This is a genomic window from Streptomyces sp. NBC_00385 (assembly GCF_035917155.1).
Taxonomy (GTDB): domain Bacteria; phylum Actinomycetota; class Actinomycetes; order Streptomycetales; family Streptomycetaceae; genus Streptomyces; species Streptomyces poriferorum.
The window spans coordinates 2,438,714-2,494,991 of record NZ_CP107951.1 but is presented as its reverse complement, the minus strand read 5'-3'; the positions used below and the strand labels follow the sequence as shown (position 1 = coordinate 2,494,991).

The 56,278-nt window shown below is 70.4% G+C and carries 55 protein-coding genes (2 of these 55 cut by a window edge); 29 read left to right on the top strand and 26 right to left on the bottom strand.

The genetic code is table 11. The annotated features are described in order from the left end of the window. The 3 genes from OG959_RS10705 to OG959_RS10695 all read right to left on the bottom strand — a co-directional run. Nucleotides 1-921, bottom strand: partial view of a glycoside hydrolase family 18 chitinase gene (locus tag OG959_RS10705; protein WP_326657936.1) — the start only. 954 nt of this gene lie to the left of the window's left edge; the window shows 921 of its 1,875 coding nt (coding positions 1-921); its start codon is at nt 919-921; its stop codon lies off the left edge, out of view. Between the two features lie 179 nt (nt 922-1,100). Beyond that, nucleotides 1,101-1,751 (bottom strand): response regulator transcription factor, encoded by a 651-nt coding sequence (locus OG959_RS10700; RefSeq protein WP_326657935.1) that lies wholly within the window; start codon nt 1,749-1,751, stop codon nt 1,101-1,103. Then, complete coding sequence (locus OG959_RS10695; RefSeq protein ID WP_326657934.1) at nt 1,748-2,944, bottom strand: sensor histidine kinase; 1,197 nt, start codon at nt 2,942-2,944, stop codon at nt 1,748-1,750. The genes OG959_RS10700 and OG959_RS10695 overlap by 4 nt, the downstream gene beginning before the upstream one ends. Before the next feature lie 151 nt (nt 2,945-3,095). Here OG959_RS10695 and OG959_RS10690 point away from each other — a divergent pair, with 151 nt between their 5' ends. Continuing rightward, nucleotides 3,096-3,671, top strand: a complete 576-nt coding sequence (locus OG959_RS10690; protein ID WP_326657933.1) for a hypothetical protein — start codon at nt 3,096-3,098, stop codon at nt 3,669-3,671. Nucleotides 3,672-3,705: 34 nt separating this feature from the next. Here OG959_RS10690 and OG959_RS10685 read toward each other — a convergent pair whose 3' ends face one another. The 3 genes from OG959_RS10685 to OG959_RS10675 are packed head-to-tail and all read right to left on the bottom strand — an operon-like array spanning nt 3,706 to nt 5,846. Next, entirely contained in the window at nt 3,706-4,278 is a 573-nt protein-coding gene (locus OG959_RS10685) for a cob(I)yrinic acid a,c-diamide adenosyltransferase (protein WP_326657932.1), read from the bottom strand. 13 nt (nt 4,279-4,291) lie between these two features. Further along, nucleotides 4,292-5,041: an ABC transporter permease gene (locus OG959_RS10680; RefSeq protein WP_326657931.1), complete on the bottom strand. Its 750-nt coding sequence runs from the start codon at nt 5,039-5,041 to the stop codon at nt 4,292-4,294. 22 nt (nt 5,042-5,063) lie between these two features. Beyond that, nucleotides 5,064-5,846 carry an ABC transporter ATP-binding protein gene (locus OG959_RS10675; RefSeq protein WP_326657930.1) on the bottom strand — a complete coding sequence of 261 codons (783 nt, stop codon included), beginning with the start codon at nt 5,844-5,846 and terminating at the stop codon, nt 5,064-5,066. Between the two features lie 81 nt (nt 5,847-5,927). On the opposite strand from OG959_RS10675, the gene OG959_RS10670 reads away from it, so the two are divergent. The 4 genes from OG959_RS10670 to OG959_RS10655 all read left to right on the top strand — a co-directional run bounded on the left by OG959_RS10670 (nt 5,928) and on the right by OG959_RS10655 (nt 10,839). After that, entirely contained in the window at nt 5,928-6,563 is a 636-nt protein-coding gene (locus OG959_RS10670; RefSeq protein ID WP_326657929.1) for a TetR/AcrR family transcriptional regulator, read from the top strand. Between the two features lie 131 nt (nt 6,564-6,694). Then, nucleotides 6,695-7,543, top strand: a complete 849-nt coding sequence (locus OG959_RS10665) for a 3-hydroxyacyl-CoA dehydrogenase family protein (RefSeq protein WP_306071688.1) — start codon at nt 6,695-6,697, stop codon at nt 7,541-7,543. 249 nt (nt 7,544-7,792) lie between these two features. Further along, a complete protein-coding gene (locus OG959_RS10660) occupies nt 7,793-8,116 on the top strand; it encodes an STAS domain-containing protein (RefSeq protein ID WP_018102617.1) in 324 nt (107 codons plus the stop codon). A gap of 239 nt (nt 8,117-8,355) precedes the next feature. After that, entirely contained in the window at nt 8,356-10,839 is a 2,484-nt protein-coding gene (locus OG959_RS10655; RefSeq protein WP_326657927.1) for an ATP-binding protein, read from the top strand. 191 nt (nt 10,840-11,030) lie between these two features. Here the strand turns inward: OG959_RS10655 and nucS are convergent, their stop codons facing one another. Next, entirely contained in the window at nt 11,031-11,702 is a 672-nt protein-coding gene (gene nucS / locus OG959_RS10650) for an endonuclease NucS (protein WP_326657926.1), read from the bottom strand. 263 nt (nt 11,703-11,965) lie between these two features. Between nucS and OG959_RS10645 the strand changes: the two genes are divergently transcribed. Next, nucleotides 11,966-12,358 carry an SCO5389 family protein gene (locus tag OG959_RS10645; RefSeq protein ID WP_148020754.1) on the top strand — a complete coding sequence of 131 codons (393 nt, stop codon included), beginning with the start codon at nt 11,966-11,968 and terminating at the stop codon, nt 12,356-12,358. 90 nt (nt 12,359-12,448) lie between these two features. On the opposite strand, the gene OG959_RS10640 is transcribed toward OG959_RS10645, so the two are convergent. After that, complete coding sequence (locus OG959_RS10640) at nt 12,449-13,492, bottom strand: LLM class flavin-dependent oxidoreductase (RefSeq protein WP_326657925.1); 1,044 nt, start codon at nt 13,490-13,492, stop codon at nt 12,449-12,451. 199 nt (nt 13,493-13,691) lie between these two features. Here OG959_RS10640 and OG959_RS10635 point away from each other — a divergent pair, with 199 nt between their 5' ends. Continuing rightward, nucleotides 13,692-14,021 (top strand): ATP/GTP-binding protein, encoded by a 330-nt coding sequence (locus OG959_RS10635; protein ID WP_326657924.1) that lies wholly within the window; start codon nt 13,692-13,694, stop codon nt 14,019-14,021. A gap of 16 nt (nt 14,022-14,037) precedes the next feature. On the opposite strand, the gene OG959_RS10630 is transcribed toward OG959_RS10635, so the two are convergent. The 7 genes from OG959_RS10630 to mce form a co-directional block, all read right to left on the bottom strand. Beyond that, on the bottom strand, nt 14,038-14,937 hold the full coding sequence (locus tag OG959_RS10630; RefSeq protein WP_326657923.1) for an ABC transporter permease: 900 nt from the start codon (nt 14,935-14,937) through the stop codon (nt 14,038-14,040). Then, complete coding sequence (locus tag OG959_RS10625) at nt 14,934-16,130, bottom strand: ABC transporter ATP-binding protein (RefSeq protein ID WP_326657922.1); 1,197 nt, start codon at nt 16,128-16,130, stop codon at nt 14,934-14,936. The genes OG959_RS10630 and OG959_RS10625 overlap by 4 nt, the downstream gene beginning before the upstream one ends. 158 nt (nt 16,131-16,288) lie before the next feature. Continuing rightward, nucleotides 16,289-17,068: an ABC transporter permease subunit gene (locus tag OG959_RS10620; RefSeq protein WP_326657921.1), complete on the bottom strand. Its 780-nt coding sequence runs from the start codon at nt 17,066-17,068 to the stop codon at nt 16,289-16,291. Between the two features lie 5 nt (nt 17,069-17,073). Next, nucleotides 17,074-18,090, bottom strand: a complete 1,017-nt coding sequence (locus OG959_RS10615) for an ATP-binding cassette domain-containing protein (RefSeq protein WP_326657920.1) — start codon at nt 18,088-18,090, stop codon at nt 17,074-17,076. 81 nt (nt 18,091-18,171) lie between these two features. Then, on the bottom strand, nt 18,172-19,110 hold the full coding sequence (locus tag OG959_RS10610) for a cellulose-binding protein (protein ID WP_326657919.1): 939 nt from the start codon (nt 19,108-19,110) through the stop codon (nt 18,172-18,174). Nucleotides 19,111-19,295: 185 nt separating this feature from the next. Then, the gene (gene scy / locus OG959_RS10605) at nt 19,296-23,093 is read right to left on the bottom strand and encodes a polarized growth protein Scy (protein ID WP_326657918.1); all 3,798 of its coding nucleotides are present in this window, start codon (nt 23,091-23,093) and stop codon (nt 19,296-19,298) included. A 199-nt stretch (nt 23,094-23,292) separates the two neighbouring features. Beyond that, the gene (gene mce, locus OG959_RS10600; RefSeq protein ID WP_326657917.1) at nt 23,293-23,721 is read right to left on the bottom strand and encodes a methylmalonyl-CoA epimerase; all 429 of its coding nucleotides are present in this window, start codon (nt 23,719-23,721) and stop codon (nt 23,293-23,295) included. Between the two features lie 134 nt (nt 23,722-23,855). On the opposite strand from mce, the gene OG959_RS10595 reads away from it, so the two are divergent. Beyond that, nucleotides 23,856-25,058, top strand: coding sequence for an acetyl-CoA C-acetyltransferase (locus tag OG959_RS10595; protein WP_326657916.1), 1,203 nt, complete (start codon nt 23,856-23,858; stop codon nt 25,056-25,058). Nucleotides 25,059-25,086: 28 nt separating this feature from the next. Continuing rightward, entirely contained in the window at nt 25,087-26,049 is a 963-nt protein-coding gene (meaB, locus tag OG959_RS10590) for a methylmalonyl Co-A mutase-associated GTPase MeaB (protein ID WP_326657915.1), read from the top strand. 72 nt (nt 26,050-26,121) lie between these two features. Here the strand turns inward: meaB and OG959_RS10585 are convergent, their stop codons facing one another. Then, nucleotides 26,122-26,703: a PepSY domain-containing protein gene (locus OG959_RS10585; protein WP_326657914.1), complete on the bottom strand. Its 582-nt coding sequence runs from the start codon at nt 26,701-26,703 to the stop codon at nt 26,122-26,124. Between the two features lie 121 nt (nt 26,704-26,824). On the opposite strand from OG959_RS10585, the gene OG959_RS10580 reads away from it, so the two are divergent. Beyond that, nucleotides 26,825-27,484 (top strand): response regulator transcription factor, encoded by a 660-nt coding sequence (locus tag OG959_RS10580; protein ID WP_326657913.1) that lies wholly within the window; start codon nt 26,825-26,827, stop codon nt 27,482-27,484. After that, entirely contained in the window at nt 27,481-28,932 is a 1,452-nt protein-coding gene (locus OG959_RS10575; protein ID WP_326657912.1) for a sensor histidine kinase, read from the top strand. Before OG959_RS10580 ends, OG959_RS10575 begins: the two co-directional genes overlap by 4 nt. Before the next feature lie 11 nt (nt 28,933-28,943). On the opposite strand, the gene OG959_RS10570 is transcribed toward OG959_RS10575, so the two are convergent. From OG959_RS10570 to OG959_RS10555, 4 genes are all read right to left on the bottom strand, one after another. After that, a complete protein-coding gene (locus OG959_RS10570) occupies nt 28,944-29,420 on the bottom strand; it encodes a MarR family winged helix-turn-helix transcriptional regulator (RefSeq protein ID WP_326657911.1) in 477 nt (158 codons plus the stop codon). A 113-nt stretch (nt 29,421-29,533) separates the two neighbouring features. Further along, nucleotides 29,534-30,295, bottom strand: a complete 762-nt coding sequence (locus OG959_RS10565) for an AIM24 family protein (RefSeq protein WP_326657910.1) — start codon at nt 30,293-30,295, stop codon at nt 29,534-29,536. Beyond that, nucleotides 30,292-30,942: an AIM24 family protein gene (locus OG959_RS10560; protein ID WP_326657909.1), complete on the bottom strand. Its 651-nt coding sequence runs from the start codon at nt 30,940-30,942 to the stop codon at nt 30,292-30,294. The genes OG959_RS10565 and OG959_RS10560 overlap by 4 nt, the downstream gene beginning before the upstream one ends. After that, nucleotides 30,942-31,574, bottom strand: a complete 633-nt coding sequence (locus tag OG959_RS10555; RefSeq protein ID WP_326666317.1) for an AIM24 family protein — start codon at nt 31,572-31,574, stop codon at nt 30,942-30,944. The genes OG959_RS10560 and OG959_RS10555 overlap by 1 nt, the downstream gene beginning before the upstream one ends. 246 nt (nt 31,575-31,820) lie before the next feature. On the opposite strand from OG959_RS10555, the gene OG959_RS10550 reads away from it, so the two are divergent. The 6 genes from OG959_RS10550 (at nt 31,821) to OG959_RS10525 (ending at nt 36,453) form a co-directional block, all read left to right on the top strand. Then, entirely contained in the window at nt 31,821-32,171 is a 351-nt protein-coding gene (locus tag OG959_RS10550) for a DUF3817 domain-containing protein (protein ID WP_326657908.1), read from the top strand. Continuing rightward, entirely contained in the window at nt 32,168-32,461 is a 294-nt protein-coding gene (locus OG959_RS10545) for an MTH1187 family thiamine-binding protein (protein ID WP_014048385.1), read from the top strand. Before OG959_RS10550 ends, OG959_RS10545 begins: the two co-directional genes overlap by 4 nt. Before the next feature lie 136 nt (nt 32,462-32,597). Then, on the top strand, nt 32,598-33,107 hold the full coding sequence (locus OG959_RS10540) for a MarR family winged helix-turn-helix transcriptional regulator (protein WP_148020771.1): 510 nt from the start codon (nt 32,598-32,600) through the stop codon (nt 33,105-33,107). A 65-nt stretch (nt 33,108-33,172) separates the two neighbouring features. Then, nucleotides 33,173-33,508: a DUF3817 domain-containing protein gene (locus OG959_RS10535; protein WP_148020772.1), complete on the top strand. Its 336-nt coding sequence runs from the start codon at nt 33,173-33,175 to the stop codon at nt 33,506-33,508. An 83-nt stretch (nt 33,509-33,591) separates the two neighbouring features. Further along, on the top strand, nt 33,592-35,292 hold the full coding sequence (locus OG959_RS10530; RefSeq protein WP_326657907.1) for an acyl-CoA mutase large subunit family protein: 1,701 nt from the start codon (nt 33,592-33,594) through the stop codon (nt 35,290-35,292). An 84-nt stretch (nt 35,293-35,376) separates the two neighbouring features. Further along, nucleotides 35,377-36,453, top strand: a complete 1,077-nt coding sequence (locus OG959_RS10525; RefSeq protein WP_326657906.1) for an alpha/beta fold hydrolase — start codon at nt 35,377-35,379, stop codon at nt 36,451-36,453. A gap of 16 nt (nt 36,454-36,469) precedes the next feature. On the opposite strand, the gene OG959_RS10520 is transcribed toward OG959_RS10525, so the two are convergent. Further along, on the bottom strand, nt 36,470-37,099 hold the full coding sequence (locus tag OG959_RS10520) for a TetR/AcrR family transcriptional regulator (protein WP_326657905.1): 630 nt from the start codon (nt 37,097-37,099) through the stop codon (nt 36,470-36,472). 317 nt (nt 37,100-37,416) lie between these two features. On the opposite strand from OG959_RS10520, the gene OG959_RS10515 reads away from it, so the two are divergent. The 4 genes from OG959_RS10515 (at nt 37,417) to OG959_RS10500 (ending at nt 41,647) form a co-directional block, all read left to right on the top strand. Next, entirely contained in the window at nt 37,417-38,394 is a 978-nt protein-coding gene (locus tag OG959_RS10515) for a tetratricopeptide repeat protein (RefSeq protein WP_326657904.1), read from the top strand. A gap of 599 nt (nt 38,395-38,993) precedes the next feature. Then, nucleotides 38,994-39,641, top strand: a complete 648-nt coding sequence (locus OG959_RS10510) for a DUF6230 family protein (protein ID WP_326657903.1) — start codon at nt 38,994-38,996, stop codon at nt 39,639-39,641. A 97-nt stretch (nt 39,642-39,738) separates the two neighbouring features. After that, nucleotides 39,739-40,356, top strand: a complete 618-nt coding sequence (locus OG959_RS10505) for a DUF6114 domain-containing protein (protein WP_326657902.1) — start codon at nt 39,739-39,741, stop codon at nt 40,354-40,356. Further along, entirely contained in the window at nt 40,346-41,647 is a 1,302-nt protein-coding gene (locus OG959_RS10500) for a hypothetical protein (RefSeq protein ID WP_326657901.1), read from the top strand. The genes OG959_RS10505 and OG959_RS10500 overlap by 11 nt, the downstream gene beginning before the upstream one ends. Before the next feature lie 340 nt (nt 41,648-41,987). Here OG959_RS10500 and OG959_RS10495 read toward each other — a convergent pair whose 3' ends face one another. The 4 genes from OG959_RS10495 to pta form a co-directional block, all read right to left on the bottom strand. Next, nucleotides 41,988-42,746, bottom strand: a complete 759-nt coding sequence (locus OG959_RS10495) for a hypothetical protein (protein WP_326657900.1) — start codon at nt 42,744-42,746, stop codon at nt 41,988-41,990. A 175-nt stretch (nt 42,747-42,921) separates the two neighbouring features. Next, complete coding sequence (gene pyk, locus OG959_RS10490) at nt 42,922-44,352, bottom strand: pyruvate kinase (protein WP_326657899.1); 1,431 nt, start codon at nt 44,350-44,352, stop codon at nt 42,922-42,924. Nucleotides 44,353-44,426: 74 nt separating this feature from the next. Then, the gene (locus tag OG959_RS10485) at nt 44,427-45,665 is read right to left on the bottom strand and encodes an acetate kinase (protein ID WP_326657898.1); all 1,239 of its coding nucleotides are present in this window, start codon (nt 45,663-45,665) and stop codon (nt 44,427-44,429) included. Next, the gene (gene pta / locus OG959_RS10480; RefSeq protein WP_326657897.1) at nt 45,662-47,743 is read right to left on the bottom strand and encodes a phosphate acetyltransferase; all 2,082 of its coding nucleotides are present in this window, start codon (nt 47,741-47,743) and stop codon (nt 45,662-45,664) included. Before pta ends, OG959_RS10485 begins: the two co-directional genes overlap by 4 nt. 286 nt (nt 47,744-48,029) lie before the next feature. Here pta and OG959_RS10475 point away from each other — a divergent pair, with 286 nt between their 5' ends. Next, complete coding sequence (locus OG959_RS10475; protein WP_326657896.1) at nt 48,030-49,055, top strand: ATP-dependent 6-phosphofructokinase; 1,026 nt, start codon at nt 48,030-48,032, stop codon at nt 49,053-49,055. Between the two features lie 120 nt (nt 49,056-49,175). Here OG959_RS10475 and OG959_RS10470 read toward each other — a convergent pair whose 3' ends face one another. After that, a complete protein-coding gene (locus OG959_RS10470; RefSeq protein WP_326657895.1) occupies nt 49,176-49,811 on the bottom strand; it encodes a TetR/AcrR family transcriptional regulator in 636 nt (211 codons plus the stop codon). 89 nt (nt 49,812-49,900) lie between these two features. Here OG959_RS10470 and OG959_RS10465 point away from each other — a divergent pair, with 89 nt between their 5' ends. The 7 genes in view from OG959_RS10465 to OG959_RS10435 are tightly spaced (at most 53 nt apart) and all read left to right on the top strand, a layout consistent with a single transcriptional unit that may run on beyond the window. Then, a complete protein-coding gene (locus OG959_RS10465; protein ID WP_326657894.1) occupies nt 49,901-50,704 on the top strand; it encodes a 3'(2'),5'-bisphosphate nucleotidase CysQ in 804 nt (267 codons plus the stop codon). Then, on the top strand, nt 50,701-51,606 hold the full coding sequence (gene cysD / locus OG959_RS10460; protein WP_326657893.1) for a sulfate adenylyltransferase subunit CysD: 906 nt from the start codon (nt 50,701-50,703) through the stop codon (nt 51,604-51,606). The genes OG959_RS10465 and cysD overlap by 4 nt, the downstream gene beginning before the upstream one ends. Beyond that, on the top strand, nt 51,606-53,507 hold the full coding sequence (cysN, locus tag OG959_RS10455; RefSeq protein ID WP_326657892.1) for a sulfate adenylyltransferase subunit CysN: 1,902 nt from the start codon (nt 51,606-51,608) through the stop codon (nt 53,505-53,507). The genes cysD and cysN overlap by 1 nt, the downstream gene beginning before the upstream one ends. A 53-nt stretch (nt 53,508-53,560) precedes the next feature. Continuing rightward, complete coding sequence (locus tag OG959_RS10450) at nt 53,561-53,941, top strand: nuclear transport factor 2 family protein (protein WP_326657891.1); 381 nt, start codon at nt 53,561-53,563, stop codon at nt 53,939-53,941. Continuing rightward, nucleotides 53,938-54,732, top strand: a complete 795-nt coding sequence (locus OG959_RS10445; protein ID WP_326657890.1) for an SDR family oxidoreductase — start codon at nt 53,938-53,940, stop codon at nt 54,730-54,732. The genes OG959_RS10450 and OG959_RS10445 overlap by 4 nt, the downstream gene beginning before the upstream one ends. Nucleotides 54,733-54,745: 13 nt before the next feature. Further along, nucleotides 54,746-55,903, top strand: coding sequence for a sulfotransferase family protein (locus OG959_RS10440; RefSeq protein ID WP_326657889.1), 1,158 nt, complete (start codon nt 54,746-54,748; stop codon nt 55,901-55,903). A 41-nt stretch (nt 55,904-55,944) separates the two neighbouring features. After that, nucleotides 55,945-56,278, top strand: partial view of a DUF1214 domain-containing protein gene (locus OG959_RS10435; RefSeq protein WP_326657888.1) — the start only. The gene runs 737 nt beyond the window's last position; the window shows 334 of its 1,071 coding nt (coding positions 1-334); it begins with the start codon at nt 55,945-55,947; the stop codon falls past the right edge of the window.

The following is a 56,278-nucleotide window of genomic DNA, read 5'->3' as shown; positions in this document are numbered from 1 at the left end:
GTACGAGTCACCGATCGTGCACTTGCCGCCCTGGACGTTGCCGAAGGCGTAGTTGATGTGCGTGATCTTCGCGGCCGAACCGGAGGTGTCCAGGTTCTTGACGTGGTAGTTGCGGCCGTAGACGCCCCAGTCGGTGAAGTACCCGAGGTTGATCTTGTCGCCGCCCGGGCCGGGGTCGGTGCCCCCGCCGCCGGTGGTGTGCACCTTGACCGCGCCGCTGACCGGTCCGGTCTGGTCCGCGGTGTCACGGGCCCGGACGGTGTACGAGTAGTCGGTACCCGCGGTGAGGCCGGTGTTCGTGTACGTGGTGCCGGTGACCGTGGCGACGACGGCGCCGTCGCGCAGGACGTCGTAGTTCTTGATGCCGTGGTCGTCGGTGGCGGCGCTCCAGGTGAGCTTCGCCGAGGTGTCGGTGACGGCGCTCGCGGTGGGGGTGCCGGGTGCCGACGGGGCGTTGTCACCCGGGACGCTGCCGCCGTCGCAGGAGGCGCCGTTCAGCTTGCAGCCGGCGGGGGCGCCGGAGCCGGTGCCGTTGAAGCCGAAGCTGATGCTGGCCCCGGGGGCGACCGTGCCGTTCCAGCCGAGGTTCTTGGCGGTCCAGTGGGTTCCGGAGCTGGTGACGGTGGCGTCCCAGGCGGAGCCGACCGCGGTGCCGGAGGGGAAGTCCCACTCGATGGTCCAGGAGGACAGGGAGGTGGTTCCGGTGTTCTTCACCGTCCACTGGCCCTCGAAGCCGCTGCCCCAGTCGGACTTCTTGAGGTACGTGGCGGTGGCGGAGGTGGCGGCCTCGGCGGGGGAGGCCAGGCCGACCATCGCGGCGAGCGGAAGGAGCAGTGCGGTGAGGCCCGCGACTGCTCGGGATCTGGTGGCTTTTCCGGCCCCGAATCTGAATCGGGTCCGGCGGGGGGTCTCAGTGCTCAACGGTGCTCCTCGGGTGAGGTCCGGACAAACGGGGATGGTCCGTGGACTGCAAACCCTGCGCCGCCCTGAGCCCGCTTTGTTGTGGCGGGCTCACCGCAGTGTGCTCGGTGAGATTAGGAAGGTCTGGACCAATCGTCAAGAGGTCCAGACCAAAGTTCGGAGTCGGGCGCGGATAAACCTCAGACGCCCAACTCCTGTGCCAGCACCGCCGCCTGGACCCTGCTGCGCAGCTCCAGCTTCCCCAGCAACCGGCTGACGTGCGTCTTCACCGTCGCCTCGGCCATGGACAGCCGCACCGCGATCTCCGCGTTCGACATCCCCTCCCCGAGGCAGCCGAGCACCTCGCGCTCGCGCCGGGTGAGCGTGTCCAGGACCGCCCGGTCGGGACCCTCCGACGGCCCGTGCGGCGTGGTTCCCGCGAACTCCGCGATCAGCCGGCGCGTCACCGACGGGGCGATGAGACCCTCGCCGCGCGCCACCGTGCGGACCGCGTCGAGCAGCCCGCGCGCCTCGGTGTCCTTCAGCAGAAAGCCCGAAGCCCCGGCCCGCAGCGCCCCGAACACGTACGCGTCCAGGTCGAACGTCGTCAGCACCAGCACGTCCGCCAGCCGCTCCGCCACCACCTGCCTCGTCGCGGACACCCCGTCCAGCCGGGGCATCTGGATGTCCATCAGCACCAGATCCGGGCGCAGTTCGCGGGCCAGCCGGACGGCCTCCTCCCCGTCACCGGCCTCTCCGACGACCTCGATGTCCGGCGCGCTGCCCAGGATGAGGACCAGCCCCGCCCGCACGGCCGACTGGTCCTCGGCGACCAGAACCCTGATGGTCATCGCCTCACGCTCCCTTCTCCCACGGGCAGTTGTGCCCGTACCTGCCAACTCCCCGACCCGTCCCCGGTGGACACGGGCCCTGCCTCGAACTCCCCGCCGAGCAGCGCCACCCGCTCCCGCATCCCGATCAGCCCGGCCCCCGAACCCGGTGCGCGCGGCCCGGGCCGGTCCCCGAGGACGCTGCCCACCTCCACCGTCAGCCGCGCTCCCGTCTGTTCCAGCCGTACCGTGACCGGGCCGGGCGCGGCGTGCTTGAGCGCGTTGGTGAGGGACTCCTGGACGATGCGGTACGCGGCGAGTTCGACCGGTGCGGGCAGTCGGCCGGGATCCGTGCGGGTGTCGTCCAGGGTGCAGACCAGTCCGCTGGAGGCGGCGTTCGTGCGGTGCTGCTCGATGAGGGCGTCCAGCGAGCCGAGCTTCGGCGAGCTGCTCGGCTCCAGATCGGCGGCCCCGGTGCGCAACAGCCCGATCAGACGGCGCATTTCGGCCAGACCGTCCACGCTGTTCTCGCGGATGACTCCGAGGGCGTCGCGGGAGGTCGCCGGGTCGTCGATGGAGAGCGCGGCGGTGGAGTGGATGGCGATGGCGGAGAGGTGGTTGGCGACCATGTCGTGCAGTTCACGTGCCATCCGGGCGCGTTCGGCGGTCACCGCCTGGGCGCGGTCCATCTCGGCCAGCAGCGCGGTCTGATCGGCACGCAGCCGGGCTGTCTCCGCGGCGTCGCGGTGGTTGCGCACGCTGACCCCGGTGAGCGCGGGAACGAACGAGACCAGCCCGGTGACGATCCCGACGAGCAGCGCCTCGGCGTCCCGGAACCAGGCCAGGAAGCCGATCGTGACCGCGACCGTGATCAGGAACGTGGTCACCGGGATCCGGCGGGCGGCCGCGGGGGTCCCGTACAGCACGGCCGCGTACATGAGGTCGGTGAACATCAGCACGGTCGCCAGGTTCCCGGGCGTGAACTGGTCCGCGACCAGCGCGATCGTGCCGATGACCAGGGCCGTCCGCGGCGCGCTCCGGCGCAGCAGTTCCAGCGCCGACATCACGGTGAGCGGGACGAGCGCGAGCCAGGGGGCGTCGAAGAGGCGCCCGTTCTGCATGTGCAGACCGAGCAGGGCCAGGACCGCTCCGCCGAGCAGTCCGATGACGGCGATGAGGACGTCGTCGCGGTGGGGGCGGGCCGGAGAGAACACCCACCCATCCAACACGCCGGACGCGCGGCACACGTCCGTACCGGGAGCGAGCCGCCACTACATCGAAGGATGCAGTGGGGTTTCGTCACCGCGGCCGATGATCCGGCGCGGTGGCGCCGCGAGACTGGAAGGGAGCGAAAGGAAACGGACCGTGATCGTCACACTGATCGTTCTCTGCGAGATCGCCTTCTGGGTACTGCTGGCCGCCGGACTCACGCTGCGCTACGCGGCCGGGAAGCCGCGGCTGGGCGCCGCCGTGCTCCTGTGCGAGCCGCTGCTGGAGATCGTCCTGCTGGTGGTGACGGCCGTCGACCTGAAGAACGGCGCCGAACCGGACTGGAAGCACGGCCTGGCCGCGGTCTACATCGGCTTCACGGTCGGGCTCGGGCACTCCACGATCAAGTGGGCCGACGCCCGGGTCGCGCACCGTTTCGCCGGTGGTCCACCGCCGGTGAAGCCGCCGAAGTACGGGATGGCGCGCGCCGCGCACGAGTGGCGGGTGGCCGGGCGGTGGACGGTGGCCGCGGTGACGGCGCTGGCCCTGTTGCAGGCGGCCGTCTGGTACGTCGGGGGAGACGGGGACACGACGTCACTGCGGTCGTGGCAGCAGACGATGCTGTTCGTGATCGGTATCAACCTGGTGATCGCGGCGAGCTACACGCTCTTCCCGAAGCGGGACCCCGGGCGGGAGCGGGAGGCGAAGCGGGTGTCGGGCCCGCCCGGGTGAGGACTCCGTCCCCGGTCGCCGGGCGGGCCCGGTCTCACCGTTCGCCGCCCGGCACCCACAGCACGTCGCCGATCTCCTTGTTCGCGACCCGGGCGAGGATGAACAGCAGGTCCGAGAGCCGGTTGAGGTACGTCGCCGTCAGCGGGTTCATGACCTCGCCGTGCACCTCCAGCGCCGCCCAGGTGGACCGCTCCGCGCGCCTGACCACCGTGCACGCCTGGTGCAGCAGCGCGGCGCCCGGGGTACCGCCCGGCAGGATGAAGCTGCGGAGCTTCTCCACCTGCTCCAGGAAGTGGTCGCAGTCCGCCTCCAGCTTGTCGACGTAGAACTGCTCGACCCGCAGCGGCGGGTACTTCGGCTCCTCGACGACGGGCGTCGACAGGTCCGCACCCACGTCGAACAGGTCGTTCTGCACGCGGACGAGGACCTTCACGACGTCCTCGGTCAGCTGCCCGAGCGCGATCGCCGTACCGATGACCGCGTTGGCCTCGTTGCTGTCGGCGTACGCGGAGATGCGCAGATCGGTCTTGGCGGTCCGGCTCATGTCGCCGAGGGCGGTGGTGCCCTGGTCGCCGGTGCGGGTGTAGATACGTGTCAGATTGACCATGCGGTCAGCCTAGTTACGCACCCGCTCTCCTGAAGACACGTGTGCCCACTGTCACGGCGAGAACCGCGAAACCGAGGGAGACCAGGACCCCATATAGCATGTGCGCGGTGGCGTACGAGCCCACGTACGCGTCCCGCACCGCGTCCACGAGGTAGCGCAGCGGTGTGAAGTGCGACAGCACGTCCAGCCACTGCGGCCCCAGCGTCATCGGCAGCATCAGCCCGGACAGCAGCATGGCCGGCATGGTGAGCGAGTTGATCACCGGTCCGAACTCCTGCGGCGTGCCGACCTTCATGGCCAGTGCGTACGAGAGCGAGGCCAGCGAGACCGTCAGCAGCCCGACGAAGGCGAAGCCGATCAGCACGCCGGGCAGCGGGGCGCGCAGCCCCATGAGTACGGCGACGAGCACCAGCAGCACCGCCTGGAACACGAACAGCAGCGCATCGCGCAGGGCCCGGCCCAGAAGGAGCGCCGCCCGGCTGACCGGGGTGACCCGCATCCGCTCCATGACCCCGGTCGACTTGTCGATGATGACGGCGAATCCGGCGAACGAGGCGCCGAACAGGCCGAGCTGGAGCAGCAGTCCGGGGACGAGCACCTGCCAGGAGTCACCGTCCGGGCCGAGCGGCAGGCCGGTGAGCAGGGGGCCGAAGAAGAGCAGGTAGAGCAGCGGCATGAGGATGCCGAAGAGGATCTGGAACCTGGAGCGCAGGGTCTGGCGGGCGTACCGCCCGAAGACGATCGCGGTGTCGTGGAGAAGCATCGGAATCCTCTGAGGGGTCGGGCTATACGGCGACGGGTGCGGCATCGGCGGAGGCGGGGGCACGGCCCGTGATCGCGAGGAACGCCTCCTGGAGCGAGGCGCCGGGCGAGCCCGTGTAGCGGCTCTTCAGCGTGGCCGGCGCGCCCTCGGCCACGACCTGGCCGTCATCGATGACGACGAGCCGGTCCGCGAGCGCGTCGGCCTCGTCGAGGTAGTGCGTGGTGAGCACGACGGTCGTGCCGTACGTGTCGCGCAGCCGGCGCACGAGGTCCCACAGATCGGCGCGGCTGCCCGGGTCCAGCCCCGTGGTCGGCTCGTCGAGGAAGAGCACGGCCGGGCGATGGGTGAGCCCCATCGCGATGTCGAGCCGCCTCCGCTGGCCCCCGGAGAGGGTGAGCGTCCTGCGGTCGAGCAGCTCGGTCAGGCCCAGCTCCGCGGCGAGTTCCGAGGCTCGGGCCACGGCCGCGGCCTTGCCGAGCCGGTACAGCCGGCCCTGGGTGACCAGCTCCTCCCGGACGCTGATGTGGGGGTCGACACCGCCCGACTGGGCCACGTACCCGCACTTCTCCCGCACGCCCGCCGGGTCCTCGACCAGATCGCGGCCGGCCAGGGTGGCCGCGCCGCCGGTGGGGGCGAGCAGGGTGGTGAGCATGCGCAGGGTGGTGGTCTTGCCCGCTCCGTTGGGGCCGAGGAGCCCGACGATCTCGCCGGTCGCGACCGTCATGTCGAGGGAGCGGACGGCCTCCACGGGGCCGGTCTTCGAGGCGAAGGTCCGGGCGAGCCCGGACGTACTGATGATTGGCATAGCGACCACAAAAACAGAGTCGCTGAAAAATTGCAATGACACCAAATATTCAGGAACCCCAGAGCGCCCTACGATGGGCCCATGGCTGAGGGACTCAGGGAGCGCAAGAAGCGCCAGACCAGGCAGTACCTCTCGGACGTGGCCACGGGTCTCTTCCTGGAGCGGGGATTCGACGCGGTCACGATCGCCGAGATCGCCCGGGCCGCCGATGTCTCGGTGAACACCGTCTACAACTACTTCCCGACCAAGGAGGACCTCTTCCTCGACCGCAGCCAGGGCGTCGTCGACCGCCTCTCGCGGTACGTCCGGGGCCGGGACAAGGGGGAGTCCGCAGCCGACGCCGTCCTGCGCGAACTGCGCGTCCAGGTGGAGGGCGTGTCACCCACCGTCGGTCTGATGGAGGGCTACGAGCGCTTCATGCGGGTCATCGAGGGAGCCGACAGCCTCAAGGCCCGCCTCTGGCACATCCAGCAGGAGGCCCTCCAGCATCTGGAGGGGACGCTGCGGGAGGAGTGCGGGGCGGGGGACCGGACCGCGAGCCTGGTGGCCGGCCAGCTCTCCTGGGTGCACGCGACGCTCATGGCGTACATCGGCGGCGAGATGGTGGCGGGCCGCAAGGCCGCCGAAGTGTCCCGCGACGCCCTCGTCCTGCTCGACGACATCGAGGGCCTGCTGGGCGAAACGGTGCTCAACTACGCCCGGCGCGCCGCCGAATGACGCATCCCGGTGTGATGTCCGTCATTTGAGACGTGACGCGCATCTCTTCACCGCCCCAGCGCCCCTCACGGGTACTAACCTCCGCCGGAGAGCACGGAACAAGAACCGCTGAGAAGCATAGGGGTGCCAACGTGGCCAGGAAGCTCGCCGTCATCGGCGCCGGACTCATGGGGTCCGGTATCGCGCAGGTCTCCGCCCAGGCGGGCTGGGACGTCGTGCTGCGTGATGTCACCGACGCGGCCCTGACCCGTGGCCGGGACGGCATCAAGGCCTCCTACGACAGGTTCGTCTCCAAGGGCAAGCTCGCGGAGGCCGACGCCGAGGCCGCGCTCGCCCGCATCACCACGACCACCGATCTCGACGCGGTCGCCGACGCGGACGTCGTGGTCGAGGCCGTCTTCGAGAAGCTGGAGGTGAAGCACGAGATCTTCCGGACCCTCGACAAGATCGTCCGGGACGACGCCGTGCTCGCCTCCAACACCTCCGCCATCCCGATCACCAAGATCGCGGCCGTGACGGAGCGCCCGGAGCGCGTCGTCGGCGTGCACTTCTTCTCGCCGGTTCCGATGATGCAGCTCTGTGAACTCGTCCGCGGCTACAAGACCAGCGACGAAACCCTCGCCGCCGCACGCGAGTTCGCGGAGTCGGTCGGCAAGACCTGCATCGTGGTCAACCGCGACGTGGCCGGCTTCGTCACCACCCGGCTGATCTCGGCACTCGTCGTCGAGGCCGCCAAGCTCTACGAGTCGGGCGTCGCCTCGGCCGAGGACATCGACATCGCCTGCAAGCTCGGTTTCGGCCACGCCATGGGGCCGCTCGCCACCGCGGACCTGACCGGCGTCGACATCCTGCTGCACGCCACCGGCAACATCTACACCGAGTCCCAGGACGAGAAGTTCGCCGCCCCGGAACTGATGCGCCGAATGGTCGATGCAGGTGACATCGGCCGCAAGAGCGGGCAGGGCTTCTACACCTACTGATCGTTTTCGGTCCCGGGCCGACTGATCCGCCGTCGATCAGGCCCGGGGGTTCCGGGGGCCGTCTTCCGGAACCAGCGGATCCGCAGTGGATACCCAAGGGGCCTACGGCGGACTTCGGTCACTCCACGGAGTGAATTCGGTATCGGTTCGCTTACAGACGGCAACTTCCCTGTCGCTGCCACAGTCAGTTGGGGCAGAGACAGTTTCAGACAGACCGACCACGCCACGGAGCATTCCAGGGGAGCGCATATGCACATCAGGGGCGACCACGCCGAGCTGGTCGTCGGGGGCCGCCTCGATGTCCGAAGCGCGGCGGACGCCCGTACGGTCCTGCACTCGGCCCTCGACGACGGAGTCGGCGATCTGGTGCTCGACCTGACCGAGCTGGATTCGTGGGACGCCACCGGGCTGGGCGTCATCATGGGAGCGCACCGCAGAGCCGGGCGTGCCGGGCGGCGGCTGGTGCTCCGCGGCGTACCGCCGCAGATGCAACGCCTGCTGGTGGCCACCAGACTGCACCGCATTCTGGCCATCGAGGGCGGAATCGCCGCCGAGTCCCTGCCGCGCGTCTGAAGGCGCCCGGCGGCGGACGCCCGTCCCGGGGCCCCGGCCGAAGCCACACAATCCTCACGAGACCGTGATCTGTGGGGCGGCGCGGCACCCCGGATGTTCGTAGATACTGTGCGAAGGTTTAGGGTTCGGCCGTCTGCCGATTGACGGACCCACCTGGCGGACACCGGACCGGAAGCGACAGCTGGGCGTGCGAGGCCGGGAGGGACAACCGTGCTCGACGCGTCTTGGGGGCTTTGGCGATGGACCCGATACACCGGGGGCCGGAAGAGTTCGGCCACGACGGCAACGGCTTCTCCGAGGAAGCCGGCCGGCGCCGTCCTTCGCGGGATCCGCTGACGCCGGATTTCAGTCAGCAAACACCGCAACAGGCGCGCATCGTCCCGCTCATATCCGGCGACCTCCTGCTCACGGTCAACCCCGTCGACGGCAGCGAGGTCGAACCTTGCCCGCCCGGGGAGCAGCCCGCCGCACCCGTCCGGCGCACCCCCGCGGAGCGGGCCGACCGTGAGCGGGCCGCCGCACCTCCCGTCCCGCCCGGCCCGCCCGTCCTCCAGCTGCCGCTGCTGCAGCGGGCCGACGAACGCGAACGCCTGGTGCGCCTGCTGGCCCGCGGCCGCTCCGTACGGCTCACGGGACCGGCCGGTTCCGGCCGTACCGCGCTGCTGGAAGCCGTCGCCACGGACTGCGCGGAACTCGCCCCTGACGGAGTCGTCCGGCTGAGCGGCCACAAGCGCACCGTCGCCGACCTCCTCCACGGACTCTTCGAGGCCGTTCACGACGCGCCGCTGCACCGCCCGGACCGAGAACTGCTGCTGGAGAAGCTGCGGACGACCGGTGCCGTCGTCGTGCTCGACGACCTGGAGTTCGGTGGCGCCGCGCTGGACGAGCTCCTCGACGCGACGCCCGAATGCGCCTTCCTGCTGGCCGCGACGCCGGACGTCGCCGCCCCCGGCCCCGACTCCCACCTCGAAGAGGTCTTCCTCGCCGGCCTCGACCGCGGTGCCTCGATCGACCTGATGGAGCGGGTTGTCGAGCGCACGCTCACCGAGGAGGAGGCCAACTGGGCCGGAGACCTCTGGTTCGAGTCCGAGGGCCTTCCGCTGCGCTTCGTCCAGGCGGGCGCCCTGCTGCGCCAGCGCGACCTGCTGAGCACCGACCCGACCGCGTACGACGAGTACGGCTACCTGGAGAACCGGCCCGTCGAAGAGGTTCCGGAGGCCGTGGAATCCGCGGGGGCGGACGCCGATGAGGTCCCGCTGCCCAGCCTCGGTGAGGGCGCCGCACCCGCCGCGCTGCTCGGCTCACGGCTGAGCGAGGCGGCGCGCGACACCCTGCGCTTCGCGGTCGCACTCGGCGGCGAGGTACCGCACCAGGCGCATCTGCCGGCGCTCGTGGGGGACACCCACGCCGACGCGGCACTCGCGGAGCTCGCCGGCTGCGGACTGCTGTCCCCGGCCGGCTCCCGCTACCGGCTGGCCGCCGGTGTCCTCGCCCAGCTGGAGGCCGCCGGATACGGCGACGACGCCACGGACCGGGCCCGGACGGTGGCCCAGCACTATGCCTGGTGGGCCGGTCACCCCTCCGTCACCCCCGCCCGGGTGGTGGCCGAGTCCGATGCGATGCTCGCGGCGATGGCGCAGCTGGTGCCGGGGGACGGGGCCGGGCAGACCAGCGTCGCCGTGCTGCTGGCCCGCAGTGCCTCGCCCGCGTTCGCCGCAGGGCTGCACTGGAGCGCCTGGGAGAAGTCCCTGCGGATCGGCCAGGAGGCCGGCCGGATCGCCGGCGAGGTCGCCGAAGAGGCGTACTTCCACCACGAGTTGGGTGTCCTCGCCCTGTGCACCGGCAACCTCGACCGGGCCAGGGCCGAGCTGGAGACCTCCATCAGCATGCGCGGGGCGCTCGCCGACAAGTCCGGTGCGGTGGCCGGGCGGAGGGCGCTCGCCCTGGTCGAGGACCGTTCCGGCCGGCCGGCCGCGGTCGGTGCCCCGGTGATGGACGAGCTGCCGGTCGACCGCTTCGAGGTGTCGCCGCCCCGCGGTCTGCCGACGGTCATCCCCGTGTCGATGCCGCGGACGTACCCGGAGGAGACGGCCGTCGCGTCCCGGCAGGGCGCTCCGAAGGCCGCCGCCGAGGAGAGCGGCCGCTTCGCGATGCTGGGCGGGGCCCGGCGCAATCTGGTCGCGGCCGGTGCGGGGGTGCTGCTGGCCGGGGTCCTCGGCACGGTGGTGACCCTCGGGCTCACCTCGAACAGTGACCCGCAGGGTGACCCCGGCGCCTCGACCGAGCAGTCGGTGACCGGGAGCGGCGACCAGGAGGAGGAGCTGCCGGCCGAGGAGTCCACGGACGGTGCGACTCCGTCCGCCCGGACGTCGGGTTCCGCGTCGTCGTCGGCGACGCCGGGGCCGTCCGTGAGCGGGTCCGCGCCGGCCGGCGGGAGCGGGGCGTCTTCGCCGGGGGCGACGGCTTCGGAGTCCGCTCCGTCGTCGCCGGGGGGTTCGTCGTCGAGCAGGCCTTCGCCTACGCGTTCGACGACGAAGCCGACCGTGACGCCGACCAGTCCTTCGCCGGCCAGCCCTTCGCCGACCGACACGGAGACGTCGGAGCCGCCCACGGAGCCGACGCCCACGGGTACCGAGACGACAGAACCGGCGCCGACGGTGCCCGACTCGTCGGACTCGGCCAGCGGACCCTCGAAGGCGAGTGCGAGTCCGTCGGTGACCTGATGACGGGCGCCGCCCGGTGGCGCCTCGTCCTCAATCGCCGGACGGGCTTGGAGTGTGCGGACGCCCGTCCGGCGGGGCCGCCGGTCTCCGTGCGGAGGGTTTCGTCCTCAATCGCCGGACGGGCTTGAGAGGCCGGAGGGTTCCGTCCTCAAACGTCGGACGGGCTTGAAAGGCCGCAAAACGCCGGACGGTCAGAAGAGCCTGAGCTTGTCGTCCTCGATGCCGCGCATCGCGTCGTAGTCGAGGACCACGCAGCCGATACCGCGGTCCGTCGCCAGGACACGGGCCTGGGGCTTGATCTCCTGGGCGGCGAAGATGCCCTTCACCGGCGCCAGGTGGGGATCGCGGTTGAGCAGCTCCAGGTAGCGGGTCAGCTGCTCCACGCCGTCGATGTCGCCGCGCCGCTTCAGCTCGACCGCCACGGTCTGCCCGTCGGCGTCACGGCACAGGATGTCGACGGGGCCGATGGCGGTGAAGTACTCGCGGCGGATGAGGGTGTAGCCCTCGCCGAGCGTCTCGATCCGGTCGGCGAGCAGCTCCTGGAGGTGCGCTTCCACGCCGTCCTTGATCAGGCCGGGGTCGACGCCCAGCTCGTGGGACGAGTCGTGGAGGATTTCCTCCATCGTGATGATCAGTTTTTCGCCCGCCTTGTTCACCACGGTCCAGACGCCCGCGGTGTCGTCGGCGCCCTCCTTCAGGGTGCAGGGCGGCGACATCCAGTTGAGCGGTTTGTACGCCCTGTCGTCGGCGTGAATCGACACGCTCCCGTCCGCCTTCACCAGGATCAGACGGGGAGCGGAGGGCAGGTGGGCCGTGAGCCGGCCCGCGTAGTCCACGGAGCAGCGGGCGATGACGAGACGCATGGTCGGCAACGCTACTCGACGACAGGTGCTCGACGCGATTCACCCACCCGTCACTCCCTTCCCGCCCCGGAGTGACGCTTTCTGGCTTGCCCCTCTTTCAACCCCTTCGTTATTGGCCGGTTGTGTTCCCAATCTCCTGGTGCGGCCCGGACTGCGCCCTTACCGTGGATGCAGGAGGTCGCCGTGCGTGCACGCTGCGTCGCCGTCCTTCTTCCCTGCCCGTAAGGCCCCGGCTCTCCGTCGGGGTCGCGAGAGGAGAACCCATGTCGCTCGACGTCTCACCGGCGCTGTTGGAACAGGCCGAGCGAGGCGAGGTCGACGAAGCCGACTTCGTCGACTGCGTCCGGACCTCCCTGCCCTACGCATGGGAGATGATCAGCTCGTTGGTGGCTCAGCTGAAGGTCGACGGCGGGCAGTTCGCCGACAACCAGACGCCGCCGCCCAACGAGCAGGCACGTGGTCAGCTGCTGCGTGCGCTCGCGAGTGATGCGATACGCGGTGCGCTGCAGCGGCACTTCGGGGTGCGCCTGGCATTCCAGAACTGCCACCGCGTCGCGGTGTTCCCGCTGGACGCCTCGGTCGACGACCGACTGGCCAAGTTCACCTCGGTGAGGGGCCAGTTGCTCAACCAGTCGCCCGAACTACGGGACTGCTGAACGCTTCTGCTGCCGCCCCGGGCCGCGGGAGGTGCAACTGGTCCGGGGCGGCAGCTCCCGTACGTACACCGTGAAACCCATGGGTGTGGGTCATTCGAGGAGTGGCAGCACCTCGGTGCCCAGCCGCGCTACGTTCTCCTCCGTGGCCACGAGATCTCCGGAACCCTCCACCAGGAGCGCGAAGCGGGTGATGCCCGTGCGCTCCGCCGTGGCCGCGAGGCGGTCGGCCGCGAGCCGGGGCGGGCCCACCGGATGAAGTCCGCACAGCAGCTCCGTGTAGCCGACCGGGTCGCGCATCACCCGGTGCCGGCCGTCCACCGTCACATGGGCGCCCAGTCCCTGCCGCAGCCAGCCCGGCATCGCCTTCACGAGCGTCTCCCGGGCGTCGTCGGCGCGGTCCGCGATCTGGGCCACGCCCGCGGACACGTGCCCCGCCTGCCGTACGCTCTCCGGCGAACGGCCCGCGGCGAGCGCGCAGGAGCGCCAGAGGGCGACCATCTCGGCCTTCTCCTCGTCGCCGCAGTGCATCCCGAGCAGCATCGGCAAGCCGTTTTCGGCGGCGAGTTCCACGCTCTTCGGCGAGGTGCACGCGACGATCACCTCAGGCCCTCCGGGGCTCTCCCCGCTCTCCGCGTCGAGCAGCTCGTCGGCCCGGGGGACCACCGCCACCTCGCGGAAACCGTAGCGCTCCCCGCGTCCCGCCACCCTTGCCTCGCGCAGCCAGTCGAGCAGCAGCCCCAGGGACTCGGGGAAGCCGTTCTCGTACGCCTCCAGGCCGCCGCCGAACACCTCCAGGTCGATCCACGGCCCGCCCCGGCCCACGCCGAGGGTGAACCGGCCGCCACTGGTGAGGTGCAGCAGCGCGGCCTGCTCGCCGAGCGCGACCGGATGCTGGGTCGGCAGCACGCTCACCGCCGTACCGACGCGGATTCTGCGCGTGCGGCCGAGCAGCAGCGCGGCCAGCGTGACAGCGGACGGACACACCCCGTACGGCACGAAATGATGTTCGGCCAGCCAGACCGAGTCGAGGCCGGACTCCTCCGCGACCTCGGCGGACCGGATCGCGCGATGCAGCGCTTCACCCGGCCCCTGCCCCGGAAACTGGGCTGCCAGTACGAACGTTCCCACACGCATCGCCAGATACCTCCTTGCGGCCGACGCGGCTCTCCCCTACTGGCAACAACGTCTGACACGTGCCAAAGGCACGGTCCGACGGGAAGTTGTTGCGATTTTCCGGTTACCCGTCCCGTCCCGGGCGGTGCGAGACGTATGCCCCCGCCGAATGGCCCTACGCTGGACGGGAACTGCCCAGCCCTGCCCCGTGAGGTGTCACGTGTCCCCGCGCCGTAACCGCCCCCGAGGCGGCGAGAGTCCCACCGACAGCGCGAGCGCGGAGGGGGACCGGTACGGCGGCGGAGGGCGCTCGGAGGAGTGGCAGGGCGAGGAGTGGTCGGTCCGCCCGGTGAGCGGCGCGAGCGCGGCGGGCAAGCGCTACCGGTGCCCCGGCTGCGACCAGGAGATCCCCTCGGGCCTCCCGCACCTGGTGGTCTGGTCCGAATACGGCGGGATCGACGACCGCAGGCACTGGCACAAGGCGTGCTGGAACGCGAAGGACCGCCGCACCACGCGGGTGCAGCGGTCCAGGAACGCGCCTCGGTACTGAGAGCGGGCCGCCGGCGTCAGACGTCGCGGTTGTTCATCGCCAGATAGGCACCGCCCAGGGCCACGGCGGTCACGCCGAGCATGAGCCACAGCGGTTCCCAACCGGACGGCCCGGACGTCGCGACCGAGTTGTCGTAGAAGATGCTGAGCTGGTTGGGGATCGAGTACTCCAGGAGCCACTCACGGATCGACGTGAGGGAGTCGGCGAGCATGAAGATGGCCAGTACGAGCGGCAGCAGCACCAGGCCGATCATGAGGGTGATCGCGCCGGCCGAGTGCCGGATCAGCGCGCCGACCGCCAGCGAGAGCAGCCCCAGCGTGGCCATGTAGAGACCGACGCCGACCGTCGCGCTCAGCCATTCCTTCCCGCTGGGGGCCGCGGCGTCCAGCATGGCTGTCTGGATCAGGGCGACGATCGTGGTCATCACGGTCGTCAGTACGAAGGTGAGCAGGAAGAAGACGATCGCCTTCGCGCTGAGCACCCGGGCCCGGCTCGGGCAGGCCGTCAGCGTCGTACGGATCATGCCGGTGCCGTACTCCGACGCGATGGTCATGACGCCGAGCGTGATCACACAGATCGACCCCAGGAGCACGCCGAAGAAGCCGAGGCTGAGGACCGGGGTGGAGCCCATGTCGGAGTCGGAGTCGGAGACGCTGACGGCGAACGCCGAGAGCACCCCGATGCCGAACACCAGCACGATCATGACGCCGAGCGTCCACATCGTGGAGCGTACGGACCGGATCTTGGTCCATTCCGAGGCGATCGCGTCACCGAGGGTGGCAGGGCGCACCGGGATCGGGGAGGTGTAGTAGCCGGCCTGCGCGCCCTGCCCGTGCTGCTGGGGGGCGAAGGGCTGCTGGTACGCCTGCTGCTGGTACGGCGCCTGCGGCGTCGGCGGCGTGGGCGGCGTCGTCATCGGGAGTCCTCGCTGATGTCGCTCTTGGTCAGATCTGCGGAGGGTCCCGCGGGCGCTGCCGGGGCGGGAGCGGGAGGGGCGGCGGGGGCCGCAGGAGCGGCCGGGGCGGCCGCCGGGACCGCGGGGGCCGGTGCGTCCGCGTACGGGTTCAGGCCGGGCGGCGGCGGGGCGTACCAGCCCTGCTGCGGCACCTCGGGGGCGCTCTGCGGCGGGGCGTACGTCTGCTGCGGTCCGTATCCGGCGGTCGGCGGTGCCTGCAGATGAGCCACCTGGTCGGCCGTCGAGCGGAAGTCCACGGCGCCCTGCGTCATCCGCATGTACGCCTCCTCCAGTGAGGCCTGGTGCGGCGAGAGCTCCCACAGCCGGACGTCCGCCTCATGGGCCAGATCACTGATCCGCGGCAGCCGGAGCCCGGTGATCCGCAGGGCCCCGTCCGGCTCCGACATGACCTGGCCGCCCGCCTCGGTGAGCGTGGCGGTGAGCTTCTCGCGCTGCTCGGGTCCGTCGTCGGGTACGCGGACCCGGGCGAAATCGGCCGAGTTGGCCGAGATGAAGTCCGTGATGCTCATGTCGGCCATGAGCTGACCGCGGCCGATCACGATCAGATGGTCGGCGGTGAGGGCCATCTCGCTCATCAGATGGCTGGAGACGAAGACCGTGCGGCCCTCGGACGCCAGCATCTTCATCAGGTTACGGACCCAGAGGATGCCCTCCGGATCGAGACCGTTGACCGGCTCGTCGAAGAGCAGCACCTGCGGGTCGCCCAGCAGCGCGGCCGCGATGCCCAGGCGCTGCCCCATGCCCAGCGAGAAGCCCTTGGACCGCTTCGACGCCACCTGCTGGAGGCCGACGACACCCAGCACCTCGTCGACCCGGGCGGCCGGGATGCCGGCGAGCTGGGCGAGCGAGAGCAGGTGGCTGCGGGCGCTGCGGCCGCCGTGCACGGCCTTGGCGTCGAGCAGGGCACCCACCTGACGCGGGGCGTTCGGCAGATCGCGGAACTCATGGCCGCCGATGGTCGCACGGCCCTCCGTCGGCCGGTCCAGGCCGAGAATCATCCGCATCGTGGTCGACTTCCCCGACCCGTTGGGGCCGAGGAACCCGGTGACGGCGCCGGGCCGCACCTGGAAGGAAAGGTTGTACACGGCCGTCTTCGCGCCATAGCGCTTGGTCAGGCCGACTGCCTCGATCATGCTCCAGCCCATCGACTTATCTGTCGTCGGGGCACAGGCCGTCGGCCGTACGCCCCCCGTATGAGTGAGGAGGATATCCAGGCGCTGACGGTTCCGGCCAAGCCGATACCGGGGCGAGTCGCTTCCGGGTGCCGTGGACCGGGGCCCACGGCACCCGGTCAGGCGTCGCGCTTCTTGAGTACGAGGAAACCGCCGATCACCGAGGCCGCCACCCACGCCACCATGATCAGCAGCCCGGCCCACGGCCCGTACGGTGCCGGATCGCTGTTCATCGCGTCGGGCACCACCTGCATGATCTTGGAACCGGCCTGGTCGGGGAAGTACTGGGCGACGCTCTTGGCGCCCGGGACGGCCGACAGGATCTGCGAGACCAGGAAGAAGAACGGCATCAGGATGCCGAGCGACAGCATGGAACTGCGCAGCATCGCCGCCACGCCCATGGAGAAGACCGCGATCAGTCCCATGTAGAGACCGGCGCCGAAGACCGCCCGCAGCACGTTGTCCTCGCCGATGCCGATGCTGTGGTCACCGAGCAGGGCCTGGCCGAGGAAGAACGAGACGAAGCTGGTCACCATCCCGACCACCAGGGCCAGCACACCGGCGACCAGCATCTTGCTGAAGAGGAAGGTGGCACGCTGCGGCACCGCCGCGAGCGAGGTGCGGATCATGCCGGAGCTGTACTCCGTGCCGACCACCAGGACACCGAAGACGACCATCGCCAGCTGGCCGAGAATCATCCCGGAGAAGCTGATGAACGTGGGGTCGAACGTCGCCCGCTCCGCGTCGGAGAGGTCGTCGAACTGGGAGTTCATCACCGCGCAGAGCGCGGCGCTCATCGCGACGGTGACGGCGAACGCGGCGATCAGCGTCCAGGTCGTCGAGGAGACCGTACGGATCTTGGTCCATTCGGAGGTCAGGACCGCGGGTACCGATGCCATCGCCGTCACACCCCCGTTCCGGTGCCGGAACCGCCGGGAGCCCCCGGGGCGGAGCCGGGCGGCTGGTTCCACTGGTCGCCCCAGTGCGGCCCCACCGGCGGCGGCGCGGCCCCGCGCTCCGAGTGCGCGTGGTACTCCACCGAGTCCGCCGTCATCTGCATGAACGCCTCCTCCAGAGAGGCCCGCTGGGAGCTCAGCTCGTGCAGCACGATCGTGTGCCGGGCGGCGAGCTCGCCCAGGGCCTCGGTGGTGGCGCCGTCGATCTCCAGCGTGCCGTTGCCCGACTCGACCGCGACGATTCCCTCCGCGTGCAGGACGTCCCGCAGCCGCTCCTGCTGCGGGGAGCGCAGCCGCACATAACTGCGGGAGTTCTGATGGATGAAGTCGGCCATCGAGGTGTCGGCGAGCAGCCGGCCCTGACCGATCACGATCAGATGGTCCGCGGTCAGCGCCATTTCGCTCATCAGATGGGAGGAGACGAAGATCGTCCGGCCTTCCGCGGCCAGCGCTTTCATCAGATTGCGGATCCAGTGAATTCCCTCGGGGTCCAGACCATTGACGGGTTCGTCGAACATCAGAATCTCGGGATCACCGAGCAGTGCCGACGCGATTCCCAGCCGCTGGCCCATACCGAGGGAGAAGCCCTTGGATTTCTTCTTCGCCACCGCGGTCAGGCCGACGGTGTCGAGAACCTCCGCCACCCGGCTCTCCGGAATCCGGTTGCTCTGGGCGAGGCAGAGGAGGTTGTTGTAGGCGCTGCGGCCGCCGTGCATCGATTTGGCGTCCAGGAGCGCACCGATGTACTTCAGGGGCTCCGACAGATCGCGGTAGTGCTTGCCGTCGATGCGCACCGATCCGCTGGTGGGGTTGTCGAGATCGAGCATCATCCGCATCGTGGTGGACTTGCCCGCCCCGTTGGGTCCCAGAAAACCCGTCACCATCCCCGGACTGATCCGGCACGACAACTGGTCGACGGCAACCTTGTTGCCGAAGCGCTTGGTGAGGCCATCAAGCTCGATCATGCGTTCACGCTAGAACGGCCGCGCGCCCGGCGCCACCACAAAGGCGGAACCGGGCGCGCAAGGGCTGGGCCGAGCAGGTGATCAGCGGGTCTGCTGCGCCGGGACACCGCGGGTGGCGGGCTCCTCGTCGGCGGGCGAGCCGGCGGCTGCCACCGCGGCACCCGTCAGCGTCGCCAGCATCTCGCGGACGTTGGTCAGCTGCGCGTTGATCGAGTCGCGGCGGTTGGTGAGCGCCGCCAGCTCGCGCTCCGACTCGCTGCGGATCCGGTCGGCCTTCGCGTTGGCGTCGGCCACGATGTCCTCGGCCTGGCGCTGAGCGGTCTCCACCGTCTGACGGGCGCGGCGCTCGGCGTCCGTGCGGAGCTTCTCGGCCTCCAGGCGGAGCTGCTCGGCGCGGTGCTCGATCTCGGCCAGACGCTTCTCGGCCTTGGCCTGACGGGACGCGAGGTCGCGCTCCGACTGGTCGCGGCGCTTGGCCAGGTTGGTCTCGAAGTCCGCGGCGGCCTGGGCGGCCTTGGCACGGGTCTCCTCGAAGAGTGCGTCGGCCTCCTCACGCTTCTGGGCCGCGTCCTTCTGCGCGTCCGAGCGCAGCGTGGTGGCCTCACCCTGGGCCTTCTCGACGATGCGGACGCCGTCGTCCTCGGCCTTGGCCTTGCGCTCGGCGGCGAAGGTCTCGGCGTCGTTGCGCACCTGCTGGGCGGCGGACTCCGCGAGCTCACGGTGCTGCTCGGCGGCGCGACGGGCCTCCTCACGCAGGTCCTTGGCCTCCTCCTCGGCAAGGCGGAGGATCTTCTCCACACGCGCGCCGAGACCCGCGTACGACGGCTCGGCGTCGTTCACCTGGGCCTGGGCGTTCTGCGTTTCGAGGTGGAGCTCCTCGATGCGCTTTTCCAGAGACGTGATGCGGGCGAGAGCACTATCACGGTCGGCGACGAGCTTGGTAATGCGGTCATCCACCTGACCGCGGTCGTAACCACGCCGCACGAGCTCGAAGCCGAAGGGGGAGGAAGGGTCACTCATGGGGTTCCTGTCGAAGTGAGACCGGTGAGGTGATAGGGGGAATCCTAGGGGCCAGAACGGCGTGTCATCGAGCGGATGCCCGTTTGATCTGGAGAATGACACCCCTTTTGAGTGGCTAACCCCCGTAACCCTTGCCACTCGGAGGGCTGAACGTCCTTGCCGAACCACGGAAGAGCACCGGGTGGCTACCCATCCGACTGCTTGCCACCCGCACGAGTGCCCGCCGCCGCCGTGGCCTTGACACCGCCCGGCGGACCGGCACCCGCGCCCTTACCGCCCGCCCCGGGGGTCTCGAAAGACTCCAACGCCTCCAGGACATCCTGGACACGGGAGATCTCCGTGTTGATGTCCGCGCGCCGGCGCACCAGGACATCGAGCTCGCGCCGGCCCTCGTCCACCGTCCGCTTGGCCTCGGCCTCGGCGTCGGCCCGCAGCTTCTCGGCCTCGCGCACCAGGCTGGCCTTCTTCTGCTCGGCCTCCTTGAGCAGCGACTCGGCCCGCTTCACGGCGGCGATACGGACCTTGCTCGCCTCGGAGTTGGCGTCGGACAGCAGTTCCTTGGCCTTCGCGGCGGCTTCCTCGCGCTGCTCGGTCGCGGCCTTCATCAGGTTGTCGACGCGCTCGCCGACCGTCTTGACCTGCTCGGCCGTCTCCCGCCGCGCACGGTCGTGCAGCTCCTGGACCTCGGCCTCCACCCGGTTCCTGAGCTCCTCGGCCCGCTCCCGGATCTGCGTGGCGTCCCGCCGCGCGCCGACCAGCAGCTCGTCCGCGTCCGTCCGGGCCCGCTCCACCAGGGAGTTGCCCTCGACCGTCGCCTCGGAGGTGATCCGCACGGCCTCCTTGCGGGCCGCCCCGACCATCGTGTCGGCCTGCTCCTCGGCCTCGGTGGCAGCGCGCAGCGCCTCCTCCTGGGCCTTGTTGATCAGCTGGTCGGCCTGCTCGGCCGCGTCCGCACGCCGCTTCGAGGCCGATTCGCGCGCCTCGTCCAGCAGCCGGTCCGCCTCCTGGCGCGCCTCGGCACGCATCTGCTCGGCCGCTGCCTCGGCGTCGCCCCGCAGCCGCTCCGACTCCTCGCGGGTACGGGCCGCGTGCTCCTGCGCGGAACCGACGGTCGCCGCCGCCTCCGCCCGCAGCCGCTCCGCCTCGCCCGCCGCCTCGTCACCGAGCCGGGCCGCCTGCTGCGTCGCCTCGGCGCGCAGCCGCTCGGCCTCGCCCGTGGCCTCGGTCACCAGGCTGTCGGCCTGCTCCGCGGCCTGGGACCGCATCCGGTTGGCGTCCTCGCGGGCCTCGGCCCGGCTGCGCGACGCGTCCTGCTCGGCCGAGGCCAGGGCGTCGGACGCCTCGGTACGCATCCGCTGGCTGTACTCCGCGGTGTCGGCCCGCAGCTTCTCCGACTCCGTGATCGCCTCGGACACCGTCCGCTCGGCCATCGCCTTCGCGGCGTCGGTCTCCTCCTGCGCCACCCGGCGCACCCGGGCGGCGTCCTCGCCGGCCCGCTCCCGCTCCGCGTACGCGTCGGAACGGACCCGGTCCGCCTCCTCCTGCGCCTCGGACTTCGTCCGCTCCGCGACGTGCTCGGCGGTGGAGCGCAGCCCGGCGATCTCCGCCTCGGCCTGCTCCTGGAGCCCGTTGACCGAATCCCGTACCTGCTGGGCGGTCTGCTCGGCCGCGGCGACCATCTCGGTCGCCCGCGCGTCCGCCTCCTCGACCAGGCGCTGGGCCTCGGCCTGCGCCTCTTCGACCCGCTTGCGGGCCGACGCCAGGAGTTCCTCGCTCTGCGCGCGGGCCCGTTCGCGCTCCTGGTTGGCCTCGGTACGTGCCGCGTCGAGGGTCTCCTCGGCCTCGCGACGGCGCCGGTTGGCCTCCTCCTGGGCGGCGGCCAGCGCCTCGGCGGCCTCCGTGCCCACACGTTCGGCGGCGGCCGCGGCCTCCGACCGCACCCGGTCGGCACTCTCCTGCGCCTCGGTCTTCAGCCGCTCGGCCTCGGCGGCCGCCTCGCCGCGCAGCCGTACGGCGACGGACTCGCCCTCCGCACGGGACTGTGCGGCATCGGCCGCGGCCTCGTCGCGCAGCCGCTGTGCCTCGGCCTCGGACTGCTCCTGCAGCGTGCGCAGCCGCTCGGCGGCCTCCGCGCGCAGCCGCTCGGACTCCTCGTTCGTCTCGCGCCGGATCCGCTCCGCGTCGGTACGCGCCTCGCCCAGCGTCTGCTCGGCGGTGGTGACCCGGGCCTCGGCCTCGCTGTGCAGCCGGGTCAGCTCGTCGGCCGCCTCTGCCTGCCGGGCCGCGACCGCGCGCTCGGTCTCCTCGCGCAGCTCCGCCGCCGCCTGCTCGGCCGCGGCCGTCGTCGACTCCGCCTGCTCCTCGGCCTCGGTACGCAGCTGCTCGGCCTCGGCGCGGGCCCGGTCCAGGGCCTCCTCCGCCTGCTTGCGCAGCGCCGCCGCCCGCTCGGTGGCCTCGCTGCGGACGCGCTCGCTCTCGGTGCCCGCGGCGCCGCGCAGCTCCTCCGCGTCCGCCTTCGCCTTGGCCAGCAGTTCCTCGGCGGTCTTCGCGCCCTCCTCGATCTGCTGGAGGGCCTCGCGACGGGCCTCGCCGCGGATCCGCTCGCCCTCGGCGACCGCTTCGGAACGCAGCTGCTCGGCCTCGCCGCGCAGCCGGCGCGCCTCCTCCTGGAGCTCGACCGTCTTGGCCCGGTACTCCTTGGTGTCGTCCTTGGCCGCGCCCTTGAGCTGGTCGGCCTGCTCGGCGGCCTCGCCGCGCAGCCGGTCCGCCTCGGCCTCCGCCTCACGGCGGATCCGGTCGGCCTCCTCGCTCGCCGCCCTGGTGGTCGACTTCGCGTCGTCGGACGCCTTGGTCAGCACCTCCTCGGCGGCGCGGGCCGCCTTGGCGAGCTGGGCCGCGGCGTCCTCGGCCGCGGCGGTGCGCGCGGTGTCGGCCGCCTCGGAACGGAGCCGGTCCGCCTCGGCCCGGGCGTCGGCGAGCGCCTGCTCGGCCTCCGCCTTGAGGGACTCGGCGTCCTTGGTGGCCTCGCCGACCAGCCGGGCGATCTCCGACTTGGCGGTACGGGTGCGCTGCTCGTTCTGCGACTCGGCGCCGGCCAGCCGCTTGACCGCGGCCTCCTTCGCCTCGGACAGCACCTTCTCGGCCTCGACGCGGGCCTCGCGCAGCTGCGTCTCGGCCTCCTGCATGCGCTGCTCGGCGGCCCGGTTCAGCTCGGTGGTCTGCTGCCGCGTCTGCTCGGTCTCCGCCGTCGTCGACGTACGCAACTGCTCGGCGTGGGTGGTGGCCTCCTGCGCCTGGCTGGAGGCGGCGTTGAGAAGCCGCTCGGCGTCCTTGCGGGCGCGCAGCAGGATCGACTCGGCCTCGGAGCGGGCGGACTCGGCCTCGGAGCCCAGGCGCTGACGCGTCTCCTCGGCCAGCCGGGAAGCCTCGGCACGGGCGGCGCCCAGCGCCTGCTCGGCCTCGGAACGCGACTCCTCCAGCAGCCGGCGGGCCTGGGACTCGGTCCGGGCACGCAGCTGCTCGGCCCACGCCACGTTCTCGTTGACATGGGACTCGACGGTCTGGCGGCGCTCCGCCAGCTCCTGGTCGAGCTGCTGGCGGCGCTGCACGGCCTCGTTGTGCAGTTCGGCCTGGAGCCGCGCCTGGTGCTCGGCGTGCTCCTGAAGGATCCGCTGCGTCTGCGCACGGGCGTCGCGCAGCTCGCGCTCGGCGTCGTTGCGCAGCTGGTCGGCCTGGATCTGGGCGTTACGGAGCAGCTGCTCCGCCTGGTAACCGATGTCCGCGCTGTCGTAGGCGGGACGGGTCGCCAGACTGCGTCGGGCCTCGTGCAGCTTGGCACGCAAGACCTCGACCTGGTAACCGAGGTCCTCGGCGTGCTGGACGGCCTTCTCCCGGTCGGTCTTCAGCCGGTCCATCTCGGCTTCGAACCGCGAGAGATGGTCGTCTTCAGCTCGGTGGCTCTCCTGGCGTTCGTAGCCCCGCACTGCGCGGTCCCATCCGTCCCCTGGTCGCAAACTCCAAACGAGTACCGTTCGCCGGCGAACGGTCCCCCGGGGAATGGTGACAGATCAACGGCTGGGGACGCGGCGCGGCCCCGACCCGGCCCCGGCCCGGAACAGCCCACTCTACCGGGCCGGGTATCCCTGAGAAGCTGTTGTCCGGCTCCCGCTGGATCAGCCGGGGTCAGTGCTCCGTCCGGGACGTGACCAGTTCGGTCAGCACACCGTGGCAGTCCTTGGGGTGCAGGAAGGTGATCCGGGACCCCATCGAACCCGTCCTGGGCTCGTCGTACAGCACCCTGACCCCCTTCTCCCGGATGTCCGCGGCCTCCGCGTCCACGTCCGCCGTACCGAAGGCGATGTGGTGCACGCCCTCACCATTCTTGGCCAGCCATTTGCCCACGGCGGAGTCCTCGCGGGTCGGTTCCAGCAGCTGGAGGTACGAGGCGCCGCCGTCGGACGTCTCGTTGATCTTGAGCATGGCCTCCCGTACGCCCTGCTCCTCGTTGATCTCGGAGTGGTACACCTCGAACCCGTAGGTCGAGCGGTAGAACTCGACGGTCTTGTCGAGGTCGAAACAGGCGATCCCGATGTGGTCGATTCGCGTCAGCATGGAACCAGTGCAGCGCCCGGAGGATGGTTACGCAACGTGCGCGCGATCACACCCGCTGCCGGATGACGGGCGGGGTACTGCTCAGTACATTCATGTAAACCCTCGTTCACTCCTATTCCAAGGGGCTGTGCCTCATGTCAGGAACGACCGGTACCACTTCGGTGATCGTCGCGGGCGCCCGAACGCCCATGGGCCGCCTCCTCGGCTCCCTCAAGAGCTTCTCCGGAGCCGACCTCGGCGGCTTCGCCATCAAGGCGGCGCTGGACCGGGCCGGCATCGGCGGCGACCAGGTCGAGTACGTGATCATGGGCCAGGTGCTGCAGGCCGGGGCAGGGCAGATCCCGGCACGCCAGGCAGCGGTCAAGGCCGGCATCCCTTTGAGCGTCCCCGCGCTCACCGTCAACAAGGTGTGTCTCTCCGGGCTCGACGCCATCGCCCTGGCCGACCAGCTGATCCGCGCCGGTGAGTTCGACGTGGTCGTGGCCGGCGGCCAGGAGTCCATGACGAACGCCCCGCACCTGCTCCCGAAGTCCCGCGAGGGCCACAAGTACGGCGCCATCGAGATGCTCGACTCGATGGCGTACGACGGTCTGACCGACGCCTACGAGAACATTCCGATGGGCGAGTCCACCGAGAAGCACAACACCCGTCTCGGCCTGGCGCGTGCGGCCCAGGACGAGATCGGCGCCCTGTCCCACCAGCGCGCCGCCGCGGCGCAGAAGAACGGTCTCTTCGAGGCCGAGATCACCCCGGTCGAGATCCCGCAGCGCAAGGGCGACCCGGTCCTCTTCTCCAAGGACGAGGGCATCCGCGCCGAGACGACCGTCGAGTCCCTCGGCAAGCTGCGTCCCGCCTTCGCGAAGGACGGCACGATCACGGCCGGTACCTCCTCGCAGATCTCCGACGGCGCCGCGGCCGTCGTCGTCATGAGCAAGGCCAAGGCCGAGGCGCTGGGCCTGGACTGGATCGCCGAGATCGGCGCCCACGGCAACGTGGCCGGTCCCGACAACTCGCTCCAGTCGCAGCCGTCGAGTGCCATCCGCCACGCCCTCAAGAAGGAGGGCATCGGCGTCGAGGACCTCGACCTGATCGAGATCAACGAGGCGTTCGCGGCCGTCGCCGTCCAGTCCATGAAGGACCTCGGCGTCACCTCGGAGAAGGTCAACGTCAACGGCGGCGCCATCGCGCTCGGCCACCCCATCGGGATGTCCGGCGCCCGTGTGGTGCTGCACCTGGCGCTGGAGCTCAAGCGGCGCGGCGGCGGCACCGGTGCGGCGGCGCTGTGCGGCGGCGGCGGCCAGGGCGATGCGTTGATCATCCGCGTACCGGGCAAGTAGTCGGTACGAGCGAGCGAGGAGGCCGAGCGTGAAGGTGGACGTCCCCACCCTGGTCGAGCAGGCACGGGAGGGCAGGCCACGGGCCGTGGCCCGGCTCATCTCCCTGGTGGAGGGGGCGTCGCCGCAACTGCGCGAGGTGATGGCGGCGCTGGCACCCCTGGCGGGGAACGCCTGCGTCGTCGGCCTGACCGGATCCCCGGGTGTCGGCAAGTCGACATCGACATCGGCGCTCGTCTCCGCCTACCGGCGGCAGGGCAAGCGGGTCGCCGTGCTCGCCGTCGACCCGTCGTCGCCGTTCTCCGGCGGCGCGCTCCTCGGGGACCGGATCCGGATGTCGGACCATGCCTCGGACCCGGGCGTCTACATCCGTTCCATGGCCACGCGCGGTCATCTGGGCGGTCTCGCCTGGTCGGCCCCGCAGGCGATCCGGGTGCTGGACGCGGCGGGCTTCGACGTGATCCTGGTGGAGACCGTCGGTGTCGGCCAGTCGGAGGTGGAGATCGCCTCCCAGGCCGACACCTCCGTCGTCCTCCTCGCCCCGGGCATGGGCGACGGCATCCAGGCGGCGAAGGCCGGAATCCTGGAGATCGGTGACGTGTACGTGGTGAACAAGGCCGACCGGGACGGCGCCGACGCCACCGCCCGCGAGCTCAACCACATGCTGGGCCTCGGGGAGTCCCGCGGTCCCGGCGACTGGCGACCGCCGATCGTGAAGACGGTCGCCGCCCGGGACGAGGGCATCGACGAGGTCGTCGAGGCGCTGGAGAAGCACCGGGCGTGGATGGAGGAGCACGGCGTCCTGGCCGAGCGGCGCACCGCCCGGGCCGCCCGCGAGGTCGAGACGATCGCCGTCACCCGGCTCCGCGAACGCATCGGGGACCTGCACGGCGACCGCCGTCTGGACGCCCTCGCCGCACGCATCGTGGCCGGCCGCCTCGATCCGTACGCGGCGGCGGACGAACTGGTGGCGGGGCTCACCGGGGAGGCCTGACCGGACTGTTCCCCGGTGCCGGTGCGGCGTGCGGCCGCACCGGCACCGGGGAACGGCGCCGGCGGAACGGCCTCAGTCGTCGTCGCCGTCGTCGGAGTCACGCCCGTCGTGGGTGTCGTGCCCGTCGTCCGAGCGATCGACCGTGACCGCTCCCGACTTCGCGTCCACGTTCAGCTCGTGGGCCCTGCCTTCCTTGCCCCGGACGTCGACCTCCCAGCGCACCGCCTTGCCCTCGTGACCGTCCAGCTCGACCGAGGTCACCGTGCCCGGCGTCGTGTTCAGTGCGGCGGCGGCCGCCGCGTCGAGCGTGACGGGGGCCGACCGCGGGGCGTGGCGGTCGCGGTCGTCGGACGTGTGCTCCGCGAGCACCTTGCCGTTGCCCGCGTCCACCGTCACGTCGTGCCAGACCTTGTCCGAGCCGTACACGTCCAGCTCCCAGACCGGAGCGCCGTCCTCGCCGTCGAGCTCCGCCTCGGTCACGCTGCCCGGGACGGCCCGGACGGCGGACGCGGCCGCCTCGCCGGCGGAGACACGGGCCGTACTGCTGCCGGCGGCACGGCCGTCGTTGTCGTCCGCGATGGCCACGGCTGCCGCAGCTGTGCCGCCGACGAGTACGGCCGTGGTGACGGCGGCGATGACGATCTTTCGCTTCATGAGGGTTTCCTCCCCGATCGGATGGGTCCGTTGCGATGCGGTCCACACTGCCGGGGCGATGCTGAACGCAGCCTGAAGCCACCTGAAGCCTTCTTCAGCTTCCGTTTGCGACGCTGTGCACATGCGCCTGTTGATCGTGGAGGACGAGAAGCGGCTGGCGATCTCCCTGGCCCGGGGGCTCACCGCCGAAGGGTTCGCCGTGGACGTGGTCCACGACGGCCTCGAAGGGCTGCACCGGGCCTCCGACGGTGCCTACGACCTCGTCGTCCTCGACATCATGCTGCCGGGCATGAACGGCTACCGGGTCTGTGCCGCCCTGCGCGCCGCGGGCCATGAGGTGCCCATCCTCATGCTGACCGCGAAGGACGGGGAGTACGACGAGGCGGAGGGGCTCGACACCGGGGCCGACGACTACCTGACCAAGCCGTTCAGCTACGTGGTGCTGGTCGCCCGGGTCCGGGCGCTGCTGCGCCGACGGGCGGTGGCCGGCTCCCCGGTGGTCACGGTCGGCTCCCTGCGCATGGACACCGCGGCCCGCCGGGTCCACCGCGGCGAGGAGGAGATCGCCCTCACCGCGAAGGAGTTCGCCGTGCTGGAACAGCTCGTGCTGCGGGCCGGGCAGGTGGTGAGCAAGGCGGAGATCCTGGAGCACGTCTGGGACTTCGCCTACGACGGCGACCCGAACATCGTCGAGGTCTACGTCAGCACCCTGCGCCGCAAGCTCGGCACGGCGTCCATCCGCACGATGCGCGGCGCCGGCTACCGGCTGGAGGCGCTGTGAGGTCCGTACGGGCCAGGGCCGCGCTCGGCGCCACCGTGGTGGTCGCGCTCGCACTGGCCGTCGCCGGGCTCGCCGTCCTCCTGGTCCTGCGCGCCAACCTCACCGACCAGGCCGGGCTCCAGGCCGAGGTCGCGGCCCGGGAGGTCGCGGGGCAGCTGGCCCTGGGAGTGCCGTACGACCGGCTGGAGATGGGCGACGAGGAGGACCACCCCGTCCAGGTGACCGACGAGGACGGCCGGGTGGTGGCCGTCTCCAAGGACCTGGAGGCGATCTCCGGCACCGGCACGGACCGGGTCACGCCCGCGCCCTCGCCCTCGGCCGCCGTCGAGGACGACGGGGGCGACGGAGACGAGAACGACGATGACGACGGGACGGACGGCCCCGACCCCGCCCGCCGTGAGGTCTCCAACGACGACCCGGACTTCGCCAACGGCACCGCCACGGTCGACGGCGACCGCGCCGACTACCGCTTCGCCTCCGTCGAGGCCACGAACGCGGCCGGGCTGACCCTGACCGTGCACGCGGGCGCCCCGCTCGCCGCCGAGCAGCGGGCCGTCGGCAGCGTGCGCGGCGCGATGCTGAGCGGACTGCCCGTCGTGCTCCTCGTCGTCGCCGGTGTGACCTGGCTGGTGACGCGGCGGGCGCTGCGCCCCGTCGAGGGCATCCGGCGCGAGATGGCCGTGATCACCGCGTCCGAGGACCTGAGCAGGCGGGTGCCGGAGCCCGGTTCGCACGACGAGATCGCCCGCCTGGCCCGTACGACGAACGAGACGCTCACCGCTCTGGAGGCCTCCGTCGAGCGGCAGCGGCGCTTCGTGGCCGACGCCTCGCACGAACTGCGCAGCCCGATCGCGTCGCTCCGCACCCAGCTGGAGGTGGGCGCCGCGCACCCGGAGCTGCTGGACGTGACGGGCGCGGTCGCCGACACCGTACGGCTCCAGGCGCTGGCCGCCGATCTGCTGCTGCTGGCCCGGCTGGACGCGGGGGAGCGGCCGGGCACGGCCCTGCTGGAGCTCGGCGCGCTGGTGCGTGAGGAGGTCTCGCAGCGCACCGGTGACCGGATCCCGGTGACGGTGTCCGTTGCGGAGGAGGCCGGGGGTCTGGAGGTCACCGGTTCCCGTACGCAGCTGGCCCGGGTGGTCGGCAATCTGCTGGACAACGCCGAGCGGCACGCCCGCCACGCGGTGGCGGTCGCCGTGCGCGCGGAGGGCGGCGGTGTGGTCGTCGAGGTCTCCGACGACGGGGACGGGGTTCCCGAGGCGGAACGTGAGCGGATCTTCGAACGCTTCGTCCGCCTCGACGACGCCCGCACCCGTGACGAGGGCGGTGCGGGACTGGGCCTGGCCCTCGCCCGCGATGTGGCCGTGCGGCACGGGGGCCGGCTGACCGTGACGGGTGCGGGGGAGCGGGGCGCCCGGTTCGTGCTGTGGCTGCCGGACGCCCGCTGAACCCCGGTGGGTCAGAGCTTGCCGCGCCGCCCGCGCAGATGGTCGGCGACCGGGGTCAGGGCCGCGTGCAGCTGCTCCAGGGCCTCCGGTGTCAGGAGGTCCATGAAGTGCTTGCGGACCGACTCCACGTGGTGCGGCGCGACCTTGCGCATCGTCTCGGCGCCGGTCTCGGTGAGGACCGCGTACAGCCCCCGGCGGTCGGACTCGCAGTTCTCCCGGCGGACCAGGCCCGCGCTCTCCATGCGAGTGATCTGGTGCGAGAGTCTGCTCTTGGACTGCAGCGTGGCACCGGCGAGGTCGCTCATCCGCATGCGCTGGTCGTCGGACTCCGAAAGATTGACGAGGATCTCGTAGTCGTTCATGGTCAGGCCGAACGGCTGGAGGTCCTTCTCCAGTTGGTGCGTCAGCAGTCTGCCGACGTCCAGGTGGGTGCGCCAGGCGCACTGCTCCGCGTCGCTCAGCCAGCGGGTGGCCGTCTCGGTCTCCATGTATGGATTCTACCTAAGAAGTTGAAAGCCGGACGAAGTGAGGGTGTGTGATGCCCGGCACCTGCTCACAGGCAGGGCGCAGACGTTCGACGTCACACTCCGCAGACTACCGCTCACAAACCGAAGTGATGTTGGAAGTCCCCCCGCTGACCTGGCCTGCGGGGGCCGGATCCAGGTTGACCCCCGCCCGGAACCCCCGCCTGGTGCGGCACGGCCCCCGTCGGCTGTTCGGCCATCAGCGTCTCGCTGGACTGGAGCAGTACCGTACCGGCACCCACGAACTCGAACTGGTGCTCCTCGCCCGAGGCGCCCCCGATCCCGGTGAACGCCCGCAGCCCGCCCAGTACGCCCGTCATGTAGCCGTGGTCGTAGTGGTGGCACGGTGAGGGACAGTCCGCCCACCCCACCAGCGCCTGCGGGTCGACCCGCAGCGGCGGCTCCATGAAGACCACCGGGCCGTTGGACGCGGCGACGAACTTTCCCGTACCGATCAGCGTCAGGAAGCCCGGCACGATCGACTGCTTCAGGGCCAGGGTCGGCTGGTAGGCGAGCAGGTTGCCGGACCGGATCGTCAGGTTCCCGTCGTCCAGGTCGTACGAGTTCACATCGAAGGCCCGGTCCGCGAGCAGCATCTTGCCGCTGCCCTCGGCCACCACCCAGTCGGCCGCGTGCAGCGGCGAGTGGAAGCTCGTACGGACCAGGCCCTGGAAGCGGCCGTGCCCGATGCCGTTGAACTCGATCCGCCCGTAGTAGGCGATCATCTTGCCCTTCTGCAGGAACCACTGGCTCCCCTTGAGCTCCACGCAGAAGGTGTACGCGTTGACGTTGTCGTCCGACGGCAGCGACATCGGGTCGAAGACCATGGGCCCGCTCACAACTTCTCCTCCGACGCCTGGACGTACACCGCACCACTGCCGCTGAGCTCCAGCTGGAACCCCTCGCCGGAACCCCGCCCCACCATCTCGCGCCAGCCCAGCGCGGTGGAGAGCTTGTTGGTCACGTCGCCGTGGTGCGCGACGTACGCCTGCGGATCCACGTGCACCTCGCGGCCCGGCGTGATCGGCAGCTCGATGACCCCGCCGTGCGCCATCACCGCCACCGCTCCGTGCCCCTTCAGCGTCGTGGTGAACAGACCCTGCCCGCTCACCTGGCCGCGCACCATCCCCATCACGCCGCCCTGCGAGCCCATGAACATCGTGCCCTGCTGCAGCGTCCCGTCGAAGGCGAGCAGCCGGTCGGCCTCCACATAGAGGGTGTCGCCGGTCAGGTTGATCACCTGGATGTGGTGGCCGCCGTGGCCGAACATCACCGTGCCGTTCCCCTCGACGGTCATCAGCGGGGTCGCCTCGTTCGCCATCCGGCGGCCGATCATCGACATCACACCGCCCTGGCCGCCCTGGATGTTCGGCGTGAACGACACCTCGCCCCGGTAGGCGAGCATCGCGCCGCGCTGGCTGAACATCTTCTGGCCGGGGATCACCGTCGCCTCGACCATCTTCGAGTTGATCTCACGGAACGGCATCAGACGTTGCCCCCGATCGTGTTCCGCTCGCTGGGCTGGACGTAGACGAGCCCCTCGCCCTCGAACCGGATCTGGAAGGACTCGCCCGACCCCTCGCCCATCAGTGTCCGGAAGTTCACCCCGGACTGGAAGTGCTGCTGGAGGTTGCCCTGGTGGGCGATGTAGGCGCCCGGGTCGACGAAGAGCGGGTACTGGGCGGAGACCCGCAGGGCCACGGCCGAGCCGTCCGACATGATCGCCGCCTGGCCGGTTCCCTCGACGGTGGTGGTGAACAGGCCGTTGCCCGCCGCACTGCCGCGCATCCCCGTGAAGGTGGTGCCGGTGCGCAGCCCGGCGTCGGTGCAGAGCAGGTTGCTCGCTTCGACGTACAGCTTGTCGCCGTGCAGCGAGACGAGACTGATCTCGCTCGCGCGGTCGGCGAAGAAGCAGGTGCCCTGCCCGGTCACCTCCATCACGGCCATCTGCTCGCCGGTCAGCCGGCGGGTCACCATGCCGCGCAGGCCCTCACCCCCGCCGGTCATCTTCTTGAACGTCATCCGGCCGTCGTACGCGACCATCGAGCCGTTCTTCGCCTTGACTGCGTCGCCGGTCAGGTCGACGGCGAGCGTCTTGCTGCCTTGGAGTCGGAACATCGCCACCCGGCGAAGGTAGCGGCAGGGGCCGCCGCCGGAACAGGGCCCGCGTCACGATCCGGCCCCCCGCACCGCCCCTGATACGCATCCGGTACCGGACCCGGACGCAATCGGGACGTATCTCTTGCGGAGCGAGCGGTGCGGGGCCGCCCCCGCCGCCGGGGACCCCGGGCGGCGATGCCACAATGGGTGCCGCTTGTGCCTGCGTTCACAAGCTGTCACCGTCCTCCCACCGAAGGTGCCCCCGTGGACATCAAGACCGCTACCGCCCTGCACCGGCTGCGCCTCATCTCGATTCCCGAGGCGCTCTCCTTCCCGGCGCTGATCCTCTTCGGCTCGGTGCTGAGCCGGGTCTCCGACATCGACTTCCTGATGATGCCGCTCGGCATGCTGCACGGCGTGCTCTTCGTGATCTACGTCGTGCTGCTGCTGGACGTCTGGGGGAAGACCAAGTGGCCGCTCAAGCGCGTCGCGTTCTTCTTCCTGCTCTGCGTACTGCCCTTCGGCGGCCTGTACGGCGACAAGGTGCTGAAGCGCTACGAGGCCGACGGCGTCATCGCCGCCCGGGCCCGCCGTGAAGGCACGGTCAGCGCATGATCGTCGCCTTCTCCGTCAGTCCGCTGGGTGTCGGCGAGGACGTCGGCGAGTACGTCGCCGACGCGGTCCGGGTGGTCCGCGAGTCGGGGCTGCCCAACCGCACGGACGCCATGTTCACCTCCGTGGAAGGTGAGTGGGACGAAGTGATGGACGTCGTGAAGCGCGCCGTCGCGGCCGTTGAGGCGCGCGCCGGGCGGGTCTCCCTCGTGCTCAAGGCCGACATCCGCCCGGGTGTCACCGACGGGCTGACCTCCAAGGTCGAGACGGTCGAGCGCTACCTCGCGGACTGACGCCGCCCATCGCACGTCCGGAGCCCCCTGCCGAAAAGCCGGCCGGGGGCTTCTCGTATCCCCACCTCATTCGGGATTCGGACCGAAGTTCGAGACGGGGCGCAGCGGAAAGTTCCTCATGGGTAAGGTCGTGGCCGTGCCGAAGCCCCTCAGTCTCCCCTTCGATCCCATCGCCCGCGCCGACGAGCTCTGGCAGCAGCGCTGGGGCCCGGTGCCCTCCATGGGGGCGATCACCTCGATCATGCGGGCGCAGCAGATCCTGCTCGCCGAGGTCGACGCGGTCGTCAAACCGTACGGACTGACCTTCGCGCGGTACGAGGCGCTGGTGCTGCTCACCTTCTCCAAGGCCGGCGAGCTGCCGATGTCCAAGATCGGCGAGCGTCTGATGGTCCACCCGACCTCGGTCACGAACACCGTGGACCGACTGGTGCGCTCCGGTCTCGTCGACAAGCGCCCCAACCCGAACGACGGCCGCGGAACGCTCGCCTCCATCACCGACAAGGGCCGTGAGGTCGTCGAGTCCGCGACCCAGGACCTGGTCGCGATGGAGTTCGGCCTCGGCGTGTACGACGCCGAGGAGTGCGCGGAGATCTTCGCGCTGCTGCGTCCGCTGCGCATCGCGGCCCAGGACTTCGAGGAGATCTGAGAGGGTCCGTTCCGGCCCCGGGCCCGCTGCAAGATCGCCCCGGGCGGCCGGTTAGTCTCGATGGCATGAAACGCAGTGTGCTGACCCGCTATCGGGTGATGGCTTACGTCACCGCCGTCATGTTGCTGATCCTCTGCGTCTGCATGATCTTCAAATACGGCTTCGACAAGGGCGAGGGCCTGACCCTCGTCGTCTCCCAGATCCACGGCGTGCTGTACATCATCTACCTGATCTTCGCCTTCGACCTGGGCTCCAAGGCGAAGTGGCCGATGGGCAAGCTGGCCTGGGTGCTGCTCTCCGGCACGATCCCGACGGCCGCGTTCTTCGTCGAGCGCAAGGTCGTCCGCGAGGTCGAGCCGCTGCTCGCGGACGCGGCCCCCGCGGCCCCCGCGAACGCCTGACTGCCCCACCCGAACCGCCCCGTGCGAAGCACCGGGCGGTTTGTCATCGACATTTACTAGGACGTCCTAGTAAATTGATGGGTATGGACGCTGACGCGATCGAGGAAGGCCGCCAACGCTGGCAGGCCCGTTACGACAAGGCCCGCAAACGTGACGCGGACTTCACCACGCTCTCCGGTGATCCGGTCGACCCCGTGTACGGCCCCCGCCCCGGGGACGCGTACGAGGGCTTCGAGCGGATCGGCTGGCCCGGCGAGTACCCCTTCACCCGGGGCCTGCACCCGACCGGGTACCGCGGCCGCACCTGGACCATCCGCCAGTTCGCCGGCTTCGGCAACGCCGAGCAGACCAACGAGCGCTACAAGATGATCCTCGCCGCGGGCGGTGGCGGACTGAGCGTCGCGTTCGACATGCCGACGCTCATGGGCCGGGACTCCGACGACCCCCGCGCGCTCGGCGAGGTCGGGCACTGCGGAGTGGCCATCGACTCCGCCGCCGACATGGAGGTCCTCTTCAAGGACATCCCGCTCGGCGACGTCACGACGTCGATGACGATCAGCGGCCCCGCCGTGCCCGTCTTCTGCATGTACCTGGTCGCCGCCGAGCGCCAGGGCATCGACCCGGCCGTCCTCAACGGCACGCTGCAGACGGACATCTTCAAGGAGTACATCGCGCAGAAGGAGTGGCTCTTCCAGCCCGAGCCCCACCTGCGCCTCATCGGCGACCTGATGGAGCACTGCGCCCGCGACATCCCCGCCTACAAGCCGCTCTCCGTCTCCGGCTACCACATCCGCGAGGCCGGGGCCACGGCCGCGCAGGAGCTCGCCTACACCCTCGCCGACGGCTTCGGCTACGTGGAGCTCGGTCTCTCCCGCGGCCTCGACGTCGACACCTTCGCCCCCGGCCTCTCCTTCTTCTTCGACGCGCACCTCGACTTCTTCGAGGAGATCGCCAAGTTCCGCGCGGCCCGCCGGATCTGGGCCCGCTGGATGAAGGAGACGTACGGCGCGAAGACCGACAAGGCGCAGTGGCTCCGCTTCCACACCCAGACCGCCGGTGTCTCGCTCACCGCCCAGCAGCCGTACAACAACGTCGTACGGACCGCGGTCGAGGCGCTCTCCGCCGTCCTCGGCGGCACCAACTCCCTGCACACCAACGCCCTCGACGAGACCCTCGCGCTTCCCTCCGCGCAGGCCGCCGAGATCGCGCTGCGCACCCAGCAGGTGCTGATGGAGGAGACCGGCGTCGCCAACGTGGCCGACCCGCTGGGCGGTTCCTGGTACGTGGAACAGCTCACCGACCGGATCGAGGCGGAAGCCGAGAAGATCTTCGACCAGATCAGGGAGCGCGGCACCCGCGCCCACCCCGACGGGCAGCATCCGATCGGCCCGATGACCTCCGGCATCCTGCGCGGTATCGAGGACGGCTGGTTCACCGGCGAGATCGCCGAGTCCGCCTTCCAGTACCAGCAGTCCCTGGAGAAGGGCGACAAGCGGGTCGTCGGCGTCAACGTCGCCCACGGCTCGGTCACCGGCGACCTGGAGATCCTGCGCGTCAGCCACGAGGTCGAGCGCGAGCAGGTCCGCGAGCTCGCCGGCCGCAAGGAGGGCCGCGACGACGTCAGGGTGACCAAGGCGCTGGACGCGATGCTGGCCGCCGCCCGTGACGGCTCCAACATGATCGCGCCGATGCTCGACGCCGTACGCGCGGAGGCGACCCTCGGCGAGATCTGCGGGGTGCTGCGCGACGAGTGGGGCACCTACACGGAGCCGCCCGGCTTCTGACAGATAGTTGGTAGTTACAGGTGTCACCTCCGGGGGTCCGGGTAGACGCAGCCGCGATACCCGCACCACCCCTGGAGGAACACCGTGAGACTGTCCGGGAGAATCACCGCAGCCGCCGGCGCCGCACTCGCCGTACTCGGAACGCTGCTGGTCAGCGGATCGACGGCGGTCAGCGCCGCACCGGCGCCGAAGCCGAGGGTGCAGGACACCTTCGACTCCCTCGGGCCGGATGTGAAGGCGGCGGAGCTCTCCACCGGCCGGACCGCGCACTACATCGACGAGGGCCGCCGGGGCGGCACCCCGGTCCTCTTCATCGGCGGCACCGGCACGAGCGCCCGGGCGGCGCACATGACGGACTTCTTCCGCACCACCCGCGAGAACCTCGGACTGCGTCTGATCTCCGTGGAACGCAACGGCTTCGGGGACACCGAGTACGACAAGTCCCTGGGCAAGGCCGACTTCGCCAAGGACGCCCTCGAAGTCCTGGACAGAATCGGCGTCGACAAGGTCTCGGTGATCGCGATCTCCGGCGGCGGCCCCTACGCCGCCGAGCTGGCCGCCCGCGCCCCGGGACGCATCCAGGCCCTCCATCTCGCCGCCGCACTCCCGCCGTACGGCGAGAAGCCCGCGTACTGCGCTCTGAGCGACGACGCGCTGGCCGACGCGGTCAAGGACTCGATCGCCGATCCGCGCTCCTGGTGGGCCTTCCCCGACGACAGTGCCGTCAAGTCCATCCCGGGCTTCGCCGACACCGCGTACGAGGAGGGGGCCCGGACGTACAACCAGCGGGGCCAGAAGGCCGATCCGGCCCCACAGGTGCACGAGCAGCGGCTCTACTGCGAGCGTCCCGGGCCCGACCTGTCGAAGCTGAAGGCCCCGGTCTACCTCTACGGCGGCGAGAAGGACACCACGGTCCCGCCGGCCACCCTCGCCACCTGGCGGCAGGCGCTGCCGGTCACCCCGGTGGTGCGCACGTACGCGGACTCCGGCCATGACGTCCAGTACCGCCACTGGGACCAGATCCTGGTGGACCTGGCCGGGCACGGGGACCGTACGGTCGTCTGCCAGGGCGACCGTACGAAGCTGATGGCACCCAGGCAGGCGGACCGGCTGGTCGCCTCCGGCAAGGCCACGCTGGGCAGTTGCGCCTGGCAGCAGTAACCCGCAGGCCCTGCCGCTACCCCGCCGCGGCCGCGCCCAGTCCCGCGAGCAGCAGCAGCGTGAAGCGCCGGGCCCAGTCCTCGTCGACGGGCTCGGCGCTCACCAGCGCCCGGTGGACCACCGCACCGGCGATCACGTCGAAGATCAGGTCGGCGGTCAGCGCCGCCGTGGCCTCGTCCTGCTCGACGGGCAGTTCGCCGCGCTCCTGCGCCCGCTGCCGGCCCTGGAGGACGAGGCGCTTCTGCCGGTTCACGATCGAGTCGCGGATCCGGGTCCGCAGCGCCTCGTCGCGCGTCGACTCCGCGACCACCGCCATCAGCGCGGTCTGGGTCTCCGGCCGCTCCAGCAGCGCGGCGAACTGCAGCACCACTGCCTGCACATCGGCGGACAGACTGCCCAGGTCCGGCAGCTCCAGCTCGTCGAAGAGCACCGCGACGGCGTCCACGACCAGCTCGTTCTTGCCCGCCCAGCGCCGGTACAGGGTCGTCTTGGCGACCCCCGCGCGCGTCGCCACATCGCCCATCGTCAGCTTCGACCAGCCGAGGTCGACCAGCGAGGCTCTGGTGGCCTCAAGGATGGCTTCGTCGGCCGCGACACTGCGCGGACGTCCCGTTCGTGAGGGTTTGGGGTGGCTGCGGCTCAGCATCCCGCGACCATACCCGCCGGTAGCTAGTTCCGGCCGACCCCGTTCGCCGTGAGACAGATCACCGAACACTCTTGTGCATCGAAGGTGGGGGCCAGTTACGCTACGGGTCGTAGCGTAAGAAAGACGGTCCTGCCGTCATGGCGCTGCGAACGAGCTACAGCCACAGGCGCCGGGTGGGGACCGGGCGCCGAACCGGGCCTTTCAGGGGTCCTCGGACCGTGTCTGTCCGCGCACCTCGCACACCGGCGGGGGCAGCGGACGGACGCGGTTCCCGTATCGCTTTCCGGAACGGTGTGCCGAGGGGGGAGGATGTACGCATGCAGCCTAGGAACATGTCCATGAGCGGCGTCGTCGACCTCGCCGCGGTGAAGGCGGCCGGTGAGGCCAAGGTGAAGGCGGAGCAGGCCCGTGCCGAGACCGCTCGGCAGGGTGGCCCGGCAGCCGTGCCCCCGTCCTCCCTCGTGATCGACGTCGATGAGGCGGGCTTCGAGAGCGACGTCCTCCAGCGCTCCGCCGAGGTCCCGGTCGTCATCGACTTCTGGGCCGAGTGGTGCGAGCCGTGCAAGCAGCTGGGCCCGCTCCTGGAGCGTCTGGCCCACGAGTACAACGGCCGGTTCGTCCTGGCCAAGGTCGACGTCGACGCCAACCAGATGCTGATGCAGCAGTTCGGGATCCAGGGCATCCCGGCGGTCTTCGCCGTCGTTGCCGGACAGGCGCTGCCCCTCTTCCAGGGCGCGGCCCCCGAATCGCAGATCCGGGAGACGCTGGACCAGCTGATCCAGGTCGGCGAGGAGCGGTTCGGCCTCACCGGCATCGCGGTCGACCGGGACGCGGCGGGTCCGGAGACGGCCGCCGAGGCTCCCGAGGTGCCCGCGGGACCGTACGACGCACTGCTGGAGGCGGCCGCGCAGGCGCTGGACGCCAATGACTTCGCCGGCGCCGTCCAGGCCTACAAGAACGTCCTGTCCGACGACCCGGCCAACACCGAGGCCAAGCTGGGCCTCGCGCAGGCGGAACTCCTCGGCCGGGTCCAGAAGATGGACCCGCAGCAGGTCCGCAAGGACGCCGCCGAGAACCCGGGGGACGCGGACGCGCAGATCGCGGCGGCCGACCTCGATCTGGTCGGCGGTCATGTCGAGGACGCGTTCGGGCGTCTCGTCGAGACGGTCCGCCGCAATTTCGGTGACGACCGGGACCGGGTACGGCTCCGTCTCCTGGAGCTCTTCGAGGTGATCGGCCCCGACGATCCGCGCGTCGGCGCCGCGCGCACCGCGCTCGCGCGCGTCTTGTTCTGATCTGACAACACGGCCGTGGCCCCCGATGGGGGTCACGGCCGTTTTCGCGTTCCGGCGATAAGAGAGCCCTCCGCTTTACCAAATCTTGATAAAAGGAAGCCCTGTTACTCGCAGTAAATCGATCATTGTGATCTGTCCTGCTTCGCTCACCCTTGGTGGCTTTCGTCGGTCGGGTCGGGGCAACCCTGTGTGGCCGCTCGGTGCCGCCCGGTCGTGGGTCGGTTATCGGGCCGTTACTAGTGAGTAACGAACCCCCTTGTGTCACGGCCGCGAATGGACCACGATCGGCCACGCTCGGTCCAATAACGCCACCCCGGCTGCCAGTCGGTGCGGCGGCTCCGTTGGGTCCCCACCGAGTGGATCGGCGGCAGTGGCGCCGATTCCGGACAGGGGGGTTCCTGCTGACCGGCAGGGCCTGTCCGAAACAGGTTGCGCGAACGCGTGGCCAGTGGTTGTCGCTCGGGGGTGATCGCCGGTGATTCGGGCGCGGTTCAAGCCCCGTCCGCAGGCGCTCTCCTTCCCGAGGACGTAGCACTTCTCCCATCCCAGGTCGGGCAGGATGCCAGGCCGGAGATGTACGTCCGAGAAGGAGGAAAAGTATGAGTTCCCAGGTTCGCGGTGGCACGAGATGGAAGCGTTTCGCTGTCGTCATGGTGCCGAGCGTCATAGCCACCGCCGCGGTGGGTGTCGGCCTGGCACAGGGCGCGCTCGCCGCGTCGTTCAGCGTGTCCGGCCAGGAGTTCAAGGTCAGGGCGGATGAGCTGGTCGGCCAGAACTTCGTCCAGTACGGCAGTGTCGCGACGGGCAAGGACCTCAAGGGCAAGGACATGGCCGCTCCGGTCGCCGTGTCCGGGTTCAGCGAGGCCACCATCACCAACATGTGCCAGTCGGTCGTCACGCCCGACCTGCCGTTCGGGCTGGGCAGCATCACGCTGCAGCTCAACGCGGGCACCGGCAAGGACAAGGTCTACGCCAAGGACCTGTACCTCGATGTCTCGCAGCTCGGCGCGGACGCCGAGTTCACGAACATCGACATCGGCGTCGCCGCCGGTTCGCTGAAGACGGACAAGCCCGGGAGCATAGGCATCCAGCCTGGCACCCAGGCCAACCCCTACGGGTTCTCGCAGCGCGCCGACGTCGCCAAGCTGTCGGACGTTCGTCAGCAGGCGTGGGCCACCACGGCTGGAACGTTCAAGCTTCCCGACCTGTCGCTGAAGCTGCACAAGGGCGTCAAGGAGTGCTACTAAGCACTCGCCCGGGTGGCCGGGGTGCGCATCGCAGCGGACCCCGGCCGCCCACCCTTCTCTTTCTCACAGCAGTACCGGTTCCAGGGAGCTGTTTTCCATGAGCCCCGAATCCCAAGGGCAGAACGAGCACTACCTCAGCGTCTACCGGGGGACCTTCCGCACCTGGCGGGGTAACCGGCCGTTCTGGGCGGGCCTGTTCACCATGCTGGGCGGTGTACCCATCGCGTACTTCCCGTACGCGAACATGCACCTCGGCAACATGACGCTGGCCATGTCCACCACCGCGGGCGCCGGATCGCTCATCATCGGAGTCCTGCTCGTCACGCTGGGCCTGACGATGTGGTTCCACAGCATCGTCCGGGTGTTCGCCGGAGTCGCGGCGATCCTGCTGGCGCTGATCTCCATACCCGTCGCCAACATCGGCGGCTTCCTCATCGGCTTCCTGTTCGCCCTGCTCGGTGGCGCGCTCTCCGTGTCCTGGGTCCCGGGCGAAGCGAAGCCGGACGAGGCCGAACCGGCCCAGGGCCTCCTCGGCGAGGCGGAGGAGCCGGAGCTGCTCGGCGCGGAAGCACCTGACGGCTTCTCCTTCGCGAAGGACCCGCAGGCCCCGGTCCATCCGGAGGGCGCGTTCCACGGGATGGGCGTCCCGGAGCAGCAGCCGGCTCCGTACGACACGACAGTCGAGGCCGACGGCGGGAGGCATCGTGCGGGGTGACGACAGGCAGGTGAACGCCCTGGGCGAGGGCGGCCTCGACGAGCGAAGAGGGCCGCGTCACGCCGCCCCCCGGAAGTCGCTGCTGACGAAGCTGCACATGCCCTCCGGCAAGAAGGCGTTCGCGCTCGCCGCGATGCCGACGGCCGTCTTCGTCGGGATGGGGCTCACCCCCAAGCTCGCGATGGCCGACGACAGCACGGACATCCCGTTCGCCCCCGGCCCCTGTGTGACCCGCTCCGACGAGCCGAGCGAGTCGGCGGATCCGTCGCCCTCGGCGTCGAAGACGCCGTCCCCGTCGGCCTCCGAGAGCGGCAAGCCCGCGCCGGACAAGAGCGACGAGGCGACCCCGAAGCCCACGGCCACCCCGTCGGCGTCGGCGAGTGCCACGGACGACGCGACGGCCGACACGGCCAAGAAGAGCGCCGACGCCCCGGCCGCGACGGCGAGCCCGAGCCCCACCCCCACGAAGTCGACGAACCCGCTCGACCCGCTGGGCTGGGGCGACAAGCTCAAGGACTTCTTCGACGGACCGGACGAGGAGACGGCGAGCCCGTCACCCAGCGCCACCACGGCGACCCCGGAGCCCTCGAAGTCCGCCACCGCTGAGCCCACGGACGAGACCGCCGACAAGCCCGTCGAGAAGGCCACGGACGCGGCGAAGGACACGGTCGACAAGACCACCGACGCCATCCGTGACGCGGCGGACAAGGCCGGCAAGCCGGTCAAGGAGCTCGACGAGGACGTCAAGGGTCTCGACCCGAAGGCGGACGAGGACATACCGGACGGCGCCAAGCCCGCCTTCCCGTGTCCGACCGCCGACCCGAAGGCCCTGGCCGCGGCCGATCTGGAGCAGGGCATCCCCCGCCTCCCGAACGAGCCGTGGGTCCTGGAGAGTTCGCTGCTCACCCTGGTCGGGCTCGACTACAAGGGCATCGTGGAGGTGGAGAAGGGCGACGGCAGCACGAAGAAGGTGCTGAAGTTCACCGCCTCCTCCATCGACATCAAGGACCTCCACCAGTTGACCGTCGGCCCGCAGCCGGGCGTGACGGGCCACGTGAAGGCGCGGAAGGGCTCCACGTCCACCATCCGCGACGGCGAGGTGACGATGTACACGGACGAGCTGAAGGGCAACCTCTTCGGCCTCATCCCGATCACCTTCAGCCCGGCGACCCCGCCGCCGCTGAACGTGCCGTTCGCGTTCTTCACCAACGTGAAGCTGAAGCAGGCGGGCCAGTTCGGCGGGACGCTGAAGGTGCCCGGTCTGCAGAACTACTTCACCCAGGACAGCTGACGCACCCCTGACCCGTCCGGGAGCCGCACAACGGCGGTGGGCCGCACTCCTCTCAAGGGGCGCGGCCCACCGCCGTTGTGCGGCTCCCGGACGGGAGCGAGCACCGCGGACCGCACCGGCTTCGCGGGACGGCGCGGCGATGGCCTAAGGGCTGTCCCGCAATTCCTGGCGGGCGCGCGACGACAGCTACGGCACCTCTCCCCCGTAGCCTCAACGGCACGGGGGGACCCCCTCCGTTGTCGAAACGCCCGAATACATCCAGTATGCGGGCGCCTCTCCGCCTTGCGATGCACCGCATCTGACGCCGCGCGCTGATCCACCAGGAATTGCGGGACAGCCCTTAGGCGGACGATTCGCCCTCGATCAGCCGTTCTCCCCGCCAGGTGACCGACGTCCACAGGGGGCCGCCATGTGCCATGCCCTTGTAGGTCACCTTCCGTGCGGGCCCGAGCTCCTGGGCGAGGCGTCTCGCCAGCTCTCTCCCCTCGCGGTACTGCCGCTGTCCCACGTCGTGGTAGCTGTCCTCGTCGCGATCCCGCAGATACCGGTTCATCCCCCTGTCGATGTCATCCGACCAGGCGTACAGATCGGCGACCAGACCATCGGAGAGGGCCAGTCCGGCGGCGGGATCGTCGGGAGCGAAGTCCCCGAACTCGTCGGCGCGCAGCGGCGCGAAACCGAATTCACCCTCGACCGTGATGTCCACGGGACGGGACGGAGCGTCGTGGCTGTCGCGCGCCCAGTGCAGGCGGACGCAGCTCCAGCAGGCCCGCTTCACCGTGCTGCGGCGCTCGTCCCAGCAGAGCACCGACCACGACGGTCCGAGATGCCTGGCCAGCCGCTGGGCGGCTGCCAGCCCTTGTTCGACGTGCTGGTTCAGGCCCGGCCGGGATGCGGACCCGTCCGGCGGGCGGGACAGCGACCATGAGCGCAGTGTGTCCAGCAGATCCGCCGGCAGGAACAGCCGGTTCCGGTCCAGGGGAACGTTGAGGGTGTAGGCACCGACGTCCTCGGAGGCGCCACCCTCCGGCAGCTCGTACAGCGGAGAGGGCTCGCCGCGAGCCTGCACAAGCAGGTCGTGTACGCCATCGATGGTCATGCCGGATCTACCCCCACCTCGTGCCCTGCGACCTGACCGGATGAACTCACGGCGGCTCAGCGCCACCGGATACCGGCCTCGCCGGAAGAACCGGCAACCGCCGAGGGCGGTGGCCCGGTACATCCTGTACCGGGCCACCGCCCTTGTGCCACGTCGTTACGGGACCGCTCCGCGGTCAGTCGCGGCTCTGGCCGCCCACGTGGTGCACGCGCACCATGTTGGTCGTGCCGGGGATGCCGGGAGGCGAGCCGGCCGTGATGACCATCGTGTCGCCGTTGCTGTAGCGGTCCAGCTTCAGCAGCTCCGCGTCGACCAGGTCCACCATCGCGTCCGTGGTGTCCACGTGCGGGACCACGTGGGCCTCGACGCCCCAGCTGAGGGCCAGCTGGTTGCGGGTCGACTCGTCCGTGGTGAAGGCGAGGATGGGCTGGGCCGCGCGGTAGCGGGAGAGGCGGCGGGCGGTGTCGCCGGACTTGGTGAAGGCGACCAGGGCCTCACCGTTCAGGAAGTCCGCGATCTCGCAGGCCGCGCGGGCCACCGAACCGCCCTGGGTGCGGGGCTTCTTGCCCGGCACCAGCGGCTGGAGGCCCTTGGAGAGCAGCTCCTCCTCGGCGGCGACGACGATCTTCGACATCGTCTTGACCGTCTCGATCGGGTACGCGCCGACCGAGGACTCCGCGGACAGCATGACCGCGTCCGCACCGTCCAGGATCGCGTTGGCGACGTCGGACGCCTCGGCGCGGGTCGGGCGCGAGTTGGTGATCATCGACTCCATCATCTGGGTCGCCACGATCACCGGCTTGGCGTTGCGCCGGCACAGCTCCACGAGGCGCTTCTGCACCATCGGGACCTTCTCCAGCGGGTACTCGACGGCGAGGTCGCCACGGGCGACCATCACACCGTCGAACGCCGCGACGACGCCCTCCATGTTCTCGACGGCCTGCGGCTTCTCGACCTTGGCGATGACGGGGACCCGGCGGCCCTCCTCGTCCATGATCTTGTGGACGTCCTTGACGTCGCCCGCGTCCCGCACGAAGGAGAGCGCGACCAGGTCGCAGCCCATCTTCAGGGCGAAGCGCAGGTCGTCGATGTCCTTCTCGGACAGGGCCGGGACGTTGACCGCCGCACCCGGCAGGTTGATCCCCTTGTGGTCGGAGATCACCCCGCCCTCGATGACGATGGTGTGGACGCGGGGGCCGTCCACGGAGACGACCTTCAGCTCGACGTTGCCGTCGTTGATCAGGATCGGGTCGCCCTTGGCGACGTCGCCGGGCAGACCCTTGTAGGTCGTGCCGCAGATCGACTTGTCCCCGGGGACGTCCTCGGCGGTGATGACGAACTCGTCCCCGCGGACCAGTTCGACCGGGCCCTCGGCGAACTTCGCGAGGCGGATCTTCGGGCCCTGGAGGTCGGCGAGCACGCCGACCGCCCGCCCGGTCTCGGCGGCGGCCTTGCGGACCCGGTCGTAACGACCCTGGTGCTCCGCGTGGGAACCGTGACTGAAGTTGAATCGGGCCACGCTCATGCCGGCCTCGATCAGAGCGACGAGCTGCTCATGGGAGTCGACGGCGGGACCGAGGGTGCAGACGATTTTGGAACGGCGCATGAGGCGGATCCTATCGGTTTGTTTCGCTGCGGAATATTCCGTCTGGTGGAAGATACAAAGGGGCGCGGGGGTGCTCAGTTGTCGACCAGTGCGAAGGTCTGGCCGGCGATCTCCAGCTCCTCGTCGGTCGGCACCACGGCGACCGCGACCCGTGCGTAGTTCGGCGAGATCAGCCGGGGTTCGCCGGACCGTACGGCGTTGAGATCCGCGTCCACCACGAGGCCGAGCTCCTCCAGACCCGCGATGGCAGCCTCGCGTACGGGAGCCGAGTTCTCACCGACCCCCGCCGTGAACACCACGGCGTCCACCCGGCCGAGGACCGCCGAATAGGCGCCGATGTACTTCTTCAGCCGGTGCACGTAGATGTCGAAGGCGAGCGCCGCCCGCTCGTCGCCCTCGTCGACCCGGCGCCTGATCTCCCGCATGTCGTTGTCGCCGCAGAGGCCGACCAGACCGCTCTTCTTGTTGAGAAGTTCATCGATCTCGTCGGCCGACATGCCCGCCACCCGCTTGAGGTGGAACGTGACCGCCGGATCGATGTCCCCGGAACGTGTACCCATGACCAGCCCCTCCAAGGGGGTCAGTCCCATCGAGGTCTCCACGCACCGGCCGCCCGCCACCGCCGAGGCGGACGCGCCGTTGCCCAGGTGCAGCACGATGACGTTGACGTCCTCGGGGGCGCTGCCCAGCAGCTCGGCCGCCTTGCGGGAGACGTAGGCGTGCGAGGTGCCGTGGAATCCGTAGCGGCGGATCCGGTGGGCGTCCGCCGTCTCCACGTCGATCGCGTACCGCGCCGCGTACTCCGGCATCGTCGTGTGGAACGCGGTGTCGAAGACCGCCACCTGCGGCAGGTCGGGGCGCAGCGCCTGGGCCGTACGGATGCCGGTGATGTTCGCCGGGTTGTGCAGCGGGGCCACCGGCACCAGGCGCTCGATCTCCTTCAGCACCTCGTCCGTGATCACGGTCGGCTCGGTGAACCGCAGCCCGCCGTGCACCACCCGGTGGCCGATCGCCGCCAGTTCGGGGGAGTCCAGCCCGAGCCCGTCGGCGGCCAGCTCCTCGGCGGCCGCCTTGAGCGCCGCGTCGTGGTCGGGGATCCGGCCGTTGCGCTCCCGGCTCTCGCCCCCGCCGCCGGCCAGCGGGGTGTGGACGAGCCGGGAGGTCTCCTCACCGATCCGCTCGACCAGCCCGGACGCGAGCCGGGTGTGGTCGCGCATGTCGAGGAGCTGGTACTTCACGGAGGACGAGCCGGAGTTGAGGACGAGCACCCGGCTCGCCCCGGGGGTGGTGGCTGCGGTGTTCGGGGTGGTCATGCGGGTCGCTCCTCGCCCTGTGCCTGAATCGCCGTAATGGCCACGGTATTGACGATGTCCTGGACGAGCGCGCCCCTGGACAGGTCGTTGACGGGCTTGCGCAGCCCCTGGAGGACCGGGCCGACGGCCACGGCGCCCGCCGAGCGCTGCACGGCCTTGTAGGTGTTGTTCCCGGTGTTCAGGTCCGGGAAGATCAGGACCGTCGCCTGGCCCGCCACCTCGGAGCCGGGCAGTTTCGTCGCGGCGACGCTCGGCTCGACCGCGGCGTCGTACTGGATGGGGCCCTCGATCATCAGGTCCGGGCGGCTCGTGCGCACCCGGTCGGTCGCCTCGCGGACCTTGTCGACGTCGGCGCCCGACCCCGACGTGCCCGTCGAGTACGAGAGCATCGCGATCCGGGGCTCCACGCCGAAGCGGGCGGCGGTGACCGCGGACTGCACGGCGATGTCCGCGAGCTGCTCCGCGTCCGGGTCCGGGTTGACCGCGCAGTCGCCGTAGACGAGGACCTTGTCGGCGAGGCACATGAAGAAGACCGACGACACGATCGAGGCGTCCGGTTTGGTCTTGATGATCTCGAAGGCCGGGCGGATCGTCGCCGCCGTGGAGTGCACGGCCCCGGAGACCATGCCGTCCGCGAGCCCCTCCTGGACCATCAGGGTGCCGAAGTAGTTGACGTCCGAGACGACGTCGTACGCGAGCTCGACCGTCACCCCGCGGTGGGCGCGCAGCTGCGCGTACCGCTCCGCGAAGGCCTGGCGCAGCTCGGAGGTCTGCGGGTCGATCAGCTGGGTGCTCGCCAGGTCGATGCCGAGGTCGGCGGCCTTCTTGCGGATCACGTCGGGATCGCCCAGCAGGGTGAGGTCGCAGACGTCACGCCGCATCAGTACGTCGGCGGCGCGCAGCACCCGTTCCTCGGTGCCCTCGGGCAGCACCACCCGGCGCCGGTCCGCGCGGGCCTGCTCCAGCAGTTCGTGCTCGAACATCATCGGCGTGACCCGGCCACTGCGGGCGACCGAGATCCGGTCGAGGAGCGCGGCCGTGTCGACATGCCGCTCGAAGAGCCCCAGGGCCGTCTCGGCCTTGCGCGGCGTCGCCGCGTTCAGCTTGCCCTCCAGCGCGAAGAGCTCCCCGGCCGTGGGGAAGGAGCCGCCGGCCACCGAGACGACCGGGGTGCCGGGCGCGAGGCGCGCGGCCAGCTTGAGTATCTCCTCGCCCGGCCGCTCGTTCAGCGTCAGCAGCACGCCCGCGATGGGCGGCGTCCCCGCGCTGTGCGCGGCGAGCGAGCCGACCACCAGGTCCGAACGGTCCCCGGGCGTCACCACCATGCAGCCCGGCGTCAGCGCCTTCAGCAGGTTCGGCAGCATCGCGCCGCCGAACACGAAGTCCAGCGCGTCCCGCGCCAGCCCCGCGTCGTCGCCGAGCAGCACCGTGCCGTCCAGTGCCGCGGTGATCTGCGCGACCGTCGGCGCCGAGAGGGCCGGGTCGTCGGGCAGCACCGAGCAGGGCACCGGCAGCGTGGCCGAGAGCCGCTCCGCGATCACCTCGCGGTCCGCGGAGGCCACCCGGTTCACGATCATCGCCAGCACGTCGCAGCCGAGACCGGCGTACGCGCGGTACGCGTTGCGCGTCTCGGCCCGCACGGACTCCGCGTCCTGGTCCTGGCCGCCGACCACCGCGATCACCGAGGCGCCGAACTCGTTGGCGAGGCGGGCGTTCAGGGCCAGCTCGTCGGGGAGCTGGGTGGCGGCGAAGTCGGTGCCGAGGACGAGGACCACCTCGTAGTCCGCCGCCACCCGGTGGAAGCGCTCGACGAGCCGGGAGACCAGCTCGTCGGTACCCTGCTCCGCCTGGATCGCGGAGGCCTCGTGGTAGTCGAGGCCGTAGACGGTCCCCGGGTCCTGGGAGAGCCGGTAGCGGGCCCGCAGGAGTTCGAAGAGCCGGTCGGGGTCATCGTGGACCAGGGGCCGGAACACCCCGACCCGGTCCACCTGACGCGTCAGGAGCTCCATGACTCCCAGATCGACGACCTGACGGCCGTCTCCCCGGTCGATCCCGGTCACGTACACGCTGCGCGTCACGCGTGCTCTCCCGTCATCTCTTGTCCGGTATGTTGTCCGGTTCGAGTGGTATCGCCTGTTTGACGATACCTGCGGGGGCCGAGAGGCCGCCCGCCGGGCGAAAGTCCCTGGTCGCAGCCGTCGTAGCCACCGCCGGAGCCGGTCCGGCCGCCCATGGAGCAGCCGAAAGCGCGGGGTGCGGACATGACGTGGGACAATCGTCGTGACTCACGGTACGGGGGATCATGCCGTTGCCCCCGGCCCGTACGGCATACGACGGGCCCCAGCGAGCAGGAGATACAGCACGATGCGCATCGGAGTTCTCACCGCAGGCGGCGACTGCCCAGGCCTGAACGCAGTGATCCGCTCGGTCGTGCACCGTGCCGTGGTGGGTCACGGCGATGAGGTCATCGGCTTCGAGGACGGCTTCAAGGGCCTCCTCGACGGTCACTTCCGCCCCCTCGACCTCAACGCGGTGAGCGGCATCCTCGCGCGCGGCGGCACCATCCTCGGCTCGGCCCGCCTGGAGCGCGACCGGCTGCGCGAAGCCGCGGAGAACTGTGCCGAGCTGAGCCGTCGTTACGGCATGGACGCACTGATCCCGATCGGCGGCGAGGGCACCCTCACGGCCGCCCGGATGCTGTCCGACGCGGGCATGCCCGTCGTCGGCGTCCCGAAGACCATCGACAACGACATCTCGGCCACCGACCGCACCTTCGGCTTCGACACCGCGGTGGGCGTCGCGACCGAGGCCATAGACCGGCTGAAGACCACGGCCGAGTCCCACCAGCGCGTCATGGTCGTCGAGGTGATGGGCCGCCACGCCGGATGGATCGCGCTGGAGTCCGGCATGGCCGGCGGCGCGCACGGCATCTGCCTGCCCGAGCGGCAGTTCCAGGTCGAGGACCTCGTCAAGATGGTCGAGGAGCGCTTCGCGCGCGGCAAGAAGTTCGCGGTCATCTGCGTCGCCGAGGGCGCGCACCCGGCCGAGGGCTCCATGCCGTACGCCAAGGGCGCGATCGACCAGTTCGGCCACGAGCGCTTCCAGGGCATCGGCAACCGCCTCGCCGTCGAGCTGGAGACCCGGCTCGGCAAGGAGGCCCGGCCGGTCATCCTCGGCCACGTCCAGCGCGGCGGCACACCGACCGCGTACGACAGGGTGCTCGCCACCCGCTTCGGCTGGCACGCGGTGGAGGCGGCGCACCGGGGCGACTTCGGGCGGATGACGGCCCTGCGCGGCAACGACATCGAGATGGTGCCGCTGGCCGACGCGGTCACTCGACTCAAGACCGTGCCCGTGGCCCGGATGCACGAGGCCGAGTCGGTCTTCTGACCGGTACCGGTACCTGCTGGCACAGGTGCCTGCGTGCGGGGTGAGCGGTGGACGGCGGTCCGGGTCACCCCGCGCGCAACCCCGGTTCCCGGTGGCGAATCCTGGGAACCGGACGGCCGGTCAGCCCGGCTGATCCGTCGTGCCCGGCGCGGTGATCCCCCGGGTGATCGCGTCGGCGGCGAATTCGATGAGGTCCGACGGGCCGAGATGCGGCGCCCAGTTGTTGACCAGGGTCTCGGAGACGCCGATCAGTCCGGACACCACGAACCGGAGAAGTGCCGGATCCTCCCGGAGGGGCCGGCCCTCACTCGCGGCCGCCTCGACGACCGCCGCGTGGAGTGCCTCGTCGTACAGGCGCGCCGTGTCGCGTAGTTCGACGACCGATTTGCGGTCGTAGCGGGCGTCGCCCTCGGTCATGCTCCAGGTCGCGGTCAGCCGGCCCACCCGGCCCCATTGGCGGGCGGACTGGGGGATCACCGAGGCGATCAGTGCCGCGACGCCCCCGTCCCGGGGGAGGGCCTCGACGAAGGCCGTGGACTCGATCTGGCTCTCGATGAGCAGAGCGATGAAGATCTCCTCCTTGTCGGCGAAGTACTGGTAGATCAGCCCGGTGCTGGTGCCCGAACGCTGGGCCACCGACCGGATGGTGAGCGCGGTGTACCCGCCCTCGTCCAGCAGCGCGGCCGCCGCGTCCAGCGTCATCCGACGGCGCGCCTCCGGGTCGCCGTAGGCGGACTTCCTGCTCGATTCCTTCATGCGCTCACAGTATCCGTGGGAGAAAACAAAGAATGAACCTTGTTCAGAATAGATTGAACAAGGTTCATTCTAGGGCTACAGTCCTGTCCATGACGAACCCCGCCGCCTCATCACCCCTGCTCTCCGCGTCTTCCCGGGCCACTTCCCGTCGCGCCGCCGACGGGCGGGCCGCGGCCGAGATCGCCGCCGCGGCCGGTGCTCTGCTGCTCGCGCACCGGGCGGACCGGGAACGCGCCGGGGCCGATCCCGCCGACATCCGCAAGGCGGGGGATCAGCTCTCGCACGACTACCTGGCCGCCACCCTCGGCGAGCGCTTCCCCGGCGACGCGGTGCTCTCCGAGGAGGGTGCCGACGACCGTGCCCGGCTGACGGCCGACCGGGTGTGGATCGTCGACCCGCTCGACGGCACACGCGAGTTCGGCGAGCCGGGCCGGTCCGACTGGGCCGTCCACGTCGCGCTGGTCGAGGCGGGGCGGCTGGTCGCCGGCGCGGTCGCGCTGCCCGGACTGGGCGTCACCTTCTCCACGGCGGACCCGGCCGCCCCTCTCTCCGCGCTGCCCGCCGTTCCCCGCGTGGTCGTCAGCCGCACCCGCCGGCCCGCGCCGGTGATGGCCATGGCCGAGGCGCTCGGTGCCGAACTGGTCGAGATGGGCTCGGCGGGCGCCAAGGCGATGGCCGTGGTGCGCGGCGAGGCCGACATCTACGCCCACTCCGGCGGCCAGTACGAGTGGGACTCGGCGGCCCCGGTCGCCGTCGCCCGCGCCGCCGGACTCCACGTGTCCCGGATCGACGGATCCGAACTCCACTACAACCAGGAGAACCCCTGGTTGCCCGACCTGCTGATCTGCCGTCCCGAACTGACCGATCGCGCTCTGGGGGTACTCGGACGATGACACCCACCCTGACCCACCTCGAACGGCTCGAGGCCGAGAGCATGCACATCATGCGGGAGGCCGTCGCGGGGAGCGAGAACCCCGTGATGCTCTACTCCGTCGGCAAGGACAGCGCGGTGATGCTGCACCTCGCGCGGAAGGCGTTCTTCCCGTCCAGGCTGCCGTTCCCGTTGCTGCACGTCGACACGACGTGGAAGTTCCGCGAGATGTACGCCCTGCGCGACGAGACCGCCGCTGCCGGGGACCTGGACCTGCTGGTCCACAAGAACCCCGAGTGCGTGGAGAAGTCGATCAACCCGTTCACCCACGGGTCGGCCACCCACACCGACATGTGGAAGACGGAGGGGCTCAAGCAGGCCCTGGATCTCCACAGGTTCGACGCCGCGTTCGGCGGTGCGCGCCGGGACGAGGAGAAGTCGCGGGCCAAGGAGCGCGTCTTCTCGATCCGTTCGGCGGAGCACCGGTGGGACCCGAAGCGGCAGCGCCCCGAACTGTGGCGGATGTACAACGTGCGCCGGTCGCCCGGCGAGAGCCTGCGGGTCTTCCCGCTGTCCAACTGGACCGAGCTCGACGTCTGGGAGTACATCCGGAAGGAACGGATACCGATCGTGCCGCTGTACTTCGCGGCGAAGCGGCCGGTCGTCGAACGCGACGGGGCGCTGATCATGGTCGACGACGATCGGATGCCACTGCTGCCGGGTGAGGAACCCGAGCTCAGGAGCGTGCGGTTCCGGACGCTCGGCTGCTACCCGCTCACCGGGGCCGTCGAGAGCACCGCCGACTCCCTGACCGGGATCATCCAGGAAATGCTGCTGACCTCCACATCCGAGCGCCAGGGGCGCGTCATCGACCACGACAGCAGTGCGTCGATGGAGAAGAAGAAGCAGGAGGGCTACTTCTGATGACGCACTCGACCGATCTGATAGCCGGCGACATCGAGCAGTACCTGGAGCGGCACGCCAACAAGAGCATGCTCCGCTTCATTACCTGCGGCAGCGTCGACGACGGCAAGTCCACGCTCATCGGCCGGCTGCTCTACGAGTCGAAGCTGGTCTTCGAGGACCAGCTCACCGCGCTGGAGGCCGACTCCCGCAAGGTGGGCACCCAGGGCGAGGGCCTGGACTTCGCGTTGCTGGTCGACGGGCTGGCCGCCGAGCGCGAACAGGGCATCACCATCGACGTCGCCTACCGCTACTTCTCCACCGAGCAGCGCAAGTTCGTCGTCGCCGACACCCCCGGCCACGAGCAGTACACCCGCAACATGGTCACCGGCGCCTCCACCGCGGACCTCGCGGTGATCCTGGTCGACGCCCGCAAGGGCGTGCTCACCCAGACCCGCCGGCACTCCTACCTGGTGTCGCTGCTGGGCATCCGCCATGTGGTGCTCGCCGTCAACAAGCTCGACCTGGCCGACTACGAACAGGAGGTCTTCGAGCGGATCGTCGGCGAGTACGCCGGGTTCGCGAAGGAGATCGGGCTGACCGACGTCGTGGCCATCCCGATGTCGGCGTACGTCGGGGACAACCTCACCGAGCGCAGCGCCAACACCCCCTGGTACGAGGGCCCGACGCTCATGGGGCACCTGGAGACCGTGGAGATCGACGACGACCTCCTCGCCCGCCCGTTCCGGATGCCCGTCCAGTGGGTGAACCGGCCTGACCTCGACTTCCGCGGGTTCTCCGGACAGATCGTGAGCGGTGTGGTGCGGCCCGGCGACCGGGTGCGGGCTTTGCCGGGCGGCAGGGAGTCCTCGGTCGCCCGGATCGTCACCCGGGACGGCGACCTGACGGAGGCCATCGCCGGTCAGTCCGTCACGGTCACGCTGGCCGACGAGATCGACGTCAGCCGCGGTGACGTGCTCGCCGTGGCGGACGCCCTGCCCGGTGTCGCCGACCAGTTCGAGGCGCACCTGGTGTGGATGGGCGAGGACGAGATGCTGCCCGAGCGTCCGTATCTCTGCCGCATCGGCACCATGACGGTGCAGGCGCGGATCACCAAACCCAAGCACAGGATCAACGTCAACACTCTGGAGAAGGCGGCGGCGAACACCCTCGCGCTCAACGAGATCGGCGTCTGCAACATCAGCTTCGACCGCCCGGTGCCGTATGACGCGTACACCGCCAACCGGGACACCGGCGGCTTCGTCCTGATCGACCGGCTGACCAACAGCACGGTGGGCGCCGGCATGATCACGCACGCGCTGCGCCGTTCGGACAACGTCCACTGGCAGGTGGTCGACGTCGACGAAGGCGCTCGCACGGAGCTGATGGGACACAGCCCGCAGATCCTGTGGCTGACCGGGCTCTCCGGCTCCGGGAAGTCGACGATCGCGAACGAAGTCGAGCGCCGGCTGCACGCCCTGGGCGCACACACCTACCTCCTGGACGGCGACAACGTCCGCCACGGCCTCAACCAGGACCTCGGATTCACCGACGCCGACCGGGTGGAGAACATCCGGCGCGTCACCGAGGTCGCCCGGCTCATGGCCGATGCGGGCCTGATCGTCATCGCGTCGTTCATCTCGCCCTTCCGCGCGGAACGGGAGGCGGCCCGGGAGCTGATCGGGACCGAGCACTTCTGCGAGGTCCACGTGGACACCCCGGTCGCGGTCGCGGAGGAGCGGGATCCGAAGGGGCTCTACCGGAAGGCCAGGCGCGGCGAGCTGCCGAACTTCACCGGAATCGACTCGCCCTACGAGCCACCGCTCTCGCCCGAGGTACGGATCGACACCACGTCCGACTCACCGGAGCAGGCGGCCGGCCGGATCGTCGACCTTCTCCGGGCCCGCGGCGTCATCGCCTGACCGAGCGCACCACCCGCCCGCACCGCCGGTACCGCGTCAAGCCAAGGAGATCCATGCCCAGTCGGGACGAAATCTGCTCTGCCGTCGAGGCGTACGTGCGCCACCTCGGGAACCACGACGTCGACGCCCTGCTCGCGCTGTTCGCCGTGGACGCCGTCCAGCACGAGCCCCTCGGTGTCGCCAGCTACCGGGGCGTCGACGAGATCCGGAAGTTCAGCACCGGGAACGCGAAGGTCGACTTCACGGTCAGCCTGCTCTCCCCGATCACCGTGACGGGCAGGTACGCCGCCATGCAGCTCCGCGTCGACCGCGCCGGCATGCCAGCGTTCGCGGCCACCGACCTGATCGAGTTCGACGACGGGTGCAGGATCGTCTCGCTCAGCGCGGTCATCGATCCCCAGGCACCGGCCGGCCCGCCGGAGGCGTCGGCATGACGCAGACCCGCATCCCGTTGCTGGAGGGAAAGGTCGTGCTCGTGTCGGGGGTCGGTCCGGGCCTCGGCCGGTCACTCGCCGTACGCAGCGCCCTGGCAGGAGCTCAGGTGGTGCTCGCGGCCCGCACCCGGTCCAGGCTCGAAGCGGTGGCCGACGAGATCCGCGCCCTCGGCGGGCAGGCGGCGGTGGTGCCGGCCGATCTCACCGACGACGCATCGGTCGAGAACCTCGCGGAGCAGGCGTGCGGCGCCTTCGGCCGGCTCGACTCGGTGATCCACAACGCATTCGTCCAGCCCGCACAGATCCGGCTCCTCGACGCCGAGCCGGACGACGTACGGCAGGGCCTGGAGATCAACCTGATGGCCGCGCTCAACCTCACCCGCCGACTGGTGCCCGCGCTCGTCGAGTCACAGGGCTCGATCGTGATGATCAACTCGATGGTGCTCCGCAACCAGCTGCCGGGCTTCGGCGCCTATCGGATCATGAAGGCCGGCCTGCTGGCCCTCGCCCGGGGCCTGTCCGTGGACCTGGGCCCCCAAGGGGTGCGGGTGAACTCGGTCGCTCCCGGCTACATCTGGGCGGACTCCGTCAAGACGTGGTTCGAACGCCGGGCGAGCGAGCGCGGCGTCGACCCGGGCGTGGTCTACGACGAGATCGCGGCCGGAGCCGACCTGCGCCGCCTCCCCGAACCCGACGACATCGCGAACACCGCCGTCTTCCTCGCCTCCGACCTCGCGCGGGCGATCACGGGCCAGTGCCTGGACGTCAACTGCGGACACACCCACCACTGAACTGGAGAGGGACATGACCTCACACGACTCCGCGACGGTCGGCACCGCCGACGAACTCCTCGCTCTCGCGGCCGAGGCGACCGGACTCACCGACTTCGGTGAATCCGCCGACGACGGCTTCCGCGAAGGGCTGGACGTACTGATCTCCAGCTTCGACGGTGACTCACGGCTCACCCCGCACGGGGTGACGATCGCCCGGGCGCTGCTGACGAAGGCCCTGGTGGGCAGGGCGCGCAGCGAGGCGGCGTTCGCCCGGCACCCCGAGCACACCGACGTCGTCATCGACCGCCCGGTCTTCGTCTGCGGTCTCATGCGCACGGGCAGCACCGCGCTGCACCGGCTGCTGTCCGCCGACCCCGCCCACCAGGGCGTCGAGACCTGGCTCGCCGAGGCGCCCCAGCCGCGGCCCGCCCGCGAGGACTGGCCCGCGAACCCCGACTTCCAGCGCTCCCGGGCCCACTTCGCGGCCCGTCAGGCGGCGGAGGCGGAGCTGATGAAGGTCCACTTCATGGATGCCGACGAAGTCGAGGAGTGCTGGCAGCTGTTGCAGCAGTCGATGAGGTCGGTGGCCTTCGAGTGCATCTCGTACCTCCCCACGTACTCGAAGTGGCTCGCCGGACAGGACTGGACCGACACGTACGCCCGTCACAGGAAGAACCTGCAGCTGATCGGCATGAACGACCCCGAGAAGCGCTGGGTGCTCAAGAACCCCAGCCATGTCTTCGCGATCGACGAGATCATGCGGGTGTACCCGGACGCCCTGATCATCCGGACGCACCGCGCGCCGAGGACCGCCATGGCCTCGACATGCAGCCTGGCCGAGCAGGGCAAGCACGACATGTCCGACGCGTACGACCGGGAGACCATCGGCCGTACCCAGCTCGCCCTGTGGTCACGGGGAATCGAGCACTTCGAGACGGCCCGCCACCGCTACGACCCCCGGCAGTTCCTCGACGTCGACTACCAGGACTTCGTCACCGATCCGCTGGGCACCGTCGGCGGCATCTACGACCACTTCGGCCTGGAGTTCACCCCGCAGGCACGCGGGGCGATCGAGGCCGCGCACCGCAAGAGCCTGGGCGCGCACCGCCGCCCCGACCACCGGTACTCCCTCCAGGACTTCGGTCTGAGCGACGCCGACGTCGACCAGGCCTTCGCGACCCGTGCCTGACCCGGCGTCGTCACCCGTCCGAACGACCGAAGGAGAAGACCGTGAACGCTGTGTGGGAGAAGTTCTGCACTGATCTGCTCGACGCCGGGAACATCCTGCAGGACGAGATCGTGCCGCAGGATCCGCTGACGCAGGCCGAGGGCGTCCGCTACCTGAGCCGCCTGCTCAGGTACGCGACGATCAACTGCGTCGAGTACACCGATCCGCGCTGGCCGAGCTTCACCTCGGCACCCAACCCGAACATGAGGACCAAGATCGGGGCCGACAACCCCGACAACGTCTACCTGCGCGCCAACATCTCCGGCAGGCACACCTACCGGATCACCGGCACGCGCGGCAACGTTCCGCTGCTGACGTTCGGATCGCGCGTCAACC

Bases quoted from the DNA above. Each gene is read 5' to 3' on its own strand.
- OG959_RS10465 (WP_326657894.1), top strand. From the start codon at position 49,901: ATGACGAACCCCGCCGCCTCATCACCCCTGCTCTCCGCGTCTTCCCGG.
- OG959_RS10630 (WP_326657923.1), bottom strand. From the start codon at position 14,937: ATGACGACGCCGCCCACGCCGCCGACGCCGCAGGCGCCGTACCAGCAG.
- OG959_RS10585 (WP_326657914.1), bottom strand. From the start codon at position 26,703: ATGAAGCGAAAGATCGTCATCGCCGCCGTCACCACGGCCGTACTCGTC.
- OG959_RS10560 (WP_326657909.1), bottom strand. From the start codon at position 30,942: ATGCCGTTCCGTGAGATCAACTCGAAGATGGTCGAGGCGACGGTGATC.
- OG959_RS10655 (WP_326657927.1), top strand. From the start codon at position 8,356: ATGGACCCGATACACCGGGGGCCGGAAGAGTTCGGCCACGACGGCAAC.
- cysD (WP_326657893.1), top strand. From the start codon at position 50,701: ATGACACCCACCCTGACCCACCTCGAACGGCTCGAGGCCGAGAGCATG.
- OG959_RS10445 (WP_326657890.1), top strand. From the start codon at position 53,938: ATGACGCAGACCCGCATCCCGTTGCTGGAGGGAAAGGTCGTGCTCGTG.
- OG959_RS10680 (WP_326657931.1), bottom strand. From the start codon at position 5,041: ATGCTTCTCCACGACACCGCGATCGTCTTCGGGCGGTACGCCCGCCAG.
- OG959_RS10530 (WP_326657907.1), top strand. From the start codon at position 33,592: ATGGACGCTGACGCGATCGAGGAAGGCCGCCAACGCTGGCAGGCCCGT.
- mce (WP_326657917.1), bottom strand. From the start codon at position 23,721: ATGCTGACGCGAATCGACCACATCGGGATCGCCTGTTTCGACCTCGAC.
- OG959_RS10535 (WP_148020772.1), top strand. From the start codon at position 33,173: ATGAAACGCAGTGTGCTGACCCGCTATCGGGTGATGGCTTACGTCACC.
- cysN (WP_326657892.1), top strand. From the start codon at position 51,606: ATGACGCACTCGACCGATCTGATAGCCGGCGACATCGAGCAGTACCTG.
- OG959_RS10520 (WP_326657905.1), bottom strand. From the start codon at position 37,099: ATGCTGAGCCGCAGCCACCCCAAACCCTCACGAACGGGACGTCCGCGC.
- OG959_RS10440 (WP_326657889.1), top strand. From the start codon at position 54,746: ATGACCTCACACGACTCCGCGACGGTCGGCACCGCCGACGAACTCCTC.
- OG959_RS10570 (WP_326657911.1), bottom strand. From the start codon at position 29,420: ATGGAGACCGAGACGGCCACCCGCTGGCTGAGCGACGCGGAGCAGTGC.
- OG959_RS10670 (WP_326657929.1), top strand. From the start codon at position 5,928: ATGGCTGAGGGACTCAGGGAGCGCAAGAAGCGCCAGACCAGGCAGTAC.
- OG959_RS10645 (WP_148020754.1), top strand. From the start codon at position 11,966: ATGTCGCTCGACGTCTCACCGGCGCTGTTGGAACAGGCCGAGCGAGGC.
- OG959_RS10660 (WP_018102617.1), top strand. From the start codon at position 7,793: ATGCACATCAGGGGCGACCACGCCGAGCTGGTCGTCGGGGGCCGCCTC.
- OG959_RS10495 (WP_326657900.1), bottom strand. From the start codon at position 42,746: ATGACCATCGATGGCGTACACGACCTGCTTGTGCAGGCTCGCGGCGAG.
- OG959_RS10610 (WP_326657919.1), bottom strand. From the start codon at position 19,110: ATGAGTGACCCTTCCTCCCCCTTCGGCTTCGAGCTCGTGCGGCGTGGT.
- OG959_RS10615 (WP_326657920.1), bottom strand. From the start codon at position 18,090: ATGATCGAGCTTGATGGCCTCACCAAGCGCTTCGGCAACAAGGTTGCC.
- OG959_RS10620 (WP_326657921.1), bottom strand. From the start codon at position 17,068: ATGGCATCGGTACCCGCGGTCCTGACCTCCGAATGGACCAAGATCCGT.
- OG959_RS10505 (WP_326657902.1), top strand. From the start codon at position 39,739: ATGAGCCCCGAATCCCAAGGGCAGAACGAGCACTACCTCAGCGTCTAC.
- OG959_RS10640 (WP_326657925.1), bottom strand. From the start codon at position 13,492: ATGCGTGTGGGAACGTTCGTACTGGCAGCCCAGTTTCCGGGGCAGGGG.
- OG959_RS10510 (WP_326657903.1), top strand. From the start codon at position 38,994: ATGAGTTCCCAGGTTCGCGGTGGCACGAGATGGAAGCGTTTCGCTGTC.
- OG959_RS10545 (WP_014048385.1), top strand. From the start codon at position 32,168: ATGATCGTCGCCTTCTCCGTCAGTCCGCTGGGTGTCGGCGAGGACGTC.
- pyk (WP_326657899.1), bottom strand. From the start codon at position 44,352: ATGCGCCGTTCCAAAATCGTCTGCACCCTCGGTCCCGCCGTCGACTCC.
- nucS (WP_326657926.1), bottom strand. From the start codon at position 11,702: ATGCGTCTCGTCATCGCCCGCTGCTCCGTGGACTACGCGGGCCGGCTC.
- OG959_RS10475 (WP_326657896.1), top strand. From the start codon at position 48,030: ATGCGCATCGGAGTTCTCACCGCAGGCGGCGACTGCCCAGGCCTGAAC.
- OG959_RS10485 (WP_326657898.1), bottom strand. From the start codon at position 45,665: ATGACCACCCCGAACACCGCAGCCACCACCCCCGGGGCGAGCCGGGTG.
- OG959_RS10685 (WP_326657932.1), bottom strand. From the start codon at position 4,278: ATGGTCAATCTGACACGTATCTACACCCGCACCGGCGACCAGGGCACC.
- OG959_RS10675 (WP_326657930.1), bottom strand. From the start codon at position 5,846: ATGCCAATCATCAGTACGTCCGGGCTCGCCCGGACCTTCGCCTCGAAG.
- OG959_RS10700 (WP_326657935.1), bottom strand. From the start codon at position 1,751: ATGACCATCAGGGTTCTGGTCGCCGAGGACCAGTCGGCCGTGCGGGCG.
- OG959_RS10580 (WP_326657913.1), top strand. From the start codon at position 26,825: ATGCGCCTGTTGATCGTGGAGGACGAGAAGCGGCTGGCGATCTCCCTG.
- OG959_RS10450 (WP_326657891.1), top strand. From the start codon at position 53,561: ATGCCCAGTCGGGACGAAATCTGCTCTGCCGTCGAGGCGTACGTGCGC.
- OG959_RS10555 (WP_326666317.1), bottom strand. From the start codon at position 31,574: ATGTTCCGACTCCAAGGCAGCAAGACGCTCGCCGTCGACCTGACCGGC.
- OG959_RS10515 (WP_326657904.1), top strand. From the start codon at position 37,417: ATGCAGCCTAGGAACATGTCCATGAGCGGCGTCGTCGACCTCGCCGCG.
- OG959_RS10470 (WP_326657895.1), bottom strand. From the start codon at position 49,811: ATGAAGGAATCGAGCAGGAAGTCCGCCTACGGCGACCCGGAGGCGCGC.
- OG959_RS10625 (WP_326657922.1), bottom strand. From the start codon at position 16,130: ATGATCGAGGCAGTCGGCCTGACCAAGCGCTATGGCGCGAAGACGGCC.
- OG959_RS10595 (WP_326657916.1), top strand. From the start codon at position 23,856: ATGTCAGGAACGACCGGTACCACTTCGGTGATCGTCGCGGGCGCCCGA.